At 52.5% G+C, this 57,671-nt stretch carries 50 protein-coding genes (2 of these 50 cut by a window edge); 27 read left to right on the top strand and 23 right to left on the bottom strand.

The features are described from left to right. The 4 genes from coaBC to argB all read left to right on the top strand — a co-directional run. Positions 1 to 789, top strand: partial view of a bifunctional phosphopantothenoylcysteine decarboxylase/phosphopantothenate--cysteine ligase CoaBC gene (coaBC, locus tag EP25_RS0115595; protein WP_235185922.1) — the 3' portion only. 393 nt of this gene lie to the left of the window's left edge; the window shows 789 of its 1,182 coding nt (coding positions 394–1,182); its start codon lies beyond the left edge, outside the window; its stop codon occupies positions 787 to 789. After that, positions 770 to 1,225, top strand: a complete 456-nt coding sequence (gene dut, locus EP25_RS0115590) for a dUTP diphosphatase (protein ID WP_031434754.1) — start codon at positions 770 to 772, stop codon at positions 1,223 to 1,225. Before coaBC ends, dut begins: the two co-directional genes overlap by 20 nt. Positions 1,226 to 1,254: 29 nt before the next feature. After that, positions 1,255 to 3,762, top strand: coding sequence for a phosphomannomutase/phosphoglucomutase (locus EP25_RS0115585; protein WP_031434753.1), 2,508 nt, complete (start codon positions 1,255 to 1,257; stop codon positions 3,760 to 3,762). Between the two features lie 215 nt (positions 3,763 to 3,977). Then, positions 3,978 to 4,868, top strand: a complete 891-nt coding sequence (gene argB, locus EP25_RS0115580; protein WP_031434752.1) for an acetylglutamate kinase — start codon at positions 3,978 to 3,980, stop codon at positions 4,866 to 4,868. Here argB and EP25_RS0115575 read toward each other — a convergent pair. The 4 genes from EP25_RS0115575 to murJ form a co-directional block, all read right to left on the bottom strand. Further along, the gene (locus EP25_RS0115575; protein ID WP_235185921.1) at positions 4,851 to 5,858 is read right to left on the bottom strand and encodes a DUF4124 domain-containing protein; all 1,008 of its coding nucleotides are present in this window, start codon (positions 5,856 to 5,858) and stop codon (positions 4,851 to 4,853) included. The genes argB and EP25_RS0115575 overlap by 18 nt on opposite strands. A 158-nt stretch (positions 5,859 to 6,016) precedes the next feature. Continuing rightward, a complete protein-coding gene (locus EP25_RS0115565) occupies positions 6,017 to 6,592 on the bottom strand; it encodes a YggT family protein (RefSeq protein ID WP_031434750.1) in 576 nt (191 codons plus the stop codon). Continuing rightward, positions 6,592 to 7,419, bottom strand: a complete 828-nt coding sequence (proC, locus tag EP25_RS0115560) for a pyrroline-5-carboxylate reductase (protein WP_031434749.1) — start codon at positions 7,417 to 7,419, stop codon at positions 6,592 to 6,594. The genes EP25_RS0115565 and proC overlap by 1 nt, the downstream gene beginning before the upstream one ends. A gap of 94 nt (positions 7,420 to 7,513) precedes the next feature. Beyond that, positions 7,514 to 9,046 carry a murein biosynthesis integral membrane protein MurJ gene (gene murJ, locus EP25_RS0115555; protein ID WP_031434748.1) on the bottom strand — a complete coding sequence of 511 codons (1,533 nt, stop codon included), beginning with the start codon at positions 9,044 to 9,046 and terminating at the stop codon, positions 7,514 to 7,516. Positions 9,047 to 9,141: 95 nt separating this feature from the next. Between murJ and rpsT the strand changes: the two genes are divergently transcribed. Then, positions 9,142 to 9,405 (top strand): 30S ribosomal protein S20, encoded by a 264-nt coding sequence (gene rpsT, locus EP25_RS0115550; RefSeq protein WP_031434747.1) that lies wholly within the window; start codon positions 9,142 to 9,144, stop codon positions 9,403 to 9,405. A 74-nt stretch (positions 9,406 to 9,479) separates the two neighbouring features. Here rpsT and proB read toward each other — a convergent pair whose 3' ends face one another. From proB to rplU, 4 genes are all read right to left on the bottom strand, one after another. Then, entirely contained in the window at positions 9,480 to 10,604 is a 1,125-nt protein-coding gene (gene proB, locus EP25_RS0115545; RefSeq protein ID WP_031434746.1) for a glutamate 5-kinase, read from the bottom strand. Next, positions 10,597 to 11,625, bottom strand: a complete 1,029-nt coding sequence (cgtA, locus tag EP25_RS0115540) for an Obg family GTPase CgtA (RefSeq protein WP_031434745.1) — start codon at positions 11,623 to 11,625, stop codon at positions 10,597 to 10,599. The genes proB and cgtA overlap by 8 nt, the downstream gene beginning before the upstream one ends. Positions 11,626 to 11,716: 91 nt before the next feature. Then, positions 11,717 to 11,974, bottom strand: a complete 258-nt coding sequence (rpmA, locus tag EP25_RS0115535; protein WP_031434744.1) for a 50S ribosomal protein L27 — start codon at positions 11,972 to 11,974, stop codon at positions 11,717 to 11,719. A gap of 17 nt (positions 11,975 to 11,991) precedes the next feature. Then, positions 11,992 to 12,303, bottom strand: a complete 312-nt coding sequence (rplU, locus tag EP25_RS0115530) for a 50S ribosomal protein L21 (protein WP_031434743.1) — start codon at positions 12,301 to 12,303, stop codon at positions 11,992 to 11,994. A 209-nt stretch (positions 12,304 to 12,512) separates the two neighbouring features. On the opposite strand from rplU, the gene ispB reads away from it, so the two are divergent. After that, positions 12,513 to 13,517 carry an octaprenyl diphosphate synthase gene (ispB, locus tag EP25_RS0115525; RefSeq protein ID WP_031434742.1) on the top strand — a complete coding sequence of 335 codons (1,005 nt, stop codon included), beginning with the start codon at positions 12,513 to 12,515 and terminating at the stop codon, positions 13,515 to 13,517. 99 nt (positions 13,518 to 13,616) lie between these two features. Here ispB and EP25_RS0115520 read toward each other — a convergent pair whose 3' ends face one another. Both EP25_RS0115520 and EP25_RS0115510 read right to left on the bottom strand, forming a co-directional pair. After that, positions 13,617 to 15,593 carry a methyl-accepting chemotaxis protein gene (locus EP25_RS0115520; protein WP_031434741.1) on the bottom strand — a complete coding sequence of 659 codons (1,977 nt, stop codon included), beginning with the start codon at positions 15,591 to 15,593 and terminating at the stop codon, positions 13,617 to 13,619. Positions 15,594 to 16,113: 520 nt separating this feature from the next. After that, positions 16,114 to 16,704: a DUF4136 domain-containing protein gene (locus EP25_RS0115510; RefSeq protein WP_084191061.1), complete on the bottom strand. Its 591-nt coding sequence runs from the start codon at positions 16,702 to 16,704 to the stop codon at positions 16,114 to 16,116. Between the two features lie 743 nt (positions 16,705 to 17,447). Here EP25_RS0115510 and EP25_RS24070 point away from each other — a divergent pair. The 5 genes from EP25_RS24070 to EP25_RS0115485 all read left to right on the top strand — a co-directional run bounded on the left by EP25_RS24070 (position 17,448) and on the right by EP25_RS0115485 (position 23,068). Further along, the gene (locus EP25_RS24070) at positions 17,448 to 17,582 is read left to right on the top strand and encodes a hypothetical protein (RefSeq protein WP_268745417.1); all 135 of its coding nucleotides are present in this window, start codon (positions 17,448 to 17,450) and stop codon (positions 17,580 to 17,582) included. Positions 17,583 to 17,662: 80 nt separating this feature from the next. Next, positions 17,663 to 19,048, top strand: coding sequence for an argininosuccinate lyase (gene argH / locus EP25_RS0115500; RefSeq protein WP_031434739.1), 1,386 nt, complete (start codon positions 17,663 to 17,665; stop codon positions 19,046 to 19,048). A gap of 4 nt (positions 19,049 to 19,052) precedes the next feature. Then, complete coding sequence (locus EP25_RS0115495) at positions 19,053 to 19,649, top strand: histidine phosphatase family protein (protein WP_031434738.1); 597 nt, start codon at positions 19,053 to 19,055, stop codon at positions 19,647 to 19,649. A 43-nt stretch (positions 19,650 to 19,692) separates the two neighbouring features. Then, positions 19,693 to 22,515 (top strand): class I adenylate cyclase, encoded by a 2,823-nt coding sequence (locus EP25_RS0115490; RefSeq protein ID WP_031434737.1) that lies wholly within the window; start codon positions 19,693 to 19,695, stop codon positions 22,513 to 22,515. Between the two features lie 193 nt (positions 22,516 to 22,708). Beyond that, on the top strand, positions 22,709 to 23,068 hold the full coding sequence (locus tag EP25_RS0115485) for a PilZ domain-containing protein (protein ID WP_031434736.1): 360 nt from the start codon (positions 22,709 to 22,711) through the stop codon (positions 23,066 to 23,068). A gap of 53 nt (positions 23,069 to 23,121) precedes the next feature. Here the strand turns inward: EP25_RS0115485 and EP25_RS0115480 are convergent, their stop codons facing one another. Further along, entirely contained in the window at positions 23,122 to 24,234 is a 1,113-nt protein-coding gene (locus EP25_RS0115480) for a TRAP transporter substrate-binding protein (protein WP_235185920.1), read from the bottom strand. Positions 24,235 to 24,404: 170 nt separating this feature from the next. Between EP25_RS0115480 and gap the strand changes: the two genes are divergently transcribed. The 3 genes from gap to tkt all read left to right on the top strand — a co-directional run bounded on the left by gap (position 24,405) and on the right by tkt (position 29,044). Beyond that, positions 24,405 to 25,418, top strand: coding sequence for a type I glyceraldehyde-3-phosphate dehydrogenase (gap, locus tag EP25_RS0115475; RefSeq protein ID WP_031434734.1), 1,014 nt, complete (start codon positions 24,405 to 24,407; stop codon positions 25,416 to 25,418). Positions 25,419 to 25,432: 14 nt separating this feature from the next. Continuing rightward, complete coding sequence (pyk, locus tag EP25_RS0115470; protein ID WP_031434733.1) at positions 25,433 to 26,872, top strand: pyruvate kinase; 1,440 nt, start codon at positions 25,433 to 25,435, stop codon at positions 26,870 to 26,872. A 177-nt stretch (positions 26,873 to 27,049) separates the two neighbouring features. Further along, complete coding sequence (tkt, locus tag EP25_RS0115465) at positions 27,050 to 29,044, top strand: transketolase (RefSeq protein ID WP_031434732.1); 1,995 nt, start codon at positions 27,050 to 27,052, stop codon at positions 29,042 to 29,044. A 156-nt stretch (positions 29,045 to 29,200) separates the two neighbouring features. On the opposite strand, the gene EP25_RS0115460 is transcribed toward tkt, so the two are convergent. The 3 genes from EP25_RS0115460 to EP25_RS0115450 are packed head-to-tail and all read right to left on the bottom strand — an operon-like array spanning position 29,201 to position 36,021. Continuing rightward, the gene (locus EP25_RS0115460) at positions 29,201 to 31,492 is read right to left on the bottom strand and encodes a patatin-like phospholipase family protein (RefSeq protein ID WP_152555663.1); all 2,292 of its coding nucleotides are present in this window, start codon (positions 31,490 to 31,492) and stop codon (positions 29,201 to 29,203) included. A gap of 38 nt (positions 31,493 to 31,530) precedes the next feature. Continuing rightward, positions 31,531 to 33,411, bottom strand: coding sequence for a GMC family oxidoreductase (locus EP25_RS0115455; RefSeq protein WP_031434730.1), 1,881 nt, complete (start codon positions 33,409 to 33,411; stop codon positions 31,531 to 31,533). A gap of 51 nt (positions 33,412 to 33,462) precedes the next feature. Then, entirely contained in the window at positions 33,463 to 36,021 is a 2,559-nt protein-coding gene (locus EP25_RS0115450) for a hypothetical protein (protein ID WP_152555662.1), read from the bottom strand. Between the two features lie 660 nt (positions 36,022 to 36,681). Between EP25_RS0115450 and EP25_RS0115440 the strand changes: the two genes are divergently transcribed. The 3 genes from EP25_RS0115440 to EP25_RS0115430 all read left to right on the top strand — a co-directional run bounded on the left by EP25_RS0115440 (position 36,682) and on the right by EP25_RS0115430 (position 38,720). Next, positions 36,682 to 37,752 (top strand): helix-turn-helix transcriptional regulator, encoded by a 1,071-nt coding sequence (locus tag EP25_RS0115440; protein ID WP_031434728.1) that lies wholly within the window; start codon positions 36,682 to 36,684, stop codon positions 37,750 to 37,752. A 108-nt stretch (positions 37,753 to 37,860) separates the two neighbouring features. Beyond that, positions 37,861 to 38,136: a DUF2024 family protein gene (locus EP25_RS0115435; RefSeq protein WP_031434727.1), complete on the top strand. Its 276-nt coding sequence runs from the start codon at positions 37,861 to 37,863 to the stop codon at positions 38,134 to 38,136. Between the two features lie 224 nt (positions 38,137 to 38,360). Further along, the gene (locus EP25_RS0115430; RefSeq protein ID WP_031434726.1) at positions 38,361 to 38,720 is read left to right on the top strand and encodes a hypothetical protein; all 360 of its coding nucleotides are present in this window, start codon (positions 38,361 to 38,363) and stop codon (positions 38,718 to 38,720) included. 112 nt (positions 38,721 to 38,832) lie between these two features. Here EP25_RS0115430 and EP25_RS0115425 read toward each other — a convergent pair whose 3' ends face one another. The 6 genes from EP25_RS0115425 to EP25_RS0115400 all read right to left on the bottom strand — a co-directional run bounded on the left by EP25_RS0115425 (position 38,833) and on the right by EP25_RS0115400 (position 45,268). Continuing rightward, the gene (locus EP25_RS0115425; protein WP_200875043.1) at positions 38,833 to 40,140 is read right to left on the bottom strand and encodes a TIGR03862 family flavoprotein; all 1,308 of its coding nucleotides are present in this window, start codon (positions 40,138 to 40,140) and stop codon (positions 38,833 to 38,835) included. After that, positions 40,140 to 42,476 carry an MMPL family transporter gene (locus EP25_RS0115420; protein ID WP_084191059.1) on the bottom strand — a complete coding sequence of 779 codons (2,337 nt, stop codon included), beginning with the start codon at positions 42,474 to 42,476 and terminating at the stop codon, positions 40,140 to 40,142. The genes EP25_RS0115425 and EP25_RS0115420 overlap by 1 nt, the downstream gene beginning before the upstream one ends. Positions 42,477 to 42,555: 79 nt before the next feature. Next, complete coding sequence (locus EP25_RS0115415; protein WP_031434723.1) at positions 42,556 to 43,194, bottom strand: LolA family protein; 639 nt, start codon at positions 43,192 to 43,194, stop codon at positions 42,556 to 42,558. Then, complete coding sequence (locus tag EP25_RS0115410; RefSeq protein ID WP_031434722.1) at positions 43,195 to 43,824, bottom strand: COG4648 family protein; 630 nt, start codon at positions 43,822 to 43,824, stop codon at positions 43,195 to 43,197. A gap of 20 nt (positions 43,825 to 43,844) precedes the next feature. Then, positions 43,845 to 44,408 (bottom strand): hypothetical protein, encoded by a 564-nt coding sequence (locus EP25_RS0115405; protein WP_031434721.1) that lies wholly within the window; start codon positions 44,406 to 44,408, stop codon positions 43,845 to 43,847. Between the two features lie 2 nt (positions 44,409 to 44,410). After that, complete coding sequence (locus EP25_RS0115400; RefSeq protein WP_235185919.1) at positions 44,411 to 45,268, bottom strand: sulfite exporter TauE/SafE family protein; 858 nt, start codon at positions 45,266 to 45,268, stop codon at positions 44,411 to 44,413. 358 nt (positions 45,269 to 45,626) lie between these two features. Between EP25_RS0115400 and EP25_RS0115395 the strand changes: the two genes are divergently transcribed. Continuing rightward, entirely contained in the window at positions 45,627 to 45,959 is a 333-nt protein-coding gene (locus tag EP25_RS0115395) for a DUF2845 domain-containing protein (RefSeq protein WP_031434719.1), read from the top strand. 29 nt (positions 45,960 to 45,988) lie between these two features. Here the strand turns inward: EP25_RS0115395 and EP25_RS0115390 are convergent, their stop codons facing one another. Then, positions 45,989 to 46,564, bottom strand: a complete 576-nt coding sequence (locus EP25_RS0115390) for a hypothetical protein (RefSeq protein ID WP_031434718.1) — start codon at positions 46,562 to 46,564, stop codon at positions 45,989 to 45,991. A gap of 221 nt (positions 46,565 to 46,785) precedes the next feature. On the opposite strand from EP25_RS0115390, the gene EP25_RS0115385 reads away from it, so the two are divergent. From EP25_RS0115385 to EP25_RS0115375, 3 genes are all read left to right on the top strand, one after another. Beyond that, positions 46,786 to 48,276 carry a hypothetical protein gene (locus EP25_RS0115385; protein ID WP_031434717.1) on the top strand — a complete coding sequence of 497 codons (1,491 nt, stop codon included), beginning with the start codon at positions 46,786 to 46,788 and terminating at the stop codon, positions 48,274 to 48,276. 54 nt (positions 48,277 to 48,330) lie between these two features. Next, positions 48,331 to 49,560, top strand: a complete 1,230-nt coding sequence (locus EP25_RS0115380) for a glycosyltransferase family 4 protein (protein WP_031434716.1) — start codon at positions 48,331 to 48,333, stop codon at positions 49,558 to 49,560. 67 nt (positions 49,561 to 49,627) lie between these two features. Continuing rightward, the gene (locus EP25_RS0115375; protein WP_031434715.1) at positions 49,628 to 49,954 is read left to right on the top strand and encodes a hypothetical protein; all 327 of its coding nucleotides are present in this window, start codon (positions 49,628 to 49,630) and stop codon (positions 49,952 to 49,954) included. A 130-nt stretch (positions 49,955 to 50,084) separates the two neighbouring features. Here the strand turns inward: EP25_RS0115375 and EP25_RS0115370 are convergent, their stop codons facing one another. Further along, positions 50,085 to 50,936: a YicC/YloC family endoribonuclease gene (locus EP25_RS0115370; protein ID WP_235185918.1), complete on the bottom strand. Its 852-nt coding sequence runs from the start codon at positions 50,934 to 50,936 to the stop codon at positions 50,085 to 50,087. A 57-nt stretch (positions 50,937 to 50,993) separates the two neighbouring features. Here EP25_RS0115370 and EP25_RS0115365 point away from each other — a divergent pair, with 57 nt between their 5' ends. Genes EP25_RS0115365 through EP25_RS0115350 form a run of 4 tightly spaced genes read left to right on the top strand, consistent with a single transcriptional unit; the run spans position 50,994 to position 54,338 of the window. Then, positions 50,994 to 51,896: a serine/threonine protein kinase gene (locus tag EP25_RS0115365; RefSeq protein WP_031434713.1), complete on the top strand. Its 903-nt coding sequence runs from the start codon at positions 50,994 to 50,996 to the stop codon at positions 51,894 to 51,896. Between the two features lie 44 nt (positions 51,897 to 51,940). Further along, positions 51,941 to 52,663, top strand: a complete 723-nt coding sequence (rph, locus tag EP25_RS0115360; protein WP_031434712.1) for a ribonuclease PH — start codon at positions 51,941 to 51,943, stop codon at positions 52,661 to 52,663. Next, on the top strand, positions 52,663 to 53,262 hold the full coding sequence (rdgB, locus tag EP25_RS0115355) for an RdgB/HAM1 family non-canonical purine NTP pyrophosphatase (protein ID WP_031434711.1): 600 nt from the start codon (positions 52,663 to 52,665) through the stop codon (positions 53,260 to 53,262). Before rph ends, rdgB begins: the two co-directional genes overlap by 1 nt. Continuing rightward, a complete protein-coding gene (locus tag EP25_RS0115350; protein ID WP_031434710.1) occupies positions 53,259 to 54,338 on the top strand; it encodes a phosphotransferase enzyme family protein in 1,080 nt (359 codons plus the stop codon). The genes rdgB and EP25_RS0115350 overlap by 4 nt, the downstream gene beginning before the upstream one ends. A gap of 133 nt (positions 54,339 to 54,471) precedes the next feature. Here the strand turns inward: EP25_RS0115350 and uvrD are convergent, their stop codons facing one another. Next, on the bottom strand, positions 54,472 to 56,634 hold the full coding sequence (uvrD, locus tag EP25_RS0115345) for a DNA helicase II (RefSeq protein WP_031434709.1): 2,163 nt from the start codon (positions 56,632 to 56,634) through the stop codon (positions 54,472 to 54,474). 111 nt (positions 56,635 to 56,745) lie between these two features. Between uvrD and EP25_RS0115340 the strand changes: the two genes are divergently transcribed. Together EP25_RS0115340 and EP25_RS0115335 are read left to right on the top strand one after the other, a co-directional pair. Continuing rightward, on the top strand, positions 56,746 to 56,994 hold the full coding sequence (locus EP25_RS0115340; RefSeq protein ID WP_031434708.1) for a YgaP family membrane protein: 249 nt from the start codon (positions 56,746 to 56,748) through the stop codon (positions 56,992 to 56,994). A gap of 171 nt (positions 56,995 to 57,165) precedes the next feature. Then, positions 57,166 to 57,671 carry the 5' end (the start) of a DUF3422 family protein gene (locus EP25_RS0115335; protein ID WP_031434707.1) on the top strand. The gene runs 790 nt beyond the window's last position, so only the first 506 of its 1,296 coding nucleotides appear in the window; the start codon lies at positions 57,166 to 57,168; the stop codon falls past the right edge of the window.

Here is a 57,671-nt window from a genome sequence, read left to right as displayed (position 1 = left end):
CGTTTACAAAGCCACGGCGTCCATCTAATCGGCCCGGAAGCGGGAGACCAAGCATGCGGCGAAACCGGCTTGGGCAGAATGGCCGAAGCGGAAACAATCTGCGCGGCGCTAACCGAGTCGACCAGCGACAAGCCATTACTCAACAAAAAAGTACTGATCAGTGCCGGTCCGACCCGTGAAGCATTGGATCCGGTGCGTTATATCAGTAATCGCAGTTCCGGCAAAATGGGCTATGCTATAGCTAATGCCGCCAAAAAAGCAGGCGCACTAGTAACCCTGATTAGTGGCCCGGTAAATCTACAACCTCCCGGCGACATCGAAATCGTCAATGTGGAAAGCGCCGAACAAATGTATGACGCGATTGTTCCCCGCGCCCAGGATTTCGATATTTACATCGGCGCGGCGGCGGTCGCCGATTACCGGCCGGCGGATGTGCGAGCACAAAAAATCAAAAAACAGGGTGAAGAAAGCGTCATCAAACTACAGCGCAATCCCGATATCGTGGCCAGTGTCGCGGCGCTTGAGCACAAGCCCTTCGTGGTCGGCTTCGCCGCTGAAACCGACGACCTGGAAAATTATGCAAAGAACAAGATGCTGAGCAAAAATTTGGACATGATTGCCGCCAATTGGGTCGGTGGAAAACAGGGCGGATTCGATAGCGATCTGAACGCACTGAAGGTTTTCTGGCGCCATGGCCAAAAAGACTTGGCCATGACCGATAAACGACATTTGGCAGAACAACTCATACGCTTAATTGCCGCAAGGTTAAATGAAAAAAATACAGCTTAAAATTCTGGATAAACGACTGGGCAATGAAATCCCCCTTCCCAACTATGCCACCTCCGGTTCGGCAGGACTCGATTTGAGAGCCTGCCTAGACCATGCCGTCACGCTGGAACCCGGCGAAACGTATCTGATTCCAACCGGACTCGCCATACATATCGACGACCCTAGCCTGGCCGCGATATTGCTCCCCCGCTCGGGATTGGGCCATAAACATGGCATCGTCTTGGGCAACCTGGTCGGCCTGATCGATTCGGATTACCAGGGCCAGGTTTTTGTCTCCTGTTGGAACCGGGGCAACACTGCATTTACCATCGCCATAGGCGAACGCATCGCGCAAATGGTCTTCGTGCCGGTGACGCAAGTGCAATTCGATTGCGTCAGCGAATTCGATGAAAGCCACCGCGGCATTGGCGGATTTGGCCATACCGGCCGCCATTAACTTATCTTATAGCAAGGAGATATCCCAAGATGTCCCGCATTTTCACGATCTTATCTGTGCTCGCGGTATTTTTGATTGTTCTCGCCGGTTTTAGCGCCTATTGGTTTTCCTTGCCGGATATCCGCCAGGCTAAACAAAAAACGACTTCAGCCTTAGCCAGCGGTATCTCCTTGGCCATTTCCAGTCGCTTAAATACATTACAGGACAGCGTCGACAAACTGGCGCAAATGCCGGAAGTGATCGAGGCGTTCGAACAGGACAATCGCAACGAACTGCGATTGCTTTCCAAGAGATTGGCCACATTGTTACCCGATACGCTGAACCTGCGCTTATTGCCCCCCCATGTCAGCGAACTCGATCAATCCTCGACGCCGCACATGGGATACGCCGACCTGGAAATGGTTCAGGCCACACTCAAGGGCAAACAAGCGCCGACCGTTCAGGGCGAAGGAGAACATCGCCACCTCGCCATTACCAGCCTCGTCAGCAAGGATGGTAAAGCCATAGGAGTTTTATTGGCCAGCATGAAATACGATTTCATCAATGCCACGGTTAACGGCGCCGGCATCAGCGAAGGCATGTTCGAACTTAAACAACAGCGCACCATTCTCAGTAGCGCCGGCGACCCCCAAGTCAAAACGGCCCAAGCTCAGGAGTTACGTATTCCGCATTCATCCTGGATTATCCTGTACTGGCCGGAACAACAGGCCGGCGTTTCGGAATTGACCCTGATCCTTGCAACTATTGCCTTATGCGGATTGTCCGCCTGCCTGGCTTTTTTTATCGGCTACCGAAAACTGTCCGATTATTTACGCCAGGATCAGGCTAGCATTTTCAAAGTCACTAAAGATTTGGTCAGCGGCAAAATGGCCGGAAACTATCCGGTGCAATTGCATGAGATGAAATCGATCATCTCGACCTTGGTACAGTATAAACGCGTGCTCGATCAACAGGATAACGAAGCCCCCGAGACGAAAAAGGAATTCGAGGATGATTTTTTCGACGAAGGCCTGGACACCAGCTTCTTGGATACGCCGGGCATTGACACCAGCGAGAGTAAGCCGGTGAAAATCAAGGTAGAAGAAGCGCCCGCAAGCAAACTGCAAAAGAAACCCGCCCCAGCTCCCGCCACGGCCATGCCCAGCGTTTTGAAAAGCCAACCGAATACGGAAAACATCTTCCGGGCTTACGATATTCGTGGCGTGGTCGATAAAAGCCTGACGCCTGAGATAGTCTTCAAGATTGGCCAGGCTCTGGCCAGCGAAGCCAAGCAACAAGGTGTCAAAACGATCGTGGTCGGACGCGACGGACGCAAATCGAGCCAGGCACTGGCTACCTCGTTGATGCAAGGCATTATCGCCACGGGTCTCGATGTGCTTGACATCGGCTTGATACCGACCCCGGTGCTGTATTTCGTTGCTCATCATAGCGACGGGCGCAGCGGGGCGATGATAACCGGGAGTCACAATCCCGCCGAATACAATGGCATTAAGATGATGCTGAAAGGCGAAACGCTGGCCGGCAAAAAAATCCAAGCCTTAAAACAGCGAATCGAGAACAATGATTTCGCCACTGGCGCCAGCGGCTCGATAGAACAAAACACCCTGTTTACCAACGAATACATCGGCATCATTTCCGAGGACATACATATTGTCCGGCCAATGAAGGTGGTATTGGATTGCGGCAACGGCGCCGCTGCTGAACTGGCGCCGATCCTGCTGAAAACGCTCGGCTGCGAGTTAATTGAATTATTTTGCGAAATCGACGGCAGCTTCCCGAATCATCACCCCGATCCCAGCAAACCGGAAAATCTTCAGGATTTAATCACGGCGGTAAAACGACACGAAGCCGATGTCGGCATCGCTCTCGACGGCGACGGCGACCGCTTGGGCGTGGTCGACTCCAGCGGCAAGATCATCTGGCCGGATCGGCAAATGATGCTCTTCGCCAAGGATGTCTTGGCCAGCAAACCGGCGACGGAAGTCATTTTCGATGTCAAATGCTCCCGTCATCTCGGCGATCAAATCATAAAATACGGCGGCCGGCCATTGATGTGGAAAACCGGGCATTCTCTGATCAAAGCCAAATTAAAGGAAACCGGGGCGTCGCTGGCCGGCGAGATGAGCGGCCACATTTTTTTCAATGACCGCTGGTTCGGCTTTGACGACGGGCTTTACGCCGCCGCGCGAGTGATCGAAATCCTGTCCGCCGATACCCGCTCCAGCAGCGAAGTCTTTGCCTCCCTGCCCGACAGCGTGAACACGCCAGAAATAACGATCGCCATGCCGGAAGGGGAGAACATTCGCTTCGTCGAACAACTCTCCAGTACGGCCAAATTTCCCAACGCCAATGTCCTGAATATCGACGGCATTCGGGTCGAGTTCGAGGACGGATGGGGGTTGATCAGAGCCTCCAACACGACGCCGTCCCTGGTAGCGCGCTTCGAAGCCGACGACCAACAGGCCTTGAAACGCATCCAGGAACAATTTAAACAATTGCTGCTGAGTCTCAAACCGGACCTATCCCTGCCTTTCTAAGGTCGAGCACTAATCAAGCGATAAAGAGAAGACGATTGGCGCTACGCCATTCGTTATTGTTCCTGATCAAAAACAGCGGAAGTCCATATAAGCATGCTTGGGCCTCGATTGTTGGGTAACCGCGTGCGCCTCTGGCAGAGACTTCAAAATCTGGCCACCCTACTTTACAATGCTTCTTCAATTCTTTTCGAGCCGTTTTTAACTAACACGATTCCATGAAAAAAAACACCGCCCATCAAATTGCTCATGTCCTGATCGAAGCTCTCCCGTATATTCAGAAATTCAAGGACAAAACCGTCGTTATAAAATTTGGCGGCAACGCCATGATCGACGAGGAACTGAAACACAGCTTCGCGCGCGATATCGTGTTGATGAAACTGGTCGGCATCAACCCGATCGTCGTACACGGCGGCGGTCCGCAAATCGGCCAATTATTGGAAAAAATCGGCAAATCTACCGAATTCGTCGACGGTATGCGGGTCACCGACAGCGAAACGATGGATGTCGTCGAAATGGTACTAGGAGGACTGGTCAATAAACAGATCGTCAACCTGATCAACCTGCATGGGGGCAAGGCGGTCGGCCTGACCGGCAAGGACGGCAATTTCATCCATGCCCGCAAAATCAAATTCCAGAAATCGTCACCCGAAACCGATGCCAGCGAAATCATCGACCTTGGGCATGTCGGCGAAGTCAGCAGTATCGACCCTTCCGTGGTCGACATGTTGGGCCACAGCGATTTCATTCCTGTCATCGCGCCGATCGGGGTCGGTAAGGACGGATATTCCTATAATATCAACGCAGACTTAGTGGCCGGTAAAGTGGCCGAAGTATTGAAAGCGGAAAAATTGATGCTGTTGACCAACACCCGGGGCATTCTGGATAAACAAAACCAACTTCTAACTGGCTTGTCGCTGGGCGATATCGACAGACTGATCGCTGACGGAACCATTTCCGGCGGCATGATTCCAAAAACCCGCTGCGCCACCGATGCCTTGAAAGGCGGCGTCAACAGCGTACATATCATCGATGGCCGTGTCGACCACGCGGTTTTGCTGGAACTGTTCACCGACCAAGGGGTCGGCACGTTATTGCTCAGACGATAATCCCGACTCGATATACTTACTGAACGAGTGCCGGATTCGTTTTACCTTGGGTCCGGCACATAGTTCAACACCAATCGTCGATTTACGGCAGCGAATATCCAGAAAAATCTGCTGCCGACGTTCCCCCAATTCCATTTTGGAAACCGACAGACTAAGATCATTATCATCCTTCGGCGGAGCACGCATGATCAATTTATCAGTATCGATATCGACCGGAGTCGTGGAATACTTGGCGACAAAACTGCGGGCCAGGTCCCATGCTTTATCACATTGCCGCTGGTTCTCGCAGACAAAAAGCCCCAATTCGTTGGCGGCCTTATATTCGGCGCTTTTGCCGCTCAGCCGGCTCGGCTCCGTTTTGGACTGAGTCAGAAAAATAAAACGTTCGATATCCGTTTCAAATTCTTTCTTGACCGCCTTCCTTTTTTGCAGATGCCGAGCGATTTCAATCTTGACGGTATCGATTTGTTCCTTGGTCGCCGCGATTTCATCCAGCAATTTTTGCGGCACCTTCTGTCCATTGCGCTCGTACGAGGCCGCCTGTTTCTGCTGCTGGTCCAGTTGCAGTTCCAGGCGTACCTGATTGCCTTCGGCAACTTTGCGCTGCGCGTCCAAAGCCGACATTTTCCCTCTCAGCGCCAACTTCATATCCTCAACATTGCGAAAAGTGCTTAATAACACCTTATCGTGGGATTTCTGCTTGGCGATGATTTTTTCCTGCTCCCGGCGCAGTTTTTCCAGTCTTTTTTCCAACTCGACCTGTTCTTGAGTTTTAGCCTCCTCGACCACATCGACCACTCGGGCGCTTTCATTCAACTCTTCCCTTTTATGTTGAATCTGGTCCTGGGGGACCTGGTCCGAAAAAAACACCCGGCCATTGTCATCCACCCATCGATACATTTTTTTGGCATAAAGGTCTTGCGCCCCGACTTCCAACAACAGGAATGCGACCAATAAAGTGATAGGTTTTGCGACACGAAGGTTCAACATTTAACAATCAATTTGAGGAAACTGAGCCCTACAATGTGTGTTCGGCATTTATTCCGCTAACAATAGGCATTTGCCTGGCTATCAGACCGATAACAACCGGCCTGATATCATCGATTAGTATAGCCAATAAATAGACCGCGTTTGCGAGCAAGGCGACATTAACCGATCAAACTGGCCAATTGCTGCAACGGCGGCAAAATAATCATCTTCGCCAATTGCAGCAATACCAAGCCCACCAGCGGCGACAAATCGATCCCGCCCAGGTCAGGCACGACTTTCCGGCAAATATTCAGCACCGGCTCGGTCAAGCTATAAAGTATCGATGACGCCACATTGTAGTGTCCAGGATCGAACCAACTCAGTATCGCGCGGGCAAAAATAGCGAAGATGAAAACATTGAGAAACAAGGATATCAGCTGCGTCAGCGACAAGATCATCAATGCCGGAAAACTGACCATCAACCCCTTGATAGCCAGGATGGAAAAATCTGCGGTCATCTGCAACAAGATTGCCAAAACCAGGGAAGAACTATCAATCCGGCCGACCGAAGGAATATAGCGCCGCATGATCTTCAATGGCGGATGCGTCACTTTGACCAGGAACTGAGAAACCGGATTGTAAAAATCCGCATTGGTCCATTGCAATAAAAAACGCAAAACCACCGCTAAAATGTAAAGGGAAAACAGGGTATCGATCAAAAAAATGAATGGATCGGTCATATATGAAGTTCCCATTATTTCTCCCCTAATTCTTTAGACATCTCGACCGCTCTGTCTCTGGCCGCATGCATCGCTTTGGAAACCAATGATACGAATTCGCCTTGTTGAAACATTTCGATGGCCTGTTGCGTCGTTCCTCCCGGCGAGGTAACCCGGGCCCGCAGTTGTGCCGGCGATTCGGATGATTCCAACGCGATTTTAGCCGCCCCCAACGCCGTTTGCTGGACCAACAAGCGGGCCATGTGTTCGCTAAGCCCCAATTCCTGCGCCGCCTTTTCCATCGCCTCCATGAGCAAGAAGTAATACGCCGGGCCGCTCCCCGATACGGCCGTCACCGCATCCAATTCGCATTCGTTATCGACCCACAAGGTCAACCCGACGGCGCGCAAGATATTTTCCGCCAAATCTTTCTGTTCATCGCTGACTTTTTCGTTGGCATGCAACGCGGTCGCTCCCGTCAACACCAGTGCCGGTGTATTCGGCATGCAGCGCACGATGGCCACCTGCTCGCCCAGCCACTGCGACAAACTGAGCTGGCTGATGCCGGCCGCGATCGACACCACCAACACCTTATTTTGTTGCGCCAACGCCGCGACGCCGGCCGCAACCTCGCGCAACACCTGAGGCTTGACCGCGAGTACGACGACATCCGCTTCATTGACCACGGTAGCGTTATCACGGGTCACATTAACCTTCAATTTAGCGGCCAGCGCTTGCAACGTATCGGAATTAATATCCGACACCCAGATTTGCTTTGGCGAATGCCCGCTATCGATCAACCCCTTTATCAAACTGGCGGCCATGTTACCGCCGCCGATAAATCCAATTGCTTTTGTTTTCATATCCTGCCAAGAATTAATTCACGTTCACAAAATTAAGGACTATTCTACCTTAACTAAAATTCACTGTAATCTTGTGCCGGAATCCCAACGCCCTTTATCTTGCCGACAAATGCCTGAAGCGGAAACCGGACAGCAGCAAAGCCAACGCATAGACCAGCGCGCCCAACCCGATCCAGGCAGCCAAATTCATGACGCGTTGCTCCGCCCCCCAGCCGAACCAGAGCTCGGCATCGACCAAGCGATACAGGAATACGGCCATGATTTCATTGGCCAGTATGATGCGCAAGATAAAGATCCGCCAGCGCCTGCCCGGCCGGTAAACTTTTTCTTTGAGTAACCGAGACAATAACAGCGAAGCGTTAAAAAACGCACCCAGCGAAGTCGCTAAGGCCAACCCGGCATGGGCCAACGGAAAAACCAAGGCGACATTCATCGCCATATTGGCGATCATCGCATAGATGCCGTAACGCACCGGCGTCTTGGTATCCTTGCGCGAAGTAAAACCCGGCACCAACACCTTGACCAGGATAAATCCCAGTAAGCCGATGGCATAGGCTCGCAGGCTGAGCCCAGCCATCTGCACATCGTCGCGGCCGAATTCATGATATTGGAACAACGTCGACAGCATCGGTTCGGCCAATAAAAACAAGCCCAGCGCTGCCGGCATTCCGATCAACAACACCAGCCTCAAACCCCAGTCCAGCGACCGGGAGAATTCTTCCTGCTGGTCGGCGGCATGGTTTTTCGACAAACTTGGCAGAATCACGGTAGCCAGGGCAATGCCGAACACGCCCAGCGGGAATTCCACCAGGCGATCCGAATAATACAGCCAGGATACGCTACCGGTCGCCAGAAACGAAGCGATCAGAGTATCCAGCAATAAGTTGATTTGGGTGATGGAAACGCCGAATATAGCCGGCAGCATCAATTTCATGATCCGTTTGACGCCGGCATCGTAAAACCCGAACCGCAGTCTAGGCACCAACCCCAACCGCAGCAAGGCCGGAAATTGAAACAGCAATTGCACCACGCCGGCGGCGAACACGCCCCAGGCCAGCGCCACAACCGGATCGGGCATCAGCGGCGACAACCAGATTGCCGCAGCGATCATGCACAGGTTGAGAAATACCGGCGTGAACGCCGGCACCGCGAACTTGTCATGCGAGTTCAGAATGCCGCCGGCAAAGGCCACCGAGGAAATAAAAAACAGATAGGGAAAAGTAATGCGCAGCATCTGTACGGCCAAATCGTATTGCTCTCCCTCCCATAAAAAACCGGGAGCAAAAATCGTAATCAGCACCGGCGCGCCGACCACGCCGAGGATGGTCACTAGCATAAGAACTAGGGCCAGCGTACCGCCGGTACGATCGATAAACGCCTTCAAGGCCTCGCGCCCGCCCTGCTCCTTGTAATCGGACAAGACCGGCACGAAGGATTGCGCAAAGGCCCCTTCGGCAAACAGACGGCGTAAGAAGTTGGGAATCTTAAAGGCGACAAAAAAAGCATCGGTGCCGGAGTCTACTCCAAAGATACGGGCAAACAACATGTCCCGAATGAATCCCAATATCCGCGAAATCATGGTCATGCTACTGACAATAGCGGTGGATTTGAACAATTGCCTACTCAACGCTTACTCCCTGAATAAAGCTAAAAAATTTGACAATCATACCATTTAAAAAGATAATGCACGGTTCTTGTAACACTAATCAGAATTGATACACCATGGCTAATTCACCACAAGCTAGAAAAAGAGCGCGCCAGGCTGAGAAAAGCCGTGTTCTCAACGCGGGACAACGCAGCAATTTACGCACTTTCATCAAAAAAGTTATCGCCGCTGTCAACGCCGGCGACAAAGAGCAGGCTCAAGCCGCTTTAAAAACAGCTGTACCCGTTATCGATTCAGCTGTTAACAAAGGCCTTATCCACAAAAACAAGGCGGCCCGCAACAAGAGCCGGCTTAACGCGAAAGTTCGCACCATGGCCTAAGCCCAAGCAGAACAAACAAAAAGCCGGTTCGCCCTCGACGCAACCGGCTTTTTTGTGTCCGCGCACAAGTCTTTTTACCTGATCAGCACCATATTATCGCGGTGTATCAACTCCTCTTCATCGGCATAGCCCAACAATGTTTCAAATTGCGAACTCGGCTTGCCGGCGACCTTCACGACCTCCTCCGAATTATAATTAATCAGGCCACGCGCAATCTCGACTCCCTGAGCGTCCACGCAACTGACCAAGTCGCCACGCCTAAACCCCCCCTTTACCGATTTCACGCCGACGGCCAGCAAGCTTTTACCGGCGCTTTGCAAAATACGCACTGCTCCATCGTCCAGCACCAAGCGCCCCTTGCTTTGCAACTGTCCCGCCAGCCAGCGCTTTCTCGCCGCCATCGGCGCGATGTCGGGCCTCAAGAACGTCCCCAACTCAGCTCCCGCAACCACCTCGGTGATGACATCCGGCAATTGCCCCGAAACGATGACGGTGCCGGCACCGGATCTCGCTGCCAAGCGCGCCGCCCTGACCTTAGTATACATCCCGCCGCGCCCCAGGCCGCTGCGACTGCCCCCCGCAACCTCATCCAATGTTCGATCGTTGACGCTAGCGCAAGCAATCAATTTGGCACCGGCATTGATACCAGGGTCTGAATCATACAAGCCGGTCTGGTCAGTCAAAATGATCAACAACTCGGCCTCGACCAGATTGGCGACCAACGCGCCTAGCGTATCATTATCGCCGAATCGAATTTCATCGGTGGCGACCGCATCGTTTTCATTGATCACCGGCACGACGCCAAACTCCAACAGCGTCAACAGAGTACTGCGCGCATTCAGATAGCGCTTACGATCGGACAAGTCGTCGTGGGTCAACAAAACTTGGGCCGTCAGCAAGCCATGCGCCTGAAACTTGTTCTCAAAATTCCGCACCAACCCCATCTGCCCGACCGAAGCCGCCGCCTGCAATTCATGCAGGGTTTCCGGGCGGGACTTTAATTTCAGGCGGCTCATGCCTTCCGCCACGGAACCGGACGACACCAGCACCACATCCTTGCCCTGCGCCCTGAGTTGCGCCATCTGCGCCACCCAGGAAGTAATGGCCGGCTTGTTCAATCCTTGCCCACCATTGGTCAACAAGGAACTACCAATTTTAACGACGATTCGTTTCGTCTTGACGAAATCAGCTCTATTCATCTTGCGCCTGACGCTGCTGCTCCAAATAATCCATGATCGCGTACATCAATTCCTGCGTACCCTGTTTTTTTAAGGCCGAAATGATATAAACCGGACCCTGCCAACCCAACTCCTCCACAATTCGGCGGCAATGCCCGTCAACCTCGTTCTCGGGCAAGCGGTCGATTTTGTTCAATACCAACCAACGAGGCTTGTCCGCCAATTCATCACTCCACTGTTCGAGCTCATGGATGATTTTATGAGCCGCCTCTACCGGCGCCTCCATGCTTTCGTAAGGCGCCACGTCGATTACATGCAGCAGCAGTCCGGTCCTGGACAAATGCCGCAGAAACTGCAATCCCAGGCCGGCGCCTTCTGCGGCCCCCTCGATAACTCCCGGAATATCGGCGATCACAAAGCTGCGCAGATCGTCGACCTTGACCACGCCTAGATTGGGATGCAGCGTAGTAAAAGGATAGTCCGCCACCTTGGGCCGCGCCGACGATACCGCCCGGATCAAGCTGGACTTGCCGGCATTCGGCATCCCCAACAACCCAACATCGGCGATCACCATCAACTCCAGCCGCAACACCCGCTGCTCGCCCGGCGAGCCCTTGGTGAACTGTTGCGGCGCCCGATTGACACTGCTTTTAAAACGGGTATTGCCTAGGCCGTGGAACCCCCCTTTCGCCACCAACAAGCGTTCCCCCGCCTTGGTCAGATCGCCGATTTTTTCGTCGGTCTCCGCCTCGTAAACCACCGTTCCCGGCGGCACATGGACGAAACAGTCTTCGCCCTTGCGCCCGGTACAATTACGCGCCATGCCGTTTTGGCCGCGCTGAGCCCGGTGTACGGAATGATAACGAAAATCCGCCAACGTATTGACGTTCTCGGCCGCAACCAGATAAACGCTGCCGCCATCGCCGCCGTCGCCGCCGTCCGGCCCGCCCATCGGAATAAATTTTTCCCGGCGGAATGTCGCGATGCCGTTGCCACCGTCACCCGCTTCCACCCGAATTTCCGCTTCATCTACAAATTTCATAACCTTACCGATAGAAACAAAAAAGCCCCGTCAACAGGGACGAGGCTTTTGTCAGATTCCGTTTGCGCTGCAGTCACAGCATAAGCAGTTCTTATGCGGCCGCAATACTGATGTACTTGCGGTTTTTGGGACCTTTCACTTCAAAAACCACTTTACCGTCCGCAGTGGCAAACAAGGTATGATCCTTGCCTATTCCGACGTTGTCGCCAGCATGGAATTTAGTACCGCGTTGACGAACCAAAATATTGCCGGCTTTTACCTCCTGGCCGCCAAAGCGTTTAACGCCCAAACGCTGGGCATTGGAATCACGTCCGTTTCGGGTACTACCACCCGCCTTCTTATGAGCCATTTTTGAACCCCTTTATGTTATGCAGAAATACCAGTAATTTTGACTTCTGTGTAGTATTGACGATGACCCATTTGTTTCATGTGGTGCTTACGTCTTCTGAATTTAATGATCTTAACTTTTTTATGCCTGCCTTGGGAAACGACCTCGGCAGTCACCTTGCCGCCTTCGACATAAGGCTGACCGATTTTAACAGCATCGTCTGATTGCACCATCAGCACTTTATCAAACTCAACGCTGTCACCCGTTCCCAGTTCAAGCTTTTCTATTTTTAAGGTCGCACCTTCTTCGACTCGGTACTGTTTACCACCTGTTTGAATTACCGCATACATCAGCGCAAGCTCCATCAAGCATTTAATCTGTTAAAAGTGAACAGACAATTATATTTATAAAAAAAATCGTCGTCAATCAAAAATTTATTCGACAATTTTAGGTGCCTATAAAATAGCACATCAAAGTTATTGACACCAGCCCCTATTTTTAACTAGCATGGCTGGTTATTTTAATATTCCTAAATAGGAATCCTTAACCTTAAAAAATAATGGCAGTAGAAGATTCACTCAACGCTTCGGCACCCATTGACTTTAATTCAATCAAAAACCTGACGGTAGCCGAGGCAAAAGCGGTTGACCAGCTGATTATCGACGAACTGAGCTCCGATGTCGTCCTCATTAACCAAATGAGCCATTACATCATCGGCAGCGGCGGCAAAAGGCTGCGTCCGATGTTGCTGTTGCTCGCCGCCAAGGCGTTGGGGGAAGTCACCCATAACCACCTGGTCATGGCGGCCGTGATCGAATTCATCCATACCGCGACTTTGCTGCACGACGATGTCGTCGACGAATCGGAACTGAGGCGCGGCAAGGATTCCGCCAACGCCGTCTGGGGCAACGCCGCTAGTGTGCTGGTCGGCGATTATCTTTATTCCAGCGCCTTCGAGATGATGGTCGGCACCAACAACATGCGGGTCATGGAGATTTTATCCAAGACCACGACCGCCATCGCCGAGGGCGAGGTCTTGCAATTGCTGAATTGCAACAACCCTGAAACCACCGAAGAAAAGTATCTGGAAGTCATCGCCCGCAAAACCGCCATCTTGTTTAGCGCCGCGACCCGCCTCGCCGCGGTTCTCTCCGGCGCCGACACAGAAACCGAGGAGGCATTAGCAACCTACGGCCAGGAATTGGGCGTCGCTTTCCAATTGATCGACGATGCGCTGGATTACAAGGCCAATAGTGAAGACTTGGGCAAAAATCTGGGCGACGATCTGGCCGAAGGAAAGCCGACGCTGCCACTGATCCATGCCATCCAACACGGCAGCCAGCAACAGGCCGACGTGGTCGTCAACGCAATCAAGCAGGGCTCACGCGAAGCTTTCGCCGAGGTCTATGAAATCGTCAAGGCGACCAACGCCATCGAATACACCGAGCACTGCGCCGACGAAGCCGCGCAAAAAGCCATCAACGCCCTAACGCGCCTACCCGAGACTCAATATAAAGAGGCGCTAGAGTCACTAGCCCGCTTTTCGGTACAACGGGACCACTAACACCCCAAACCAGAGCCGAAACAGGGGCCGTTGACCGATACGGCCCTTTCTCACTGAGCCAGCCTCACGCCCGTTTCCATCAGCGAACTGGCTACTCGCCTAATGGATCATGAACTGGCTGACCAAAGCCTGTAAATTGTCGCCGACTTTAGTCAACTCACTGGCGCTGACTTTGTTTTTCTGCGCCTCAACCAAGGAATCGCCGGCCGCGTCAGCGCTATGACGAATACCCTGAGCAACCTCCTCGGCCACCGCCGACTGCTGTTCCGCCGCCGCTGCGATCAAAGCATTTTTCTCGTGGATGTCGTTTATCGCGGCGTGGATGGCGGCAAAAACCTGGCTGACCGCCTCGACCGCTTGCACGCCGAGAGTCGCCGCCCGCTGTTGTTTTTGCATATACCCGGCCGTCTGACGGGTCGCGCTATTGAGCTTTTCCAGCAAATACTGTATCTCGCCGGCCGACGCAGCAGTGTGCGAAGCTAGCTTACGCACCTCATCGGCGACCACGGCAAAGCCTCGCCCATGCTCTCCGGCGCGAGCCGCTTCGATCGCGGCATTCAAGGCCAGTAAATTGGTCTGTTCGGTGAATCCCTGAATCACGCCCAAGACGCCCTCAATGGCTTCGACATCATGCTGCAACTGCCGCAGGGATGCCGCGGTTTCCTCTGTCACCATCGCCAGCTCGTTTACTTGCGTCCGCGTGCCGCGCATGTGTTCGAGCCCGCCTTCGATACCTTCCTGTGCCTGAGTCGTCGCACCATGTGTCTCGCCCGCATTGCGGGCGACATCCTGAAACGAAAGCAACAACTGATTCATTTGCTCCGCTGCAGCGACACTCAGCTCCTGCTGTCCAGCCACGATCCGCTCCATTTGCCGGCCGCCCTCGATGACGGCCTGGCGGCATCGGTTCAAAGTGGCGGTCTCCTGATCGATATTGCCGATCAAGCGCTCGAAATAGCTTTTTAATTGCGCCACCGCATGGTTAAGCTGAGCGACTTCGGTGATCTTGCCGCACACGACAAACGATGAGCTCAAATCGCCTGTGGCAAGTTTATGCAGATACGTACTGGTGTGATTGATAATCATCGCAATATGTCGCAGCAGCAACAGCATCGCCACTCCGATTCCAACGATCAGCGATAAACAAACGACAACCATGACGTATAAACTGCTTTCTGTGGCCTGATAATCCATCGTGATCGATTGCCCCAATTGTTCAAGCCGATGCTGCAGATCCGACATTTTTTCGTCCGTAGCCGTGCGGCCGGCAATCTTGCGCTCGATGAATTTCCGCGCATTGTGCAATTCCTTGGGATACCGAGCGATCAATGACGCCAGTTCGGCTTTATGCTCCATACCGGCATCTTCTTGCCGATCCTCACTCGCCCCATTCCATCCCAACAAATCGGCCATTTCATCGCCTTGATCCTGTTGTTTGTAGACGCCAAGAGACGGATAATCAGCCAACTGGACCGACTTCTCCTCCAGCTCCTGCAGATAGATTTCAACCGTCTTTAAAGCGGCATCGCTCTGACTACTGAAATAGCTTTGCCGTGTTGTTGCCAGGCGTTGCAGCGCAAACTGCATCTCCCCCAACGTCTCAAAATACATCCTCCTGCTTGCCGCATCTACATTGCTCGATCGCCCAACATAACTTTGCAATATGGCAATTTCATCCGCTAACTGGTTTTCATTATTGATCAATAAAACCTGCGGATCGGCCATTTTCCCGGCCGCGCGCAAGTCGACGACCACGGTCTGCCGGATCGCTTGCAACAGCTCCCCGAAGACCTTGCGCGCCCTGGGCGATAAGGCATCCTCCCGGCTTGCCTTCGCGGCCAGTTCCTGAATATTGGCCTCGACCTCACTCAATAAAGTCGCATCGCCGGAATCGAGGTAAGCATTGATCGGAATCTGGACATTTCTTGTCACTTGGGTTTTCAGTTGCCCATATTTTTCCACCATGCGGAAGGCTTCGCTGAGATGGCTTAAAGACCAACTGACGGCGGCGATAAAAAAGACGATCACTAGGGCAAGACCGAGCGTTACCAAACGAGAGATATGCGTTATTTTCATGCTATTTGCAGATGTCGAGAACTGATGAGGAGTCGCAGAGCGAACACGGAGAGCTATCCTTTTCAAGGCATGTATGAATATCGTCAGCCGAGTTTATAACGGCCGGAATACTTATCGCATTTCCAATTTCGGCGGTGTCCAAGAAAGCAGCGGAGTGTTTGGCGGAGGTCTTGACAGCACGGATGCCGGGTGAAGCCTTCATGAACGTATTTACGCCGTCCTCTGCCAGGGATCCGGTACCGATTTTTGATCTATGAAGAGTATATCAAGGACGTGTTACCGGAAAGACTCCGAATAATAAACAGAGCGCAGAATAGCAAGCAAATATGACAGAAAAATGACACCCGCTTCTCCCTTGAGCGAAGCAGTTCACATTTTGAAACGAAAAGAGTGATCCTGGAGACAATTCCCATTCTGTCTGGGGATGGATCCGACGCTTCCGAGATACGAAGTTCGCTTGGTAGCACAACATTTTCCTTGCAAATGACTGAATTCGAATGCCATGATTCGCTCTTGGACCTTATTTGTCGCCATTTTGTAATGGCGGGAAACGCGACAAGATCGATTTAATGGCCCGATCGACATAGCGCTGTTTTTTCTTCTGTGTCGTATACGGACTGATATCCTCATAGGACATACCTCGCCACATCAACTTTTTGCTGTGCGGGTCGACAATATCTATCACCAAGGTACCGCGCTGATACTCGTAAACGCGCTGCTCAGGATAATAACTCCAGGCGAACGAAGAATAAAATCCGCGCCGGTAACCGAAGCGCCAACTGTACGGATAATCGTAATAAGGATTCAGCACGGTGACTCTGGTTTTGTTCTCCACGACCATCCGGTAGAGAACCAGAAAATCGGCTTCCTTCGGATCGCCTTTCAAATAACCATGTTCCTTAAACCACTGATCGATACCGGCATGAATACGGTCATGCATCAAGGTATTGCTATCGAGCAGCTTATTGCCGGAAACCGGCGGTTTGTCCTCCAACCAAGCATACTGATACAAATGGGTAAAATCGGCCGCATCGTCGTAATCAACATCAACATTGACAGTGGCGCATGAAGTCAGCATCAGTAGCACAGGCAACAAAAGTAATCTTCTCATGACCGTCGAACTCCATTTAAATTTTGTAGTAAGACTCAATAGCCCGACACCGGTTCCACCTTGTCTATCCTAGTCTTCTCATAATAGCAGAATAAAATTAACCCAGCGTTGTCAATGTAGCACCATAAACCTTCAAGCCATTGATTTATATGCATTAAGAATGCATACTCCTTTTCTTGCTTGCAATACCATAAATTTATTTTTATTTATTAGTATCTTACAAATTTCAATGACAAGGCTAAGTTAAGCAAGTTGGCGGTATTATCCCCGCCGCCGTGTTTTAGCGGCACATAGAACCGGCATGCCAGAAGCAGATCGGGATGAAGTTTCAGCCATGAGCACAGCCCTCCCTTGGAGGGACCTCTCAAAAAGCCGCTTATGCGCTATCTGCCCCGACCGCATCGCGGCCAAAACTATTGTTTGGGAAAGCTCCTGCCACCCGGCGAATGGCAAAGATCACTCCAGCTCAGTCGCCTGCTGAAATAACTCGTTCGCCATCAAAGCCCGGCGCAAATCCGAAGAATTGATAATAACTTAACCCAGACACGTCGAACAATCCGGGGCCGGTTGAACGGCAGAAAATAACCAGAAAAAATGAACGGGCAACCAATCATTCGATTTCATGTCAAAATATGATTGTTGGCATAATGAATACGGCAGCGGATTCAATCCTGCTCCTTTAGATTAAACACGGTTAATTTTCTCAATTGGATGGCGACACTTTGCTAAAGTTCTATTCCAGAATGAAATATGGCATCATCTTTCTCGTGCTGATGCTAATCGATATCGGCCCCGTCCCGCTAACGGCAATGATCGCGCTCTATGTGGTCCTGTTCCGTCCCCGCTGGTTTAAAAATATGATCGACGATATTTATTGAATGGCTAACTTGGGCCCGAACAAACCGGCAGATTCCCGGTATAATTTTGCATTTCCATTTTGTTAAATTAATGATTGCACATGAGTACAGTTAATACCGAAAAGCTTTCCAGCGCCCGCTTTGCCGAGGCCACCGACGCTTTTGTCGAAGTCTTCACCGCGTCCGTCGATTTTGACCAGCGTATGGCGCAGCAGGATATCCAGGGATCGTTGGCGCATGCCGAAATGCTATGCAAGATCGGTATCCTAACGGCTCAAGAACTGCAAGATATCCAAAACGGGCTGGCACAAATCAGCAAGGAAATCGCCGACGGCGAATTCAAATGGTCGATCAAACAGGAAGATGTACACATGAACATCGAGGCGCGCCTGACCGAGCTCATCGGCATCGCCGGCAAGAAGATGCATACCGGCCGCTCACGCAACGACCAGGTTGCGACCGACATCCGTTTGTATCTACGCAACGAGATCGACACTATCCTGGCGCAATTGAGTCGGCTGCAACACGCCCTCCTCAATTTGGCGGCACGCGAAGCCGACACCATCATGCCCGGCTTCACTCATCTGCAGGTCGCCCAGCCGGTCACGTTCGGCCACCATCTAATGGCTTGGTTCGAGATGCTGGCCCGCGACCGCGAGCGCCTGCAAGACTGCCTAAAGCGCATTAACGTCATGCCGCTGGGCGCCGCGGCCCTGGCCGGCACCACCTATCCCATAGACCGCCGGCTGACGGCCGAATTGCTGGGCTTCAGCAGGCCGTCCAACAATTCTCTCGATTCGGTCAGCGATCGCGATTTTGCGATCGAATTCGCCGCTGCGGCCAGCCTGATCATGATGCATTTATCCCGTTTTTCGGAAGAACTGATCCTGTGGTCCAGCGCCCAATTCGATTTCATCGACATGCCCGATGCCTTTTGTACCGGCTCCTCGATCATGCCGCAGAAAAAAAACCCGGACGTTCCGGAACTGGTGCGCGGCAAATCCGGCCGCGTGACCGGCCATCTGGTGTCGTTATTGATGTTGATGAAAAGCCAGCCGTTGGCCTATAACAAGGACAACCAGGAAGATAAGGAACCACTGTTCGACACCGCCGATACGCTGGTCAACTGCCTGCGCGCCTTCGCCGATATGATGCCGCACATCCGCGCGAAAAAAGACAATATGTACCGCGCCGCCAAACAAGGCTTTGCCACCGCCACAGATTTGGCCGACTACCTGGTTCGCAAAGGCATGCCGTTCCGCGATGCGCATGAAGTTGTTGGCCAGGCAGTACGACTCGGCATCGACAGCGGCCGCGATTTGGCCGACATCTCCCTGCCGGAACTGCGGCAATTTTCCGACCGTATTGACGAGGATGTTTTTGACATACTGAAACTGGAAGGCTCGGTAGCAGCCCGCGACCACATCGGCGGCACCGCCCCGAACAGAGTCCGAGCAGCGGTCGAGGCGGCCAGGGAGCAATTGTAAGCGCTTGAAAACAACCACTGTCGATTTGCTCCGCCACGGCGAAGTCCAAGGCGGCCCCCGTTACCGGGGCCGCACCGACGACCCTCTGACGCCCAAGGGTTGGCAGCAGATGGAACGACAAACCTCGGACTGGCAGGGCGACTGCATCGTCAGTTCCCCGCTCGGCCGCTGCAATTCCTTTGCCGTAGCGCTGAGCCGGCAAAAAAACACCCCCTTAAGGGTGGACCAAGCATGGCGGGAAATCGGTTTTGGCGACTGGGAAGGCAAAACCGCGGAACAAATCATTTCCCATGATCCCTCGGCATTGCAGCGCTACTATGAAGACCCTATTAACCATCCTCCGCCCAATGCTGAGAATTATGCCGATTTCAGCCACCGCGTCGCATGCGGCTGGCAGCATTTGCTGGAACACAATACCGGTAGACATGTGTTGCTCATCACCCATGCCGGCGTGATACGCAGTTTATTCATGCACCTTCTCGATATCCCCTTTCGCAGTAGCCTGCAAATCGAAATCGGCCATGCCAGCTTGAGCCGCTTCAAATGTTATCACGATGGCAACGAATGTTTTGTTCAGCTATCTTTTCACCTGCCGCTATGATTTTCTATACTTGAATATAAAACATCGACTTGCCGCAACGACCTTGAAAAAACATTACCCTCCCATCAACCTCGGCGCGCCTGGCGAGGAAATCAGTAGCAAGGATCTTCATGCCATTACTCAACGCTTCAAACATCTGAATCAATACCGCTTGCAGAGCGTGCAAAATTTTCTGCAACCCCGGCAACAGATCTTTTTAAATCTTCTGCCGTTATTGTTTCATCGAAACCACCCCCTGCTACCCGGTTTCATTTCCACCGACACTCCTTGCGGCATTCCCGACTACAGCCCCAACAAAACAACCATTCTCGCTGCCAAGCAATTTTCGAAGAGTTACCGTTACACCCGCAAGGCCCTCAGAAATTATGCGATCGAGGCTATTTTCCTAATGGGTAGCGTCGGCAGCATCGCCTTCTCAAAAACCAGCGATATGGATATTTGGCTATGCCATACCGATCACTTATCCAGCACCGAGATCAACGAACTGCAACAAAAAGCCCACGCCTTGGAAAAATGGGCGCAGTCGCTGAATCTCGAAGTCCATTTCTTTTTGATGAACAGCGAACAATTTCGGCGAGGCGAGAACACGCCGATTTCAACCGAAAGCAGCGGCCAAACCCAACACTATTTATTGCTCGAAGAGTTCTATCGCACCGCCATTTATCTGGCCGGCAAGGCGCCTGCCTGGTGGATCGTCCCCCCCCACCAAGAAGACAACTACAGCGGCTACGTCGACCATTTATTGTCCAACCGTTTCATCTCGAAACTCGATGTCATCGATTTCGGCGGACTGGAAGCGGTGCCGGCAGAGGAGTTTATCAGCGCGACCCTTTGGCATATCTACAAATCGCTTAGCTCCCCTTACAAATCGCTGTTGAAGCTTTTTTTGATGGAATGCTATGCCAGCGAATATCCGCAACCGCAATGGGTCAGCCGCAGCCTGAAAAAGACCATTTACCAAGGGGAGTTCGATATAGACAGGCTGGACCCGTATTTATTGATCTATGAAAAAGTCGAGGAATATCTGCACCTGGTCGCCTCGCAAAGAAGGCTGGCGCTGTCGCGGCAATGTTTTTATTTAAAAATCATGGGCGATTCACCCAGGTCACTGGACCCACAGGCACGATCGCTTCGAGAGAATTACTTGCAGGAAATCGCCCGACAATGGCGTTGGCCAGAAGATCTGCTGCCCAATTTCAGCAGGCATCGCTACTGGGATATCCATAAAGCCACCGAGGAACATGCCGTCATTCGCGACCAATTGAAACAATGCCTGCGTATGATCGTACGCTTTGCCGGCCAACATGTCGAAGAAGATTACCGCGACAATCAGGATCTCAGATTGATCGGCCGAAAACTGCATGCCTATTTAGAACACAAACCGGGAAAGATCGAGATCATCACGACCCGAGGCAACGTCCAAAAAAAAGAGGACGAATTATCCCTCATCGAAATCGATCAAGAACATGCCGAACCGCTTTGGCATTTGTATTGCGGCTATGTCGGAAACCCCAAAAAAGAAAACGCCAAGCCGGTCAAGGAAGCGGAAAGTCTGCTGGAACTATTGTGTTGGATTGCCTTAAATGGTTTGTACCAAAACAGAGTTAAAATTCACCTCCATTCAATCAACCTGAACATCGGCCCGACCGAAACGCAGTTGATTTTGGACCAATTGCTGCGTTTTTTTTCCTCCCACAAAAAATCGGATGGTGAAATGCTGGAAGCCTACCATCATGCGAACCAGTTTCTGGCTTCGCTGCTGTTTCTCAATCTCGGCGAGGCATTGCCCGAAGCCCGGGAAGAAGGTCAGATCATTATGAGCGAACGCTCGGACCCTTTAAGTTACGGCGAGAACCGGGCGTGTTTTGTGCAGCGCATTGAGCGGATTTCTCTATCCAGTTGGGGCGAAGTCAGTCTTGCGAGATTCCACGATATCGAGGGTTTTTTCCACTGTTTGACGGAAGTATTCAATCAAAGCACCCCCCCCGTCACCAGCGATAGCCTGGATGTGATCTGCTACACTCCGCTGCGCGCGAAAAGCATTGTGTTACGCATTAAGGTGCTATTTAACCAATTAATTAAATTCTTCGGGAACCAGAATTCAAACTGGCGCTATATCGTACCGGCTAAAAGCGGCTATTACCTCTTCACTCATAATGCCCAACACTTAACGTATCGCAAACTGGCCACCAATGATTTATTGTTAAGAGAGCTATCCGCTACGCAGCAACAATTCTCCCCCATTTTTTTCGACCAGCATGTACTGAGCAATACGTTCATCCCGTTTCTTTATGCCCATATAGCCGCCAACACGATACAGATCTTTTTTCATGCCACGGAAAAATATGTCGCTATCTATATCATCGACGAGAAAGCGGCGTTGTTTACCCGACAGCATAGCGACAGCAAACCGGAGCAGGTTTTGGTTGATTATCTTGTCTTTTTACAAACCCTGATCGACCAGACCAAAATAGCGCACGCAACAAAAATTCGTATTTATGAAATTCAAAAAAACTCTGCCGGCGTTCCATCCTGCCATGCCGTCAAAATCAAACCACAAGAGTCTTTCATGGCGCTGAACATCCGCATTACGACTTCGCCTACTGCGGAACCGGACAGTCCACCGACGATTGCCTGCAACGAACGAAAATATTCGTCGGCCTCTGCGGATGACGTTTTCTACTCAACCAAGGAACATATTTTGCGGTTCAGGCACGGCCACGAGACTTATCCTTACCATATCAATGAAATTGATGTCTCCGCCGAGTTGCTTGGCGTCGAAGAGCTTGTCCAAGCCCACAGCATTCATTACTTGCAATATAAACAAAAAATCGAAAACCGTATCGCCGCCAGCGGCAAAAACTGAATCATCATACCGACTCCAGCAAATCTGCTGGCCATTGAAAGCCCCTCCACTCTCCTTTCCGCCGAGCCCGACATAACGTTCGTTCAACGCCACCTTGTAACCCGATAAAACCGAACTCGCGCGACAATTTAACTTTACCGGCGGCAGTATTCCCGCCTATACTCATTCGTGCCGTCGAATCAAGGGAGCCTCCATGGAGCCAGAAAAACGCAAATACCCGAGATTTCAGCCGCAAGGTCTACTTGCCAGCATCAAAATCGACCCTCCGGCCGAAAAGGAAATCGTGCTGGAAGGCGAAGTCGTCGATATGAGCTACAACGGGATCAAAATTCGTCTCAATAAACCGTTGCACGTGGACATAGACCATGGCGAAATCAAGATTGAGATCACGATGCCGCAATCCGGCATTCCGATCTCCATTCACGGCCTGATCAAGCACATCAGAGAACAATACGAATGCGGCCTACAATTCGCCGGCAACCATTCCGAGCACTGCGTCGACAAGTTGATGTTCGAATGTATCAAGCTGGCTAATCACACCGTGCAAATATAGCTCCCCACTTAGGAACCAATGGATTCAGGAGGAATACCTCCTTGAACCAACCATTATAAAGCTCTGGCTTTCAGAAACGCCTGTTCCGACACATCCCCCCATTGCGCCACTTGTTTACGAAATTGCATCACCGAATCATAGATTTTTTTCGCCTGCGGATCTTTGTCCGCCAGCTCACGAACGACCTCTTCCGATATCTGGCGTAAGGCCTTCAACACCTCATCCGGTAGCGGCAGCACCTTGACTTTATGCTTATTGATCAAGGTATCCAGCGCTTGGTTGTTACGCGCGGTATATTCGGAAATCATGTCCATATTGGCCGCCTTGCAAGCCACCAACACGATTTGCTGCAAATCCTTGGGCAACGCATTGAAGGCTTTTTCATTGATCAAGGCTTCCATCGTCGAACCCGGCTCGTGCCAGCCCGGATAATAATAATACTTGGCAACCTTATAAAAACCAAAGGCCAAATCATTGTAGGGTCCGACCCATTCGGTGGCATCGAGCGCGCCGGACTGTAACGAGGTGAACAACTCACCGCCCGGCATGTTTACCGTGGTCCCGCCGGCCCTGCGCAAGACTTCGCCGCCCAGACCGGGAATACGCATTTTCAGTCCTTTCAAGTCATCGACCGTTTTGATTTCGCGATTGAACCAGCCAGCCATTTGCACCCCTGAGTTCCCGGTTGCGGCCGGAATAATACCGAACGGCTTATATAATTCGCGCCACAACTCCATACCGCCGCCGTAATACAACCAGGCGTTCATTTCCTGCGCAGTCAGACCGAACGGTACGGCGGAAAAGAACTGCGTGGCTTCGGATTTCCCTTTCCAATAATAGGCTCCGGCATGCCCCATCTCGGCCGTTCCCTTGGATACGGCATCGAACACCTCGAAAGCCGGGACCAGCTCCCTGGCGCCGTAAACCTTCACTTTGATACGGCCGCCACTCATCTCGGTAATCATTTTGGCCAACAAATTGGCATTCGTCCCCAACCCAGGAAAGTTTTTTGGCCAGGCCGTCACCATCTTCCACTTGAATTCAGCTGCCTCGGCCGCTTTGGGTATGGTCAATGCCGCACCCGCCATCAACGACCCGGAACCAACTTTCGATAAAAAATCACGCCGTTTCATATATCCTCTCAGTACCATTCCAAAACTGTTCATTATGTTTTTCCATGCTATCAGTTTGTCTTATAATCGCAACTGTTCACTAGCGTTTAACACGCTGTCCTTATAGACGACTATAGCGTAACTTTGCTATAGTAAAGCGATTTTTAGAGTGCCTTTCGGCACATTTCTTTTAAGCATTTCACTTTCACTCCGGAGAACATTTTATGGCAATTAAAGTTGCAATCAACGGCTATGGCCGTATCGGACGTAACGTAGTACGTGCATTGTACGAATCAGGCCGCACCGATGAAATCCAAATCGTTGCAATTAATGACCTCGGCGATGCGGAAACCAATGCCCACTTGACTCAATATGATTCCGCGCACGGCAAATTCCCGGGTGAAGTCAGTGTCGAAGGAGACTATCTGGTTATCAACGGCGACAAAATCAAAGTTTTGGCGGAAAGAGATCCGGCAAAACTGCCTTGGGCCGAACTGGGCGTCGAAGTTGTACATGAGTGTACCGGTTTTTTCGCCAGTAAAGCCAAGGCTTCCGCCCACCTCGAAGCGGGCGCGAAAAAAGTGATCATTTCCGCGCCTGGCGGTAACGATGTCGACGCAACCATCGTTTACGGCGTTAACCATGAAACATTGAAAGCATCCGACACGGTCATTTCCAACGCTTCATGCACCACCAACTGTCTGGCGCCTTTGGTCAAACCATTGATCGACACCGTCGGTATCGAACAAGGCCTGATGACGACCATTCACTCCTACACCAACGACCAAGTATTGACCGACGTATTCCATAAGGATCTGCGTCGCGCCCGTTCCGCCACACAATCGATGATTCCGACCAAAACCGGCGCAGCGGCTGCCGTTGGTTTAGTATTGCCGGAGATGGCGGGCAAACTGGATGGTTTCGCGATCCGCGTCCCCACCATCAACGTTTCCGTCGTCGATCTAACTTTCACCGCCAGCCGCGCGACCAGCAAGGAAGAAATCGACGATATCTTGACCGCTGCTTCCGAGGGCCCTCTGAAAGGTATTTTGGATATCAATGCGAAACCGTTGGTTTCCATCGATTTCAACCACAACCCAGCTTCCTCCACTTATGACAAATCGTTGACTAAAGTGATCAACGGCAATTTCATCAAGGTATTATCCTGGTATGACAATGAGTGGGGCTTCTCCAACCGTATGCTGGACACCACGGTTGCATTAGTTAACGCAAAATAAATCTTAAATAATCTATGCTACGAAGAACAAAAATCCTGGCCACATTGGGGCCGGCGACCGATAAACCAGGCGTTTTGGAAGGTTTGTTCAAAGCCGGTCTGGACGTTGTTCGCATGAACTTTTCGCATGGTTCCGCCCAGGATCACATCAACAGAGCCAAAATGGTCCGTGAACTTAGCCAGAAAACCGGCCGCCGCGTCGGTATTCTGTGCGACCTGCAAGGCCCTAAAATCCGTATCGCCCGCTTCAAGGACACCAAAGTCTGGCTGGAAGAAGGCCAACCTTTTGCATTGGATATCAATCTGGGCGAAAGCGATGGTGACAACACTCAAGTCGGCATCACCTATGAACCTCTGGCCGAGGAAGTCAAACCGGGCAGCCGCCTGTTGTTGGATGACGGCCGCGTGGTCATGGATGTAGTTAAAACCGATGGCAAACGAGTCGATTGTACCGTCGTAGTCGGTGGCGACCTGTCTAATAACAAGGGTATCAATCTAATGGGCGGCGGACTTTCCGCCGCCGCATTGACAGACAAGGACAAAGAAGACATCAAGACTATCGGCAAGATTAACGCCGATTATGTCGCGGTCTCCTTTCCTCGTTGTGGCGAAGATCTTCACGAAGCTCGCCGCCTTTTGGAAGCGGAAGGCTGTTATGCCGGCATCGTCGCCAAAGTGGAACGCGCCGAAGCGATGGAGGTTATCGATGAGATCATTTTGGCTTCCGACGCCATCATGGTCGCTCGCGGCGACCTCGGCGTGGAAATCGGCGATGCCAGATTGCCCGAAGCGCAAAAGTACCTGATCAAACGATCCAGGGAACTGAAAAGAGCCGTCATCACCGCTACGCAAATGATGGAATCGATGATCGAGAATCCGATTCCGACTCGCGCTGAGGTCTTCGACGTGGCCAATGCCATCGTCGACGGCACCGATGCGATCATGCTATCGGCCGAAACCGCTTCCGGAAAATATCCGGTCAAAGTCGTCGAGGCCATGGTTCGCATTTGTCAGGAAACGGAGAAACAACCCAGCGTCACAACCTCGACACACCGCGTTTCGGAAGAGTTCGAACGGGTCGACGAGGCCATCGCGATGTCGACCATGTACTTGGCCAACCATACTCGCATCGCCGGCATTGCCGCGCTAACCGAGTCCGGTTCGACTCCGCTGTGGATGTCTCGTATTCGCTCGGGCATTCCGATCTTCGCCTTCAGCAGTCATGAAGAGACGCTGGGCAAGGTTACGCTATACCGCGGCGTTTTCCCGATTCCATTCGAATTTGAATCGGCCGACCACGCCGAAGTGAACCGCGATATCATCAACAAACTGAAGGAACGCGGCCAAGCCAAACAAGGCGATCGTTTCATTATCACCAAAGGCGACCTGACCGGCCAGTCGGGCGGCACCAATGCGTTGAAAGTAGTTACCGTAGGCGAAGGCCTGACGCCTTAACCCTGCCTGGTTGCTGCTCAACACAGCAACATAGTCGATACCCAGCCCCGTATTCAGACTTCTGATTACGGGGTTTTTTTATATCCGTTTCCTATCGGTAAACACTCCATTCCGTGTTTCCACACGGTTGTGGTTATAATAACCGACATATCGATTGAAACCACCAGGGAGATAATCATGCCTACACGTCGTGATCTTGCCAATGCGATTCGCGCTTTGACCATGGATGCCGTACAAAAAGCCAATTCAGGCCATCCGGGAGCGCCTATGGGCATGGCCGATATCGCGGAAGTTTTATGGAACGATTTTTTCAGGCATAATCCGAGCAATCCAGCCTGGCCCAATCGCGACCGTTTCGTGCTCTCCAATGGCCACGGGTCGATGCTGCTCTACTCCCTGCTGCATTTGAGCGGCTATGATGTCAGCATCGACGACCTGAAAAACTTCAGGCAACTTCACTCAAAAACGCCGGGCCACCCCGAATATGGCTACACGCCAGGCGTCGAAACCACCACGGGGCCATTAGGCCAAGGCATCAGTAATGCCGTCGGCATGGCCTTGGCGGAAAGAACGCTGGGCGCCCAATTCAATCGCCCCGACCATACCATCATCAGTCATTACACTTACGCTTTCCTAGGCGACGGTTGCTTGATGGAAGGCGTCTCGCACGAAGCGTGTTCCCTGGCCGGCACCATGGGATTAGGCAAACTGATCGCCTTTTACGATGCCAACGGCATCTCCATCGACGGCGAAATCAGGGGCTGGTTCACCGACAATACCGTAAAGCGTTTCGACGCTTACAACTGGCATGTCATCGCCAGAGTCGACGGCCACAACCCGGAGGCCATCCGCGCCGCCATAGCCGAGGCAAAATCGGTCGAAGACAAACCTTCCCTCATTATTTGCCGCACCACTATCGGCTACGGCTCCCCGAATAAACAAGGACTCGAAGCCTGTCACGGCGCGCCGCTGGGGGATGAGGAAATCGCCCTGGCGAAAAAAGTATTGGACTGGCCGCACCCGGCATTCGAAATTCCGGAGGATATCCGCCAAGCCTGGGATGCTCGTGAAAAAGGCACCCAGGCAGAACAAGAATGGCAGCAACGCTATATGACCTACCGCAATGCCTATCCGGAACTGGCCGATGAATTCGAACGCAGGTTACAAGGCAGACTGCCCGATGCATGGCCAGAACAATCCGAGCAGTATCTGCATACTGTCAACGACAAGGGCGAAAACATCGCCAGCCGCAAGGCGTCGCAAAACTGCCTGAATGCCTTCGGCCCCCTACTGCCCGAGCTAATTGGCGGTTCTGCCGACTTGGCCGGCTCCAACCTGACCCTGTGGGAAGGTTGTAAAGATGTAAATTTGGACGATCATTCCGGCAATTACATCTACTACGGCGTGCGCGAATTCGGCATGGCCGCAATCATGAACGGTATTGCGGCCTATGGCGGTTTCATTCCTTACGGCGCCACCTTTCTGATGTTTTCCGAATATGCCCGCAATGCCATCCGCATGTCGGCGCTGATGAAACTCCGAGTCATCCATGTCTTCACCCACGATTCCATCGGTCTGGGCGAAGACGGCCCGACTCATCAACCGATCGAACAAACCGCTACCTTGCGCATGGTTCCGAATATGATGGTTTGGCGTCCCTGCGATGCGGTGGAATCTACAGCGGCCTGGCAAGCCGCGATAGCACGGCATGACGGCCCAACGGCGTTGATTTTTTCAAGACAACCCTTGCCGCATCAGAAAAGGAGCAAGCAACAGCTCGCCGACATCAAACGCGGCGCCTATATCCTGAAAGAGCCCACTAAGCCGGCGAAGGCCATCATCATCGCCACCGGTTCGGAAGTCGCAGTCGCAATGGAAGCCGCCGCCATGTTGGGACGCCGCCGCATTCCGGTTCGCGTCGTCTCGATGCCCAGCACCACGGTCTTCGATGAGCAAGATGCGGCCTACCAGGAACGCATTCTGCCTTCCAATGTCACCGCGCGAGTGGCGGTCGAAGCCGGCATCAGCAAATTCTGGGGGCATTATGTCGGCCTGCAAGGGAAAGTCGTCGGCATCGACCGCTTCGGTGAATCCGCCCCCGCCCAGCAATTATTCGAAGTATTCGGCATCACCGCCGAAAATATCGTTAAAGCGGTGAAATCGATCGTTTAGCGGGGATATTCTCGAAACTGGAAAGTAAAACCGAAAAGCGATACGAAGGACCGCTTTCGCTTTTTACGCAACCTGCAGTCGTCGCTATTTGACGTTAAATCGGCCCCGAATAGCCTGCAGAGTATGCCCGTCAAACGCATCGTGCAGCAGCGATGACTAATGCAACAACGCCGCAAAATTCAATTTCGGATCATTGAGCATGCTGTCGGCAATTGTAAAGCCCAGTTCTCGGTATGCCTCGAACTGCACATCGTCGAAAAACTGGTCGGCGGTGCTTTGGTCCGGAAAATCCGGCTCCTGCGCCTTATAGCCTTTAACCTTGAAACTGGCTTGCCTGATCATGGTCGATTTCAAATAAACCAGCCTCCCTTCGCTGCCATCCGCGTAGTGGATAGTTCCGGTCATAAAGCCTCGCTCCGAAAATTTGGCGCCGGACGGATACTCGGCGCCAGGAGGAGGCACAGGAAGAACGTTGTCGGGCCCGTAATCATCGTCATGAAAATCAACCCGGGCGCCGAAATCCGTCTCGATACGCCTGATCGTGGTTTGAAAATCGGAAAAACTGAATTCAACATCCTGGCCACCATCGCTGACCAAAATCAGGCTGGCCTTCCGCCGAACCAGCTCATACACGGCCATATTCTCGAAATGGCCGCCGTCGCTTAATTCGATAAATGCTTCGTTTTCGGTAAAGCCCTTGATGTTGAAGGCGCTGCCCAATGCGTACAAGGCGCTGGGATTGAAATGGTTGGCGATATGGTTGAAAGGCGGCTTACAGGGATTGTGCGCCCAATAACCCAGGCGCAGATTCAACAACGTCATGACTAGCGACAGGATCTTGTTGCGGGTCACGCCTTCCCCGCCAACGGCGGCATTGGGGTTGATCGCCGCGCCGGAAATCGCGAAGGCCGTCGCCAACGTCATCCGACCTTCCATATAGTGATGGGTGGGACACCAACCGGTGGCGTTACTGCCGCAATAAAACGGCGACAGTAAGAAATTGTCTCCGCCGCGCACCTTGTAGGTCGGATTTTTGGAGTCGGCCAATACGACATTGGCATTAATCAGATGATAAGGCGAGTTAGGATTGCCCGGATCGTTAAAACAGCACAAATACGCCTCGTCGGCTCCCTTCGCCATGTCGGTTTTATTGGCCAGCGCGTTATCGATATCCGGCATGAAATTCTCCATCAACCGATCGCGGTAATAACGGTTGACGGAAATATAATTCAAGTTGGCGAATATACCGGTCACCACCGAGACAGCCAGCAAAATGACGATCCAGACGGAAAAAACGGATGGCGTGCTTTGCCACAGACTAAATCCCAATTGAAAGGCCAGGGCGAAAAAACCGTACAACACCAATGCTGCCGCGATTGGAACGATAATCCCCAGAGGCTTCTTTTCGCCAGCGGACAACTGGCTAAAAAAATCACGCAAATGCATGGCGATCCCTATGATCAGCGCCAAAGGGCCAATCGCCACGACATAGGATGTGACCGCCGGCAGCAAACCAATAATCAGGATCACTAGGGTGAACGGCAACGCTACCGAGGTCGCCTGTTCCGCCATCCGCCGTACCCCGTACCAGCAAAAACCTCCGACTTTGCCGCACATTTGGCTGCGGCGCAACCAAGTGATTATCGAATAGATGACGATACCTAATAATAAGGAACCGATAATCAAAATAACCAGGCGCAACAGAAATTCATAGCCCAACAACGCCTCGTCCCATTGATAAGCGCCATTAGGAATGGCGCCGAGCAATTTTCCGAGCAACGGATCATCGGCAAAGGTCCTGAACAAGGCGATCCGCTGCGGCAACCAAAACCCCGCAACCAACAGCAGGGTCGCCAGCGGCAGCCAGACTATCAAATTGAGCAAAGTGCCGCGCAATACCACGCCAAGCAGGGCAAAAATATTGATTCCGGCCCCAGGATTAAGGTAATGCCCGTGGTCGCGCAAATAATTCAAAATGGCACGTTGCTTGGGGTTATCGGCAAATGCTTCATGAGGATCGGGCGAATCGCTGCCGAACGGAAAATTGCTTTTGTCTGCGTTGAAAGGTTCGCCGCCGTCGGAACGTTCCGCATTGGCTTTGGCGCTGAGAAACCAACTCAATGCCGAACCGGTATAACCGCCGCCGGAAACGCTGGATAGATAGTCGAATTTCTTCAGCAGGTTATGATGCGCTAAGGCCTGCATTACCCCCAGGGCGAATGTGGCCGAACGAATACCGCCGCCGGACAAGGCCAGACCATTGATATGTTCCGGCTTATCTCCTTCGCCTGAGCGTCCGTTCTTGTGCCGCCAGGCGTTAATGTATTTGGCTTCCGCGGCCAGTAATTTTATACTGGCTTGCTCGATGGACAGACGGCGCCTGTTCGGCTCATCGGCCTTGCCCGGAGCAACCGGGTCTATCCTCTCGTCACGACTCAAATGATCCATGCGGTTCTCCATTAGTTTCGTGTCCGGCGGGCTCGAGATCAATAACCGTGAGCATCCCGGCTGATCACATCGGCGGCTTTTTCGGCGATCATGTAGATCGAGGATACGATGAAGAAGCCGGGAATACGGGGAAATACCGAGGCATCGACGACCCGCAACCCTTTTATCCCCCGTACCCGGAAATCGCCGTCTAACACCGCCATCGGATCGTCGTCGGCGCCGATCGGACAGCTACAGGAGGCATGGTGGCCCCAGGCATGGTATTTGACAAAATCACGCAGCTCGTCATCGCTTTGCAATTGCTCGCCGGGCAATTCCTCCTCGGCGATCAAGCCATCGGCCTTCAACGGCGCGGTCAGGCTGCGCACGAACTTGATGCCCTCGACCACCGACTCGAGGTCTTCGCCGTTGTCGTCGCTGCCTTCCTCGAAATAGCGGAAATTGATATAGGGGCGGTCTCTGGGGTCGCTGGATTTTAAGCGGACGACCCCCGCGCGATTATTGGTGTGGGCCTTCAGCACCGCCCAGGTCAGATAATTGAGATGCTCCTTGATCAGTGTCGAATAGTTGGGGAAATAACCCTTGAACTTGCCTAGCAAGGCGAAACAAAACAAATCGGGCAGCGGTCGTTCCGGCAGCGATCGCTTGATCACCGCCAGAACCGCGCCATTGGTGGTATAAACGCCGCTGCGTTTGCTTTCCCATTCCTCGTATTGAGGATCGCCCTTGGCGTATTTGGCGCCGTCCAGCACTTCCCAACTCTTGAAATTCATCCGATTGACGACGCCGACCTCGTAACGGTCCTGCAGATTGCTGCCGACGCCGGGCAAATCCAGTCTCACCTCGATATTATGTTTTTGCAGTTCCTCTTGCGGGCCGATACCCGACAGCATCAGCAATTGCGGCGTGTTGTAGGCTCCGCCGGCCAAAATCACTTCGCGGGAAGCATAAGCTGTTTTGGGTTCGCCAGGCTCATTGCTCGGAATAGCATGCGCTCGATATAACTTTTCTCCTTTCTGGTATTCAACACCGACTGCGCGATTGTCATCATCGAGGATTATTCGCGTCACCAGCGCGTTCAATTCGATCTTGATCTGCTCGGGATGTTTCTGATAGGTGACCAACAGTCGCTCGCGCGTACCATGCCGGGCATGATTCTTGGTCGCCAGCGGCGGATAACGCAAGCCCACCGCGTTTTCCTGCACCAGGCGCCAGTCGTTGGGATCGGCCAGCCCCTCCAACTGCCATTCGATGCGTTTCAACGGTTTGGGCAGTTTGGCGAATTCCTGTTTAACCGAATCCTTGATGGCTTCCAGCAGGGGCTTGTCGCGCAATGCCGCCTTGGGAATGGCTTTTTCGGTTTGAAACCAGCCCCGCCAGCCGTGCCGGCTGGGATTGAATCCCAACAAGGATTTAAGACGATCCAGCGGACGATGCTTGCAGTTTTCCATGCGTTCGAAATACTTGCGCATGTTATCGGCTTTCCAAGATGCGTCGCCGGTGATCCTGGCCAATTCATTCCAGTCGTCGTTATGGGGATACACGGTGATCATCGCGTTATGCGCGGTACAACCGCCCAAACAACCGGAACGGGGATAAAGCACGCCGCCTTCCTCCTTGGTATATTTGGGGTCTTTCGCCTGTAATGCTTCATCGCCATAGTGGCGCACAAAGAAATCCCATTTCATCGCCTCGTTTTCCGACGCGAAGGTATGAAACACCGGCACATCGTAGTCACCGGGCAAACGGTTTTCGTTCGGATAAGGCGGATCGCCCCCTTCCATGAAATGAGGATCGCCCCCGGCCTCCAACACCAAAACCTTGTGTCCTTGTTCCGCCAGCCTGGCTGCGACGGTGCCACCGCCGGCACCCGATCCGACCACAATATATTCGAAATCTGCTTGCTTATATCCGCTCATCTTCATTCTCCTTAGGCCGGCTCGATCGATTATTAGATTTGGTTTATCGCCTTACATGGTTTTCAGGAAAGCGATCAACGCCATTTTTTCTTCGTCACTGAGTCCCGGCTCATCCTGGTCCTTCAAATAATCGGTGCCGAAATAATGTCCGCGATTGACGATGTAATCGGGGCATTTGCTGGCCTTGACCAACGGATCGACTAGGTCGGCAAACGCTTCGGCCGCCTGTTCGTCGGTGGCGTCTTTGGGCAAGGATTTCAGGTCTTTTTTGATTTTCAGCAACAACGTCAACAATTGCGCCTTGTGCTTGATTCGGTCGATGATACCGTCGCGCCGGTCCAGGTCGATGCCGCTAAGCAAATTAACCGGCGTGCCTTTGGGAATCGGCCCCAGCTCTATACCCCGTTCGCCGACCAGGCTGCCGCCACTGATTTTATCGACCACCTTTTCCAGCAATTCGGGAACATAACCTGACGGAACTCGCAAATAGCTGGTCGCAGTGGTGCGATCGACCCAGCCGGGCAGCATTTTGCCGGAAGCGGTTTGATACTGGACGTTGCCCTTACGTTTCTCCGGCCACAGCATTTTCGTGATCGAATCCTTGAAGGATTGCATACGCGCATCCACCGATGGACTGGGATTGAAATCGCCCACCGAGTTATTGAGCAGGAACGGCGCGGTGGACCACAAGCTGACCAACGAAGCTGGCCGGGTATAACCGAGGCCGCCCGCCGGCATGTCGAATTCCCGGGGCTCGCCGGTCAGCGGATGATGCACCGTGTATTTGCCGACCGACGGCAGGTTTTTATACGACTCGGAAGAGAAGTTATCCCAGATATTGTCCCTGATCGCGTTGGTCGCCAGCGGACTGCACGCCTGGGTTTCCAGCAAGGTCACCGGAATCCTCAATTCGGTGGAGAGGAAATTATCCTCGAGAAAATCGTCCTGCTTGACGATCCGTTTCATCGCCTTCTTGAAATCCTCCGTTTTGCTCCAACTCCAATAACCATTCCAGCAACTGAGATAATTCTTGCCGACACAACCGTCCGGGAAGAAGGAAAAGGCCTTTTCCGGCAGTTTACTGGAGTGGCAGCGGGCGCAACGCTCGGCAAACACATCCTTGCCCTTGGCCAACGTCTCCGCATCCTCGCTCAGATATTTTCCGCCGCCCGGCGCGTTTTTCAGATAATCGGGTTTGGCGCTGGCCAGAAAAAACAAGGCCAGGTTGGGCGTCTGCGATTCGTTGACCTGCCAATAGATGGAGTTTTTGCGCGCGGTCTTGATCGGAATCGGCGTAATTTTCTTACCGCCGATCAACGGATTGAAATGCTCCAGCCATTCTTCGCTGAACAGGCCGATGTTGATGAATACCCGGTTCAAGGCTCCCAGGGCGCCCACCGAGTCGGCCCCATCCTTGAGCACGCGTGGCGTCCAGACGGTATCAGGCGCTTTATAATAGTCGCTCAATGGACTGTCTGCGCCGACATACTCATTCAGCTGTTTGTTATCGAGGCTGCCGCCGGAAAGCTTTTCCTCGCCGAATCTTTTCGCGATCGCCAGGCGGGCACCGAGATTGTAAACCGCATTCATAGTCCGGGGGTTATTGATATAGTCTGAGGAAACCAGCGACGTATCGAGCGCCCCGGGACGCGAGGTATGGAACAGCTGATAAGGATAATCGGACGGGTCGGCGGTCCAGGTGAAAATGCGGTCTATCCAGAAATATTGCGCCCCAGGATTGGAATTCAGGTTGGCCCATTCCGGATTTTCCGGGTCTTTGGGCGGATTGGCCGGGTTGGGCCCGACATGGCAGAAGCCGCAGGACATTCCGACCCGGTAGGGCCTGACCAGATTCTTGTCATTGTAATAACTGGGATCGGTATAGAAGCGCTCGGGGTCCCAGCGTTTTTCCGCCTCTTCATCGAAGTCGGGATTGGGAAACAACCTCAAACCGACGATGCCGGAGGCGTATCCATAGAAGGAGCCTACGGGAATATTCTTGCCTCGGGCGCCAATCTTGACGCCGGGATATTTTTCCTCGTTTTCGAAAGGGTCCTTGGGACAATTCTTCTTACGCACATCCAACCATAAACCGTACCTGTCCTTGTTCGGACCGGAGGCTTGCTTGAAGCAAGGCTCATTCACCAGCCCCAAGTAACGCCACCGGTTATGCCGATTGAATTTCAAACTGGGGTGGCTGGACAACGTCTTCAGAAAATCCAGATTGCCACGGCTTTCATAGCCAAGTTTGTTCCACAAGCGATCGTTGCCGGCGCTCCAGGCGATCCAGTTGTTACGCCCGATCACCGCCGCCTTGACCGCATCTTCGGGGGAGATCCCCGGCACATAAGGCTCTAGCGCCTTGGCCACCGCTTGCGGATCTTTGGTAATGCCGTAATCCATCTCGCGATAATAATCCTCATCGGCGGCAGGAAAGCTCTGCACCGTTCTGCCGACGCATTTCGCTTCATCCAACACCTTACCGACTCCGCGCTGATCACAAGGTTTGTTTTGTTCGAACAAAGCCATGCTATTACTGCTGAATCCCGCCAGCAGTAACAGCAATGTTCCCGTAACGATCACGGGTAGACCTTTTATTGGCTGAATCATGTTGTCTCTCCCATATTTCGCGCATCGCATGGTCGAGCTCATAAACTTAACGCCAAAACTCATTAACGTTGATGCCAAAGAAGTTTTTCGCAAGCCGAGCCGAATGGTTATTACCGGATAAGCGCAATTTTTTGCCGGAGATGAAGAGTTATCGGTGAAAACGGCATAGAACGCCTAAAAATCACATACCCCTTATAAAAACAATGTTTTATCTTCGAGCCAAAAGCGCTAAACTCAACCTAAGGCTACTGGATTTTGCGAACCTTGTCCTGACCCAAATGGGTCATTATTAAAAACAGCGTTCTCCGAAACACCTTCCCCGATTTACGGACAAGGTTGCAAAAATACGGCATGAGGATTATTCAACTTAGTTATTGTGGTTGGAGGTTATCTTACCTCGATAAGCTCAACCCCAACTTGCAACTGATGACTTGTTGTTGATGTCTAATGAATTGTGGCTATTATTTAGGAGAGCGCTGCCTAAATCCGTTCAGGGTTTCCAGCGTCGGACCAAGGAAAATACGATTTCCCTGGTCCTATAAAATCGGTCACTGACAGTACTCGATTTTTACCGTGCATCCATGCACTCCCGGAAATACCTACTAGTAGGCCTTTCCTGACTAACCCTTGCAAACAATAATAATTAAAAAGGCGGGAAAAATGGACCAAGTTTACGAACCGATCACCCCGAATTCCCTTCTGGCTCACGCGCCCGGCAATCCGATATTGTGGCAACAATTTCTTGCCTTGCTGACCCGGCTTCTCGACTGCCACTCCGGATTCATGTTGGTGACCGATTTAGTGGAGCGGGAAAACACCCGTTTTCTCTATAGTTTCAATCTATCGTACGACTACCGTCGACAATACGAGAGCCGTCTAAATAAGCTCGATGTTTTCAATCATTTCATCAGTAAAAATCCCCGGCAAGCTTATTGTAACCAGGCACTCGGGCCCAATTATCGGGAAGAAATCATGAATAACCCGTTGGCTAACGAGAATCTGACCCACCGTTTCGGCATCTCGGTTCCCTGTAATCACCGCCATGCCTTAAGCCTGCTGATTAACCGGGACAAGCGTTTCAGCAAACAAGAGCAACGCCATGGCGTCAAAACGCTGCAAACTTTATTGCCAACGTTGGAAGATTCCATTCATGCCGAAAAACGCCATAAAATCAACAGTCAGCTATTCCATTACCTAGGCTCGCGCTTCGACGCCTATCTCATCGTCGACCGTGATTTGAACATTCTCTTTGTCGACCCCGTCGATAGCCGCATTATCAATTCCATGGATTGCGTCAATATCAGCGGCGACAAATTCGCCGTAAACAATCCGGCCACCGAACAACGCCTATTGCATTTGATCGCCGCTAAGCAGGATAAAGTTTCCTTTCGCAATCAATGCCTTTCTTGCCAAATCACCCTGATTCCGATCGACTCCCTGGAAAACCTCTATCATTGGGAATGCCACAAAGAAGGAATTATTCTTGCCTTTACGCATGACAAGGACAGCAACTCGGCCATTGAGCGATTAATGGAAATTTATACATTGTCCAAATGCGAAGCCATTTGCGCGCTGCATTTCATGCAAAACCCATCCATTCCCGACGTTGCCGCCAGCACCTGCCGCTCCCAGGAAACGGTGCGCAATCACCTGAAACGTTCCATGCAGAAAATGGGTGTACACAATCAGGCGGCCTTGATGAAAAAGTTGATGGCCCTGTCCTCGCTGTAACCCTTCCCCTTTCTTTTCAATTAAATTTATTTCATGACGGAAAGGTTTTACCGACAATTGCCATGGTATACACTTAATTAACCATGGCGCAGATAAAAGGAGACTATGATGGAAATCCATGTTTATGACACTTATGTTAAAGCAAGCGACCAACATATCATGCATTTTGATGTATTCATGGCCGAAAAAGACGGCGAAAAAGCGATTCAATACGCCAAACAATGGCTTGCTTCGGTCGGCCAAACAGACGCCGTGGTCTCGAGCGAGGAATGCCGGTTTTGTCATAGCCAGCAAGCGCCGGCCTATGTCATAGACACTATCAAGCAACAAGGCTATTTCATTTTTCAAATGGAAGGCTGCCCACAGCCCACTGCCGCCCGTTAGACAAACCGGGCCCAACAACATCCCGCACCGGTTTAAATCCCGAGCAAGCTTGCTTGCCTAATTTAGCTATTGCAAAGCCTGGTGAAACGTGCTAGGTTCGCTGAAACTTCTAACCTTTTCCGCAACGCATCGTAGACCGTAACGAGCACGTCGTTATTCTGCAAAGTGTTTGTTTTCAAACACTTTTCCTTCACCACCCGATAATGACAACAAGGGGGTTTATCATGACCATCAATAAAAAAACGGTGTTAATGTTCTTACTGGCGTTCGCTTTAGGCTCGGTAGGTATTACCGCTCATGCGAAAGATACCGCTAAAGGTTCGTTTCATAGTCCGAATGAAGCGATCATGCACCTGGAAAAGGCCAAGGTCGAAATCATGCATAACGATTTTGTCCCGCCCAGCGAACATTTGAAAGCGGCGCGCGCGGAATCCGAGAAAATTACGGGCGACCCTAAAATCATCAATAAGGCCACCGCAACCATCATTCAGGCGCAAATCAAAGTGAAACAAGGGGACAAACAAGGCGCGACCGAAGAAATGAACAAAGCGCTCAAGCTTTACGAATCGATCAGACCGAAATAAACCGCGTTTATACCCAGACAAACTAAAATAAACTCTTCAACAGCAAGCCAGACGTTAGGTGGTCGCGAAGTGTCGACCACCCTCAAAGTGATCGCCGGACATATTTTAATCTTTATCCACCATCCACGCGCTTTTCCAACGTCCAGCCCCTGCTCTTGAGCCAGCGCAATGCCCCACGCCCGGCCACAAAGCCGCTGGCAAAGCAGGCGGTCAACAAATAACCGCCGGTAGGCGCCTCCCAATCGAGCATTTCGCCGACGCAAAACACGCCCGGCAGCGAACGCAACATCAGATGCTCGTTCAATTCCTTGAACGCTACGCCGCCGGCACTGCTGATCGCCTCATCCAGTGGCCTAGTCGCAATCAAGCGCATCGGCAAGGATTTGATCGAGATCGCCAAGGAATCAGGGGCTGCCAAGCAGTCCTTACCCGCCAATTCCCGGAACAAAGCCGCTTTGACGCCCTTAAGCCCGACCCGTTTACGTAAAAAATTGGACAGCGAATTTTTGCCGTGCGGCCGGGACAACTTGTTAATCAGGGACGACAGAGTCTGGTCCGGCGCCAGATCGATGACGATGTCGGCATGGCCAGTTACCGCAATCTCATCGCGTAGCGGCCCCGACAAGGCATAAATCAGACTCCCTTCCACGCCGTGTACGGTGAGGATAAATTCTCCGCGTTGGCGAAAAGAACGCCCCCGCGAATCGGTAAAGGCAATCGCCACGTTTTTCAGCGGCCGGCCGGCATGCGTGGATCGAAAATGATCGCTCCAGGCCGCCTCGAAACCACAGTTGCAAGGTTCAAGTTCCTCAACCGCGATGCCCTGCCGCCTCAGCTGCGGCACCCAAGCCCCGTTCGAGCCCAATTTGGCCCAACTCCCGCCTCCCAAAGCCATCACCACGACCGAAGCGGAGACGACGGTCTCGCCATTCGCCGTGGCAAAGCGCAGCCGCTTACCGTCCTCGTGCCAACCCAGCCATCGATGGCGGACATGGATTCGCACGCCGGACTCGCGCAAACGGTGCAGCCAAACTCTAAGCAACGGCGCCGCCTTCATGTCGGTTGGAAACACCCGCCCGGAGGTGCCGACAAAGGTATCGATTCCCAAGCCATGCACCCATACCCGCAACTTCTCAGGGCCGAACACTTTTAGCAGCGGTTCGATATGTTGCCGGCGGGCACGATATCGGTTGACGAAACGCTCGAACGATTCGGAATGGGAAATATTCATGCCGCCCTTGCCCGCCATCAAGAATTTACGCCCAACCGACGGCATCGCCTCATACAGGTCGACCCGCACGCCGGCACGGCTCAATACTTCCGCGGCCATCAAGCCGGCCGGCCCGCCGCCGATCACCGCCACCTTAGCAATTGAATCCGAATTGGCTTTATGGGCCATGGGCGTTGTTGAAAGCGGCATTATTTTTCAGGGGTGTGGCGAATAATGATCGGACATAATAAGAAGCCCAGCAACACGCCGAAGGCGACCACGCCCGAAAGGGTTCGCAACGAAGTGCTATCCGCCGTAATCAGACAACCAAAAGCCAGCACGCTGGTCAACATCGAGGCCGCCATGGCTTGATAGGTCAACGCGATATCGCCGCCGCGGTTTTCCTGATAGAAAATCCCGTAATCGACACAAATCGCCACGGCCAACAGAAAACCGACCAAATGCAGGAAACTGATCAACGCGCCGCTCAAGCCCCAGATGCCGAAGATGAAAAATGCCGCCATGACCGCCGGCATTAGCGTTTGCAAGGCCTTGAACACGCTCCGGTAACGCACGATCAGTAACGCCACGATCAACGCCAATCCCGCCAGCAACAACATTTCCGCCTTTTCGGTATAGTCCTGGAGCATGCCGTTTAGCAACTCACGATAGCTGAAATACTGCACGCCGCTCCAGCCGGCGAAGGTCGCCTTGACCAGGTCGTAATCGTGATCGGCAATCCAGATCATGACAACCGTTTTTCCTTCGGACTCGATCACGCGGCTGTCCAACAAACGTTTCGCTGGTGTCGCAAAAACTTGTTCCGGCTTTAACGGCTCTGTTTGCGGATAATCGAAGCGCCCCAGCAGTTTCACTGATAATCCCTGTTGCCGCAGCGCTTCTCGCCACAATGCCAAATTATCTTCGGTCAAATATTGCTGTAACAATTGCCGGTTTTGCAGCTGCTGGCCGACGGACAGGAGCCATGGATACAAACCGAAATATTCGCTCAAACCGCCCTGCCGTTTGAGCTCTTGCAACGTTCGATAAACCTGCTCGGTTTTACGCAAGGCGGTTTCATTATCGGCGCCGGTCACCATGATGAAACGTCCCGGCTCGACGCTGACCATGCGGGCGCGAATGCGTTTATCGTTTTCCTTCAGATAATTCAGTTCCGGGGTCAGTTGCTGCATGTCTTCCAACCAACGCAACGACTGCACGCCCCATAGCGCCACTCCCAAGCCCGCCAACAACAATAGCGAAAGGCCCAACCGATGCCGCCGGCAAAAGCGGGCCCAAGGTCCAACGCAAGGGATGTTCAATTGTCGCTGTTCCCGAGTCTTGACCAAACCGGGCAAAACAAAGCGGGTCAGCAACAGCGCCAGCAGGATACCGGTGGCGGCGTAAACGGCGATCTGTTGGAACCCAGGATAGCCGGAGGAACCCAACGCAACATAACCTATCAGGGTGGTCAAGCCGCCGAGCACCATGCTGGGCCAGATCCGGGCGACTACGGCATAACGTTCCGCCGCAGTCACAGTATGCGCGTGGACGACGGCATGGATCGGGTAATCGATACAAATGCCGACCAGGGTCGAACCTAACGCGATGGTCATGCCGTGAACATATCCAAAAGTCGCTTGTGTGGCCAATATCGCACTCAATATCACGATCAGCAACAGGCTAAAAACCTGGAACAACGCGTTGAAAGAACGGAAAATCAGAAAAAACAACACAATTAACGCGATCGAGGACAACGCACTGACCTTTTCTATATCGCCTTTGATCAAGTTCTGCGTCGCGACCGCGAAGATCGGCACCCCGGTCATTTCCAACTGAAAACGCTGCCCCTCATTTTGTACCAGCCCATCAAATTCTGCCTGGATCGCTTGCTGGATACGGCTTTGCTCGGGCACTTCCAGCCCCGACATCGTCGTTTCCAGAACCAGGTTCTGATATTGCGCCTGTGGGTCGGCAGCCTGCTGCAAGGTCCCGACCTGTTCCTTAAAGGCGTCCAGCGTCAATAACAGAGGGTCGTGCCGGACAATCGTCTTGACCATGCTCGCTTGCGGCGACAACAGCGCCTGCTTCAACAATGCGGCCCGATCCTGCAGGCCTTGCGGGGTGAACAGCTTCGCTAAATCGTTCTCGGGCTCGAGACTATAAAGAGAGCCGGCATGTTTGCTATACAGGCTGAGCAATTCCTGCACCACGTCGCGCTGTTGGCTGGGCGACCAGACATCGGCCACGCCGTCGATGCCTTGCAACCGGGCACGCAATTGCCGGACGAATTGTTGCGGCACGCCTCCTGGCTGCTTGGCGCCGACCGACAACAAATAACGCCGCGACAATACCCCGGACTGCATTTCGCTGGCCAACAGAATTTCCTCGGCATTATCGCCGGCGAGAATGAAGGCGGAAATATCGGTTTTGACCGTCGTCGCCATATAGGCAATGACGGCCAATAGCGGCGGCAGCAAATAAAACAACAGATGCCGCCGAGTCAGTCCGGGCAAATTGAATAGTCGTGGGATTAAAGTTCGCATTTTTTATTATGATGCCGCATGCCGGCCTCGTTCCGACCGGCTGAGTCGTTACGCCGCGGGGTTGATTGATCATTGATTGTTATTGTTCGGAATCGAGCAATTCCTGTAACAGCCGTTCCGCATCGGCCGCCACCTCGCCGCCTTCGGCGTCCTTACGCAAGTCGAATACGCTGCTGTCGCCGTCGGCCTGTTCCACCACGATCCGTTTGGGCTGTTGTTGCGGCAATCCCGAGATTTCTATGCCGAAACCGGAATCGGGCTCATGCTTGGCGGTCAGCCGCAACACCCACTGTTCCGGCTGCACGGAAAAATCGACCGCGTACATCCTTTCCAACAACTTACGATCGGCCATCATTAGCGCCTTGAACACGGCGATATTCAAGCTCATCGGATTGTCTTCGTCCAGCGCCGCCTGATGCCGGACATCGTTACCGGGATCGTAATAATACATGTCGCCCCCGACGATGGCCATCAACAACCGTTCCGGCTGCAACTGCTCTTTGAGCATCGTATCGGGCGGCAGCGAATACATATATCCACTGCCCCGCCAGGGCTGATCCATAAGCGCCAGCGTGCGGGTCTCCTGATAAGCGATTCTGACCGCCTGTTCGGATCGCATTCTCTGCATCAAAGCCGATAACGAATCATCGGCCCGAACGCCGTTTACGAATATTGTTGCAAATAATAAAGCTAAGATGGAAAAACGGTTCAATTTCATTCAGCGCCCCTGCACATCGAGCCAGATTTTTCGGCCATTAACGATCATCGTTCTGATCGTCGAGCCGGGATCGGGAATCCATAGCTCGGGAAAGCGGAAATGGCGATAAATATATTCTCCGATCATCAACAAACCAATCAGTAAGTAAATCACCACACCATTGAACAAAGTCCACCAGAAATCCGTGCCCCAGACCGCAAGCCCTATGCACATCGCCGCATTGAAGGCGAAGAAACCGGTCCACAAAATGGTGAGCTGGCGGCAATATTCGCTGACGCCGGGCGGAAACTCGGGAAACTCCAAGCGCACGAAACTTTCGATGAAGGAAGGCCCCTTGTCCTTGAGCAAAGTGCGGCCGAAGAAATACATCAGCATCAGTTGGATAAAAACCGGCATAACCTTGGCGGTAAGCGTTTGCAGATAATAGGCGCCGAGTAACAGAGCGATCGCGACCGTCGCTCTATAAAGCTTGGTTTTGACATTGCGCACTTTTAAGGCCTGCACCAAATAAATGCCGGAGAAAACAGCCGGTGCCAGCCAGGCCATGCCACTTTCGATTCCCCGATAAACCAGATAGGGATAGACCAAAAACAAACAAGTGACAAGAACGCTTTTAACTACCGCTAACATGATCTGTCCCGCTTAACACATCAATCCTCAATTCGACTCACCTTGCCATTTTTGAAATAGACATTGAATTTATTGAAGCGGCCGCTCCAGTAAACCCAGAGATCGCTGTCCAAATTCATCGTCTCGGTAACAGGCGGATAGCCGATCGCGACCACCACGGCATTCTTGCGCATGCCCTTGGCGACCGTACCGCTCTTGATATGCTGCCTTTCCAGCCTAGTAAATTTCGCCAGATTGATTTTTCTTTTCCCGAATAGTTTGTCAAAGGCCGCGAAAACATCGTCGCCGGTATGTTTCTCGACATTCTTGACCAATAATGTTTGTTTGGAGTCATCCACCTCGACTTCGATGGTCTTGCTGGTAATGCCCAACAACTTTACCGGCGTATTGACCGGAATGGCGGCACCGCGGCGGAAATTGGTGGTCAGGTGGACGCCCTTTTCGTACCGAATCACGAACTGGGTGTAATAGGTATCGCCAATGACGATATGTGCCGGTATTTCCTCTGGCTTTAACGCTCTCTTGCAGGAAGCCAGAGACAACATTATCAGTAACAACAAAAAACTTCGGGTAAATACGCGCATAACTATTCCTCCCCTCCAGGCGGCCAGTACTGTTCGGACCTGGACATTAGATAGTAAATGACCGAAAAGACGATAAAAACCGCCGAACTCACAGTAGCAATCTTATCAGTTAATGGAATCAAACACAGCGAACTGATCAATTCGACCACGATCAGCCCAATTAAAATACCGGCAATGGTTCTGTTATTCAACTTGGTGCAGAAATAGGCGCCCAAGGGCGCACCGATTACCACTACGGGCACGGCAGCCAACCAATATTGCTCGACCCGTTCGTTAAAACCGTCAATAAGAAACAAATGCAATAGAAAACCGACCAATGAATTAAACGCCATCAGCACCACCGAGGTGGGCGTGGCGACCTTCTCCGCCAACCGGAACAGTAACACTAACACCGAAAAACAGATAATATCGATGCCGTTACCGACCAAGCCGGTCATGCCTCCGCCGACTATCCCGCTCGCCACTAAAATAGTCCTTTCCCGCCAACTGCAAATAGGTAATACGGAGTTATAGTATCGGGGACGCCAATTCAGAATCGTAAGCGTCAGCGCGAAGCTGACGATCATTGCCGTAAACAACATCTTCAACAACGCCGGCTGCAATAATGGCGCTACCAGCAACGAACTGATCACGACGCCACCCACTCCGCCGAGACTGCACCAGGCAATCCCCCGCCAAGCCACGGGCACTTGCATGACGATGATAGTCAAGGTCGCCGCCGTCATGCCGACGCTTTGGATTGCCAAAGAAAAGATTTTGGCGTCGAGCGGCGCGATATGGAGGGCCTTGGTGAACACCGGAAAGGCGACCGCTCCGCCACCTTCACTGGTAGCGCCGGCGATAAAGGAACCGAATACCATGGTTAGCGATATGGGCCAGTTTTCCCGCAAAATTTCGAAGGGTTGCGGTGAACTATAGGCATACCATGCGCTCCAAATAAACAGAGCCAGAATAAGATTAAATAATATCGGTTTGTTAAGCTTCAAACGGTTAGGGAATCAAATTGGGAAAATAGCGCCGCCTTATTATCCCGGATCTACCAGCATCGCGCGACAATTAAACGTTCATTTGACGTCAGAAAACATGGCGAACCAAATCACCTTAGCGGTATTTTGATCTATCGCTTTGGGAACATTCAGCTTAAATACCGACAATTAGCTAGATTAGCCCCTGCGATTGCATTAGTATGAAACCTTTGCTGCCCGGACGACTAAAACCATGAAAAGCACAACGCCGGCACTGCTGTTATTTTTACTATGCATGGCAAATGCGTCTTCGGCAGCCATGCGTTGCGGTCGCATGCTGGTCGATATCGGCGACCATCAGATCGACGTGCTGCATAAATGCGGCTATCCTGCCATGATGGACCGCCGCACCCGAATCGTCGGCGAGGAATTCCATCATCCCCGGCGCACGCTCGATCTCGAGAAACAGGAGGAAATCGTCATCGATGAATGGATTTACAATTTCGGCCCCAGATATTTCATGCAATCCCTCATCTTCGAAAACGGCATTTTAAAGGAAATCCGCCGCCTGGGTTACGGATACTGATAGCTTGAAAATCCCAGACCTTGCCTTGATTAGTTCAAGTTGATCGGTTTTACCGAGCCGCCAACGGCACTTTGGTAATTTTTCACCACGTAAGCTGAAAAAACCTTTGCGATTCTAACCAACATAGCGTTATCGTTAACGCCGAAACTGTAGGCACCCGCCATAGCGCTGCTTTTGGAATAAAATTCCGGTGTAGCGATAACGATTCCGGATTCTTTATCGCTGAAACGCACATGCATTAATACGGCGGAACTACCCCCCAGCGCGCCTACCCAGACACGCTTTCCGGCACCGACAAACTTCAGATTGCTTATCGTTGGCTCTATTAAAAGCGTTTTATTATTGGTGTCACTCGTACAATTTTTTTTATTCCATTTGTCCAATTCCGGTTGTAACGAAGCATCGATGTTCTCCTGAATTTTCACTAACGCCGCTTTTTGTTCAGCAACATGTTTGTCGCCTGCCGCTAATTTAGCCAGTTCTAAACACTGAAAGTCGGAAAATTTTTGCGCCGGCGGCGGGTTCTCTGTTTGCGTTGGATGGATGTTGGTCGTGCAGCCAACCAATGATAAACACATCAATCCTGCGATATAAGTCGTTTTCATCCGCTCCTCCTTTGTTTTTAACCATCATTCGAATTATAGAGTCGGCTTACTATTCATGCTACCGGAGCAACGATTAACCGAGCATCTTATCACCGCCAAGTCATCGCTTTCTCGGTGAAATTTCGTTGCATAATTCCGGCAATGCGGCAACGCCGTCACTACTTTTTGCGCGTTGCCTTTATATGATAAGGTCCAATGTGTTGAAATTTATCCCGAGTTTTATGTCACGACAATTCCTTTGTCTCTTTCTTTTATCGGTCATCGCCTCCAGCTGCACTACCAAGCAAATAGGCTTGCCTGCTCCGGTCGATCACCAACAGGCGCTCTGCTTATTGTTTTACCAGCAAATGGACGAAGCCATTTTCGCTCATAATGCCGAGGATACCAGCGAGCATCGAGTGGCCGGTTTTCCCTTTCTACGCAGCAACCGCTTTTTGGCTTCGTTTGCAAACGAGTCATTATCCGAAAGCGCTTACGCGCAATGGCTGGAAAAACTGCGCAGACTGGACGAAGAGGCAAGAATGCTGGAATTCGCCAACTTACCAACCGATGCCAGGACGCGAATAACGACACGCTTACCGGCCGGGAATTCATTACGACAACATCTAAAGGTTTGCGGTCAGTCGTTAAACAAGACGATCACCACAACCGGTGCCGCCACAAAAACTAAATTGGAGAACGCCGTCGCCGTCCCCGACAATTATCTGACCTGGCAACGAGTCGTGGGATTTTATCCATTGGCGCGTTGGTTCGCGAAAAACAGTATCGACGATCTACACCGGGAACTGAACCGTCCCTTTCAGCTTGCCATGGATCAGATTCTCACGACCGGCAAACGAGTTCGTTATCAACCGGCTCAGCCCGCTAAACTGAACCAACAACAGATCGGCGACATGCTTTCGGCGTCGTACCGTAATCCTTTACGGATCCCCTTGCTGAAAGCCGAACAACTAGCTCGCCTCTTCCGACATTACGCGCCGGTTTGGGAAATCGACACTCGCAATAACAACGATGCGTTTGGCGCGCTGACATTTGCCGATCCGGCAACGCCGTCGATCGACACTGGCCGCCCCACGGTTTATGTCAACACGAGCCATACCCGTTTTCGCGGCGAAAACCTGTTACAGTTGATTTATCAGATCTGGTTTCCTGCGCGGGAAAAAACCGGCTGGTTCGACCCTTACGGCGGCAAACTGGACAGCGTGATTTGGCGCGTCACGCTGAACAGCCAGGGTTCGCCAGTCGCCTACGATTCGATCCACGCCTGTGGTTGTTATTATTTATTGTTTCCGGGTAAAGGCTATGCCGCGTCACCAAACGAGGAAGGCGGCGAACCGGTATTAGCGCCTAAACCGATCGGCATCGATCCTTTCCGACAGCGCTTGACCATCCGTTTGGCGTCGAGAACCCATTATCTGCAACACGTTTCCGCTCAACCGAATTCGGACCAAGCTAAAAACTATCGTTTGACTCAATACGACCAATTACGCTCGCTGCCAACCGCTGAGGGTAAGCGCAAAAACCCGTTCGGCCCTGACGGCATTATCGACTCCAGCACACGAACAGAACGCTTTTTCCTATGGCCTTTCGGCGTCGCCAGTCCCGGCGCCATGCGCCAATGGGGCAGCCATGCCATCGCCTTCGTCGGGCGGCGGCATTTCGATGATGCCGATTTATTGGAAAAATTGCTGGTTCCACTAAAGAAGCGGTAAGGGATATTATTCAACTATACTGACTGAATCGGCATAAAAATAAAGAGAAACCCCGTGAACCAAAACGATAGCAAAAATATCATTTATATCGAAAACGGCATCGGCTACGGCGGTGCCATCATTTGCCTACGGCACTTAGTCCGCAACCTCGACCGCAATCGCTATCGCCCCCTAGTCGTCACCGGCCGCACCGGCCCGCACTACCGCGAAATCGCTCAGGAGGCCGATTGGCGCTATTTGCCGGATAGGCGCATCGATGTCGTCGGCATGCGCCGCCGATTGGACCAAGCGGCATGGGTAAAACAGATTCTCGGCTTGCACTGGCTATTGAACCAACTATTGGCAAGAATGGATGATTTAGGCAACTTTCTGCCCTTCTTCCTGCAACTGCTGTGGACCGCCTGGCGCTTCAAGGCCGACCTGGTCCATGCCAACAACGAGCCCCTCTGCAACCGCGCGGCATTATTGGTGGGAAAGACGCTGAATATCCCGACTGTTTGCCATGTGCGCGGCGATCTGGACGGCTCGCGCCTGATGTCCTGGTCCTATAGCCTGCCCGATCATTTTATTTCCGTGTCGGAATGGGTCTCCCGTAACATGCAAAATACATTGCAGGTTCCCGCCGCGGACATCAGCGTGATCTACGACGGCATCGAACTGGAAAAGCTCGATCTCGACGCCGACGGCCAGGCTTTCCGCCAACAATACAGCCTAAATTCTGAAACCTTCGCCGTCGGCCTGGTCGGCCTATTGATCCCGTGGAAAGGGCAGGAACTCTTTCTCGACGCGGCGAAATTGTTGCGCGACAAGATCCCCAATCTGAAAATGCTGATCATCGGGGGAACACCGGACGACTGCGTCGGCTATGAAAAAATGCTGAGACAGCGAGTAGCCGACGAAAATCTGGAAAACATCGTCGTCTTCACCGGCCATGCTAGCAAAATGGAGCCGGTTTACAATGGGCTGGATGTCGTCGTTTCCGCCTCGACGTCCCCCGAGCCGCTCGGCACCGTCGTCATCGAAAGCCTGGCACTGGCGCGCCCCTTGATAGGACCTGACCACGGCGGCGCCGCCGAAATGATCGAACACGAACGCACCGGTTTGTTGTTCAAACACGGCGACGCCGGGTCGCTGGCCGACGCGATCCTGACCTTTTACGAAAAACCTGAATTACGACAAACCTTGGGCGCCAACGCCCGCGCCCATGCGCTGAAAACCTTCGCGGTGGAAAATCACGTCAGCCAGGTGCAGGCCGTATACGAGCGGTTATTCAGAGAGTGCTGACCATTCCGGCTCGAGACGATGCTTGTATAGAATTATTTCACGATAACAATCTACAATCTGGAACGAAATGAACAAAAAATTGGTGGTTATAGCGTCTTTAGGCATCGTCATTTCGGCATGCGCCGAGAACAAAGGGGAAGACTATAAAATCAAGTCGGCTTTTCTCAATGCATGCGTCAAGCAACAGAGTTCCTCACGCTCCGAAGGCCAAGCCAAATCTTACTGTGACTGTGTCGCTGATGCGGTTTTCGGAAACAAGGACATATCCGTAGAGACCAAAAAGCTGATGCCGACTATGAATGATAAGGACAGTCAACTCTATAAACAAAGCGATGCGGCAAAAGTTAGGGGCGCGCTTATGTCCTGCTACACCGCTAAATTTTATAAGAAATAAGACTTAAGGATAAGAGCAAAATCAACAATTTCCCGAACGCAAAAGTTCAGGCCCCGAATATTCCCATAGAACTCCCCTGCCGGGCTCTCGACGTTATCAGAATCACTAGGCCGGGCAATGAACCTCAACATTATTCAATATTCTGAATCTGCTCGCGCATCTGCTCGATCAGCACCTTCAAGTCGATTGAAATGCCGGTCATTTCCTTGTCCGCCGACTTCGAGCCCAGCGTGTTGGCTTCCCGGTTCATTTCCTGCATCAGGAAATCCAGGCGGCGGCCGACCGGTTCGTCCTGGGCCAGGATGCGGGACACTTCGTCGATATGGTTCTGCAGCCGGTCCAGTTCTTCCGCGACATCCAGTTTCTGCGCCAGCAACACCAGTTCCTGTTCAAGACGGTCGAAATCGGGCTCGGCGACCAGTTCCTTGATACGCTCGGTGATTTTCTCGCGCAGCAGGCGCAACACTTCCGGCATCCTGGCCTTAGCCCGCTCGACCAATTTCCGCATGCTGGCGCTGCGGTCCTCGATCAATTGACCCAGTTGTTCACCTTCCCGCTCGCGGGCAACCACCAGATCGATCAAGGCCTTGTCCAGTAACTCGTTGATACCCCGTTGCAGAGAATCGCGCTCGCCTTCCTGTTCCTGCTGAATACCCGGAAAGGCCAACACGTCCAACGCGGAAAAAGGTTTCGGCCCATCCATGTATTTCTCTATCGCTGCGGTCGCGGCCAACAAGCCTTTTACCGCCGCTTCATTGAATTCATAGGTCTGCTCCGCGTCCCTTTTTTTATAATTGAGGGCGCACTCGATCTTGCCCCGCTTCAGCCGCGCAGAAATGGCGGCGCGTATATCGGCCTCGGCGAAGCGCAGGCGTTCCGGGAGTTTAAGACTGATGTCGCAATAACGGTGGTTGACCGAACGTAATTCACAATTGATCAGTAAACTGCCGATCTCGGCCTCGGCGCCGGCGAAAGCCGTCATACTTCTTATCATTTTTCACCTATAATTGAAGGGCTAATTAAGTCTCTCAAATCCCCAATGTCTGAATATTACGATCCGGAAACCTATCCACAAGCGTGGAATTATCTGCAAACGGGCACCATTATAGACCAGTACATGATCGAGCGGGAACTCGCCCACGGCGGCTTCAGCTCGGTTTATCTGGCCAGGCAATTGGAGGATCAGGTTCAGGTGGCGATCAAGGAATATCTGCCCCGCAAATTGGCGCATCGCACCTGGAACAATGTCGTCACCCCCAACAGCGACGAGAGCAAAACCCTCTATTTACGCGGCCGCGCCCTGTTCTTCGAGGAAGCCAAGGTGCTGGCCAATCTTAAACACCACAACATCGTCGAAGTGATCAATTTCTTCAAGGCCAATGAAACCGTCTATATGGTGATGACTTACGATTACGGCCTGACGCTGGACAAAATTCTTTTGAAGAAAATCATTCCGATGAACGAGTCGTTTCTGCTCAAGGTGTTCAACGACCTGCTCAACGGCATCGCCGAAATCCATCGGCAGAATTTTTTGCACCTGGACATCAAACCGGCCAATATTTTGATTCGCGCGCAACACGATCCCCTGTTGCTCGATTTCGGCGCGATTCAAAGCTTTCCCGTCGCCAAGAACAGCAATCGCACCAAGGTGCTCACCAAGGGCTTCTCCCCTGTCGAACAATATACCAATCAAACCCGCCTGGGTCCCTGGTCCGACATTTACGCGGTCGGCGCCAGCATGCGCGCCTGCTTGGATTACAAACCGCCAGTTCCGGCGCCTATCCGGGAACAAGAGGATACTTTGATACCGGCGGTCAAGGCGCATAAAACTAAATATCCCGAATACCTGCTCAAGGCGATCGACTGGGCAATGGCCGTCCAGCCGGAAGACCGGCCAAAATCGGTGGCGGAACTGCAACAGGCTTTGAACGGCGAAAATTAAAAAAAACGGGTATACTGTCGCGTTTTAATTTTGCCGAGAACACTATGAGACCAAGCGGACGCAACCCAGACCAATTACGAGAAATTCGATTTACCTGCAACTATACCAAGCATGCGGAAGGCTCTGTTCTGGTTGAGTTTGGCGACACCCGTGTCCTGTGCACGGCCAGCGTGGAGAATCGCGTGCCGTTCTTCCTGAAAGGCAAGGGCGAAGGCTGGATTACCGCCGAATACGGCATGCTGCCCAGGTCGACCCACGAACGCATGCAACGCGAGGCCGGCCGAGGCAAGCAAGGCGGCCGCACCATGGAAATTCAGCGTCTCATCGGTCGTTCGTTGAGGGCCGCAGCGGATCTGAAGGCGCTGGGCGAAAACACCATCACGGTCGATTGCGACGTTATCCAGGCCGACGGCGGAACCCGAACCGCATCCATAACCGGCGGTTTCGTGGCACTGTCGATCGCCATCCAGCATTTGCTGGATAAAAACAAAATTAAGAAAAACCCATTACACGGCCAAGTCGCATCGGTATCGGTCGGCATCTACGACGGCGTGCCGGTACTGGACCTCGATTACGCTGAGGACAGCAATGCCGAAACCGATATGAACGTGGTCATGAACGAAGCCGGCGCTTTCATCGAAATTCAAGGCACCGCGGAAGGTCATGCCTTCAGACGGGACGAACTGGATAACATGCTGGGCCTGGCCGAGCAAGGCATCCATTCATTGTTGGAAAAACAACGCGAAGCACTGGACAGCGTCAAATAATGTTCGACAAGCATCAGCAAATCGTCCTGGCCAGCAATAACCAAGGTAAGATCAGGGAAATTCAGGCCATTCTGAAAAACCATCCCATCCTGCCGCAATCGCAATTCAACGTCGCCGAGGCCGAGGAAACCGGTTCCACCTTTATCGAGAACGCCATCATCAAGGCCCGTAATGCCGCCCTGCATGCCAAGGCGCCGGCCATCGCCGACGATTCCGGTATCGTGGTGGACGCGCTGAACGGCGCGCCGGGCGTCATTTCCGCGCGCTATGCCGGCGTCGGCGCTTCCGACCAGGACAATTTGTTGAAATTGCTGCAGGATCTCGAAGGCGTGCCGGAGCAGCAACGCACGGCCCGTTTTGTCTGCGTCATCGTGTTCATGGAACACGCCGACGACCCGACACCGATAGTCGCCCAAGGCTTCTGGGAAGGACGCATCCTACAAGCGCCTTGTGGCGAAAACGGTTTTGGTTACGATCCAGTCTTTTGGGTGCCGGATTACCACTGTTCCTCCGCGCAATTGGCGCCGGAAGTCAAAAACGCCATTAGCCATCGCGGCAAGGCGCTGCAAAGTCTGACACAACTGATGCAAGCGCGGTGAATGAACGGCTAACCGATATTGCCCGGCAATTTAGCGGCAACCGTCGGATTACTAACCTGGCACCGTTGGGCAACGGCCTGATCAACGACACATTCCTGGTCACGGCGGAGGATTTCCACTTCGTTCTGCAATGCATCAATGAACAGGTTTTCCCAAAACCCGTCCAGGTCATGGAAAATCTGCAACAGCTTACTCGCCATGTCCAGGCGAAACAGCAAACAGCCGTCTGCTTGCAAATACCCGCCCTGCTCAAGACGACATCGGCAAACAGTTTCCATATCGACCCCATAGGTCGTTATTGGCGCGCTTGGCAACTGGTCGAAAAGAGTGAAAGCCGGGAAAACATCAGCAGGATTACCGAAGCCGAACAGGCCGGTTTCGCCTTGGGCCATTTCCATCGCCTCGTCAGCGATCTCGCCCCGGAAACTTTGCACGACACCTTACCGGGCTTTCATATCACTCCAAACTACCTGCGAACTTATCACCGTATCAGCGTTCAGTCGACGGTGCGTTGCGAACTCGACGAATTCGCTTATTGCCGGCATGTTATCGCCGCGTATAAGGAAAAAGCGGGCGTCCTGGAACAAGCCAGACAGCACGGCAGATTGCGGGAACGCATCATCCACGGCGACCCCAAATTGAATAATTTCCTGTTTGCCGAAAATTCCGACCGCATCGTCAGCCTGATCGATTTGGATACCGTCAAGCCGGGATTGGTGCATTACGATATCGGCGACTGCCTGCGCTCCTGCTGCCATCGCAAACAAGATAACCGTTTCGACCTGGAAGTCTGCGCAGCGATCCTACGCCATTATCTCGCGGAAGCGGGGCATTTTTTCGATCGCGCCGATTATGATTATTTGTATGCCGCCATCGAATTGATTCCATTTGAACTGGGCCTGCGCTTTTTCACCGATTTCCTGAACGGCGACCGCTACTTCAAGACCAGCCAGCCAACCCAGAACCTGCTGCGCGCCGCCGAGCAGTTCCGGCTATGCGAGGATATTCGTCGGCAACGCCGGACCATCGAAGACATCATCCGGCAATTAGCTGCCTGCCAAAGCATTCGTTCCTAATCGCGAATTAGCACAGCTGCACGCTGTCCGGCATCGAAGAACTGGTCGCCGACCGGCGAATCGCCATGTAAAAACCACTCGCTTGGCGATAGCAAAAAGGTAACGGCAATACACAAACGTCATGCACCCTTGATTACAACACCTCCAATTTGGCATAGGACAACATCAGCCATTTCAAGCCGACATCATGGAAATTGATCTGCACCCGTTCCTGGGCGCCCTCTCCTTCCATCTGCAATACGACGCCCTCGCCGAACTTGGCATGCCTGACGCGCTGGCCGAGTTTGAACGTGCCGGTTTGTAGCGACGAGACGGTCGCGACAGACGAGGTTACCAGCCGACTGACGTTGGCGCGCATGCGGATTTCCTGGATATATTCGACCGGAATCTCGCGAATGAAGCGCGATTGTCGGGGATAATTTTCCTTGCCGTACAAACGCCTGGATTCGGCATGAGTCAAATACAGATGCTCCATTGCGCGGGTGATGCCGACATAACACAGCCGGCGTTCCTCCTCCAACCGGCCGGGGTCCTCCAGCGATTGTTGCGACGGAAACAAGCCCTCCTCCATGCCGACCAAGAACACCAGCTTGAACTCCAAGCCCTTGGCCGAATGCAACGTCATCAACTGCACGCAATCCTCGTAGGCATCGCCCTGCATCTCACCGGCTTCCAGCGCGGCATGGGCCAAGAACATATCCAGCTCGCTCAGATTTTCCTCGTTGTCTTCCTCGTAATCGAACATGCGCGCGGCATTGACCAATTCCTCCAGGTTCTCGACCCGCGCCTCGCCCTTATCGCCTTTTTCCTTTTTATACAGTTCGATCAGGCCGCTTTTTTCCACGACCCATTTGACCTTTTCGAACAACTCCTGTTCTTCGGCATCTTGCTCCAGTTGCGCGACCAAGTTCATGAAGCCTTTCAAGGCATTAGTCGCGCGAGCCGATAATTGGCCATGGGCGATCGAATCCAGCGCCGCCTGCCATAGCGATATTCCCTGCCCCCTGGCCAACAAGCGAATGTCCTCGATCGTCTTCGCGCCGATACCGCGCGCCGGTGTGTTGACGACGCGTTCGAACGAGGCATCGTCATGGCGGTTGGAGATCAAGCGCAAATAGGCCAAGGCATTCTTGATTTCCATGCGCTCGAAAAAGCGCAGACCGCCGTAAACCCGATAAGGCGTTCCGGTGCTCATCAGTTTTTCCTCGAACTGGCGGGACTGGGCATTGGAGCGGTAAAGTATCGCCACATCGCTGCGCATGCCGCCGTCGTTGACCCACTGGCGGATCTTTTCGACCACGAAATAGGCTTCGTCCTGTTCGTTGAAGGCCGTATACAGCGAGATCAACTCACCGTCGCCGGAATCGGTCCATAACTCCTTGCCCATGCGGCCGTCGTTGTTGGCGATTAAACTATTGGCCGCCTTCAGGATATGGCCGGTGGAGCGGTAATTTTGTTCCAGGCGCACGACCTTATGATTGGGATAATGCTGCTGGAAATTGTAGATATTTTCAATCTTGGCACCGCGCCAGCCATAGATGGATTGGTCGTCGTCGCCGACCACGAACAGGTTGTCCCGCCCTTCGGTCAACAAGCGCAGCCAGGCATACTGGATCGTATTGGTATCCTGAAACTCGTCGACATGAACGAAACGAAAGCGGCGCTGATAAAACTCCAACACGTCCTCGTTGTCGCGCAACAATTCGTGGGCCCGCAGCAGCAATTCGGCGAAATCGACCAGACCGGAACGCTCGCAGATTTCCTCATAGGCTTTATAGATGGCCACCATCTGGCGCTGGAAGAAATCGCCGGTCTCGACCATATGCCTGGCGCGGATGCCTTCGTCTTTCTGCGCATTGATGAACCACTGCACTTGCTTGGGCGGCCATTTGGCCTCGTCCAGATTAAGATTTCTGATCAGCCGTTTGATCAAGCGCAGCTGATCGTCCGAGTCCATCACCTGAAAGCTTTCCGGCAATTTCGCCTGTTTGGCGTGCCGTCTGAGCAAGCGGTGCGCCAGGCCGTGAAAGGTGCCGATCCACATCGAGCGCGCGGAAATATTCAGCAATTCCTCGATCCGGCCGCGCATTTCCGTCGCCGCCTTGTTGGTGAAGGTCACGGCCAGAATATTGTGCGGAGACACGCCGTCCACTTGTATATGCCAGGCGATCCGGTGCACCAGCACCCGCGTCTTACCGCTGCCGGCGCCGGCCAAAACCAGCAGGGATTGCGGCGGCGAGGAGACCGCGATGCGTTGCGCGTCGTTTAAGGAATTGATTATTGAGCTAATTTCCATCTTTTATCACTTGCACATTTCTAGGAGCTGTGTATATTTGCCTCTCTTACGGAAAAATAATGCCTTTAATCGGGACTGGATAACAATAACGACACACAGAGGGTTTTAAAGATGAGCTTTGATGTAAAACGCATGATTAAATTTGAACATAACGTCGGCGAAAAAGAAAAAAAATATCGCATGGCGGCTGGCGCGGCGTTGGTACTAATCTCCTTATTCACAGCTAGTATCATCTTATTGGTTTTGGGCGTCATTCTGATTGCCACCGGTTATTCCGGCTGGTGCCCCGCCTATTCCGGCATGAATAAAAGCACCGTGGAAGAAGGTGAAAAACCCTCTGGCGATAATGCCGAAAGTTAAGCGTTAATTCTCTTACGAGTCCATGTCGTTATTATACCCGGACATGGACTCGATTAGGTGGTTCATTTATGCGGCGAGCGGCCCGGCTAAAAATCCCCCGTACCGACGCTCTCTTCAACCGCCTTTTTACGGACATAAACATTTCAATCGAATACCTTACACATCGGACCTGTGCCAACACTATTCCCACTTCCTGACAATCACCCGCAACGGTTTCAGTTGCACAATGAAGTCCATGCCCGTTCCTCGGTCGTTCTCGACCTGCCGGTCACGGCCTCGCATCTGGCCTTGATGCTGAATAGCGAGGAAAAAAAACTGGACCGCCAGCACTTGTTGGCATTGTGCGAGCGCTTCGGCATGGCGCCGCCGAAACAGGACGCTAACCATTTCACCGCCCGCTTCGATAACTTTCAGCTTCGTTGGGAGCAGCATAGCGAGTTTTCGACCTATACGTTTTACGTCAACAAAATTTCCGACGACCCATTCGGGAAACCGGCGTTGAAAAATGCCCCGGTCGACTGGATGGCGAAGTTATCGGGCAAGGTCATCGTCGCCGCCCATGCCTCGATCATTCCAGCCACGCCAAGCAGCGGCAACATCGAATCATTGTCCGGCCATTTCGCCGGCAATGCGCTGGTCGGTGCCGAAGTCAGCGGCGGGGCTGCCAAGGCCTACAC

Source organism: Methylomarinum vadi (assembly GCF_000733935.1).
GTDB lineage: Bacteria > Pseudomonadota > Gammaproteobacteria > Methylococcales > Methylomonadaceae > Methylomarinum > Methylomarinum vadi.
This window is presented reverse-complemented; position numbering and strand designations above follow the sequence as displayed.

What these genes read in the sequence shown, in the direction of transcription:
- dut (WP_031434754.1), top strand. Translation starts at nt 770, where the DNA reads ATGAAAAAAATACAGCTTAAAATTCTGGATAAACGACTGGGCAATGAA.
- EP25_RS0115585 (WP_031434753.1), top strand. Translation starts at nt 1,255, where the DNA reads ATGTCCCGCATTTTCACGATCTTATCTGTGCTCGCGGTATTTTTGATT.
- argB (WP_031434752.1), top strand. Translation starts at nt 3,978, where the DNA reads ATGAAAAAAAACACCGCCCATCAAATTGCTCATGTCCTGATCGAAGCT.
- EP25_RS0115575 (WP_235185921.1), bottom strand. Translation starts at nt 5,858, where the DNA reads ATGTTGAACCTTCGTGTCGCAAAACCTATCACTTTATTGGTCGCATTC.
- EP25_RS0115565 (WP_031434750.1), bottom strand. Translation starts at nt 6,592, where the DNA reads ATGGGAACTTCATATATGACCGATCCATTCATTTTTTTGATCGATACC.
- proC (WP_031434749.1), bottom strand. Translation starts at nt 7,419, where the DNA reads ATGAAAACAAAAGCAATTGGATTTATCGGCGGCGGTAACATGGCCGCC.
- rpsT (WP_031434747.1), top strand. Translation starts at nt 9,142, where the DNA reads ATGGCTAATTCACCACAAGCTAGAAAAAGAGCGCGCCAGGCTGAGAAA.
- proB (WP_031434746.1), bottom strand. Translation starts at nt 10,604, where the DNA reads ATGAATAGAGCTGATTTCGTCAAGACGAAACGAATCGTCGTTAAAATT.
- cgtA (WP_031434745.1), bottom strand. Translation starts at nt 11,625, where the DNA reads ATGAAATTTGTAGATGAAGCGGAAATTCGGGTGGAAGCGGGTGACGGT.
- rpmA (WP_031434744.1), bottom strand. Translation starts at nt 11,974, where the DNA reads ATGGCTCATAAGAAGGCGGGTGGTAGTACCCGAAACGGACGTGATTCC.
- rplU (WP_031434743.1), bottom strand. Translation starts at nt 12,303, where the DNA reads ATGTATGCGGTAATTCAAACAGGTGGTAAACAGTACCGAGTCGAAGAA.
- ispB (WP_031434742.1), top strand. Translation starts at nt 12,513, where the DNA reads ATGGCAGTAGAAGATTCACTCAACGCTTCGGCACCCATTGACTTTAAT.
- EP25_RS0115520 (WP_031434741.1), bottom strand. Translation starts at nt 15,593, where the DNA reads ATGAAAATAACGCATATCTCTCGTTTGGTAACGCTCGGTCTTGCCCTA.
- EP25_RS0115510 (WP_084191061.1), bottom strand. Translation starts at nt 16,704, where the DNA reads ATGAGAAGATTACTTTTGTTGCCTGTGCTACTGATGCTGACTTCATGC.
- EP25_RS24070 (WP_268745417.1), top strand. Translation starts at nt 17,448, where the DNA reads ATGAAATATGGCATCATCTTTCTCGTGCTGATGCTAATCGATATCGGC.
- argH (WP_031434739.1), top strand. Translation starts at nt 17,663, where the DNA reads ATGAGTACAGTTAATACCGAAAAGCTTTCCAGCGCCCGCTTTGCCGAG.
- EP25_RS0115485 (WP_031434736.1), top strand. Translation starts at nt 22,709, where the DNA reads ATGGAGCCAGAAAAACGCAAATACCCGAGATTTCAGCCGCAAGGTCTA.
- EP25_RS0115480 (WP_235185920.1), bottom strand. Translation starts at nt 24,234, where the DNA reads ATGAACAGTTTTGGAATGGTACTGAGAGGATATATGAAACGGCGTGAT.
- gap (WP_031434734.1), top strand. Translation starts at nt 24,405, where the DNA reads ATGGCAATTAAAGTTGCAATCAACGGCTATGGCCGTATCGGACGTAAC.
- pyk (WP_031434733.1), top strand. Translation starts at nt 25,433, where the DNA reads ATGCTACGAAGAACAAAAATCCTGGCCACATTGGGGCCGGCGACCGAT.
- tkt (WP_031434732.1), top strand. Translation starts at nt 27,050, where the DNA reads ATGCCTACACGTCGTGATCTTGCCAATGCGATTCGCGCTTTGACCATG.
- EP25_RS0115460 (WP_152555663.1), bottom strand. Translation starts at nt 31,492, where the DNA reads ATGGATCATTTGAGTCGTGACGAGAGGATAGACCCGGTTGCTCCGGGC.
- EP25_RS0115455 (WP_031434730.1), bottom strand. Translation starts at nt 33,411, where the DNA reads ATGAGCGGATATAAGCAAGCAGATTTCGAATATATTGTGGTCGGATCG.
- EP25_RS0115450 (WP_152555662.1), bottom strand. Translation starts at nt 36,021, where the DNA reads ATGATTCAGCCAATAAAAGGTCTACCCGTGATCGTTACGGGAACATTG.
- EP25_RS0115440 (WP_031434728.1), top strand. Translation starts at nt 36,682, where the DNA reads ATGGACCAAGTTTACGAACCGATCACCCCGAATTCCCTTCTGGCTCAC.
- EP25_RS0115435 (WP_031434727.1), top strand. Translation starts at nt 37,861, where the DNA reads ATGGAAATCCATGTTTATGACACTTATGTTAAAGCAAGCGACCAACAT.
- EP25_RS0115430 (WP_031434726.1), top strand. Translation starts at nt 38,361, where the DNA reads ATGACCATCAATAAAAAAACGGTGTTAATGTTCTTACTGGCGTTCGCT.
- EP25_RS0115425 (WP_200875043.1), bottom strand. Translation starts at nt 40,140, where the DNA reads ATGCCGCTTTCAACAACGCCCATGGCCCATAAAGCCAATTCGGATTCA.
- EP25_RS0115420 (WP_084191059.1), bottom strand. Translation starts at nt 42,476, where the DNA reads ATGCGAACTTTAATCCCACGACTATTCAATTTGCCCGGACTGACTCGG.
- EP25_RS0115415 (WP_031434723.1), bottom strand. Translation starts at nt 43,194, where the DNA reads ATGAAATTGAACCGTTTTTCCATCTTAGCTTTATTATTTGCAACAATA.
- EP25_RS0115410 (WP_031434722.1), bottom strand. Translation starts at nt 43,824, where the DNA reads ATGTTAGCGGTAGTTAAAAGCGTTCTTGTCACTTGTTTGTTTTTGGTC.
- EP25_RS0115405 (WP_031434721.1), bottom strand. Translation starts at nt 44,408, where the DNA reads ATGCGCGTATTTACCCGAAGTTTTTTGTTGTTACTGATAATGTTGTCT.
- EP25_RS0115400 (WP_235185919.1), bottom strand. Translation starts at nt 45,268, where the DNA reads ATGGTATTCGGTTCCTTTATCGCCGGCGCTACCAGTGAAGGTGGCGGA.
- EP25_RS0115395 (WP_031434719.1), top strand. Translation starts at nt 45,627, where the DNA reads ATGAAAAGCACAACGCCGGCACTGCTGTTATTTTTACTATGCATGGCA.
- EP25_RS0115390 (WP_031434718.1), bottom strand. Translation starts at nt 46,564, where the DNA reads ATGAAAACGACTTATATCGCAGGATTGATGTGTTTATCATTGGTTGGC.
- EP25_RS0115385 (WP_031434717.1), top strand. Translation starts at nt 46,786, where the DNA reads ATGTCACGACAATTCCTTTGTCTCTTTCTTTTATCGGTCATCGCCTCC.
- EP25_RS0115375 (WP_031434715.1), top strand. Translation starts at nt 49,628, where the DNA reads ATGAACAAAAAATTGGTGGTTATAGCGTCTTTAGGCATCGTCATTTCG.
- EP25_RS0115370 (WP_235185918.1), bottom strand. Translation starts at nt 50,936, where the DNA reads ATGACGGCTTTCGCCGGCGCCGAGGCCGAGATCGGCAGTTTACTGATC.
- EP25_RS0115365 (WP_031434713.1), top strand. Translation starts at nt 50,994, where the DNA reads ATGTCTGAATATTACGATCCGGAAACCTATCCACAAGCGTGGAATTAT.
- rph (WP_031434712.1), top strand. Translation starts at nt 51,941, where the DNA reads ATGAGACCAAGCGGACGCAACCCAGACCAATTACGAGAAATTCGATTT.
- rdgB (WP_031434711.1), top strand. Translation starts at nt 52,663, where the DNA reads ATGTTCGACAAGCATCAGCAAATCGTCCTGGCCAGCAATAACCAAGGT.
- uvrD (WP_031434709.1), bottom strand. Translation starts at nt 56,634, where the DNA reads ATGGAAATTAGCTCAATAATCAATTCCTTAAACGACGCGCAACGCATC.
- EP25_RS0115340 (WP_031434708.1), top strand. Translation starts at nt 56,746, where the DNA reads ATGAGCTTTGATGTAAAACGCATGATTAAATTTGAACATAACGTCGGC.